Here is a 57,472-nt window from a genome sequence, read left to right on the forward strand (position 1 = left end):
GGCGACGCCGACGCCGGCTGCTTCCGGACGGCTGGACGCGCCGTTGAAGAAAATGCCGGTGTTGAATTCCTTGGCGAGCGCACCGCTGTCGGTCAGCTGCTTCATCCATCCGACCTGCTGGTCGGACACCTTGCGGCTGGTTTCCGCCACGTCGAGATTGATCTGGCCTTTCACGGCGCTGTCGATATCGCCGGCCGCCAGGAGCGAAACCGTCTGGGTCGTGCCGATGATCTCAGGATCGGAAACGACCATATCGCGCAGCTGGCCACGAACGCCGTCCGAAATCATCTGGTTGACGGCACGCAGGCCCTGGCGATCGGTTTCGGCGACGCCCAGAACCTTCGCCAGCGCATTGCGGGCGACGATCGGGTAGTTGGCCGTCATCAGCTTGGCCGGATCCGTAGCCCGCACATTATCCTTGTCGATGATCTGCTGCGAGAACTCGACAGGGATGGTGATCATCGTCTGCTGGAAGGCGGTGTAGCCCTTGGAGACGACCGACCACAGAAGGAGCATCAGGAACAGGATGCCGAACGAGAGAGCGGCGATGCCATAGGCGCGGAAGCGGCGCTCGGCGGCGTAGCGGCGTTTGATACCGATATCGCGACGGGCAGGCTTGGCCAAGACGCCGGCGGTGGAGGAAACCACGTCGGTCATTCGTACTGCTCCCGGTATTTGCGCACGATGTAGAGCGCGTAGATGTTGAGGCAAAGCGTGATCGCAAACAGCGTGATGCCGAGTGCGAAGGCGACAAGCGTCTGCGGCGAGGTGAATTCAAGGTCGCCCGTCAGCTGGCTGACGATCTTGACGGTCACCGTCGTCATCGGCTCGAACGGGTTGAGCTGCATGCGGGCGGCGACACCGGCGGCGAGCACCACGATCATGGTTTCGCCGATGGCGCGCGAGGCGGTCATCAGGAGGGCGCCGACGATGCCCGGCAGGGCTGCCGGCAGGACGACCTTCTTGATGGTTTCGGACTGGGTGGCGCCGAGACCGAGCGAGCCGTCACGAAGCGTTCCCGGCACGGCGGTGATGATGTCGTCCGACAGCGACGAGACGTAAGGGATCAGCATGATGCCCATGACGAAGCCGGCGGTGAGAACGCTCTGTGCCTGGATGAAGTTGGCATAATCGCCGGTGACAAGGCCATTCAGCTGCGAAGACAGGTCGCGCAGGAACGGGCCGACCGTTGTCAGGGCAAAGAAGCCGTAGACGATGGTGGGGATACCGGCCAGCACTTCGAGCAGCGGCTTTGCCACGGAGCGGACACCGCGGGAGGCGTATTCCGACATGTAGATCGCGGAAAACAGACCGCTCGGGACGGCGACGAGCATGGCGACGAAGCCGATATAGAGTGTGCCGAGAAGCAGCGGGATAAGGCCGAACTGACCAGCCGAGTCCGTGGCGCCGGCGGCCGCAAAGCGCGGATCCCAGACGGTGCCGAAGAAGAACTCCCACGGCGGGATGCTGGTGAAGAAGTGCGTTGCTTCCGTCAGCATCGAGGCAACGATGCCGACCGTGGTCAGGATCGCGATCGAGGATGCGACGACGAGGCTGGCGAGGATCACCTTCTCGACACGGTTGCGAGCCCGAAACCGCGGCGCGATGCGCGTGTAGGAAAAGCCGGCGCCGATCAGGGCTGCCAGAAGGACTACCGCGGTCATAACCCAGTTGCTAATCTTGGTCATGACGTTGAGATCGCCAGCGGACTCGACCATGTATGGTTCGGGGTCGCCGGCAAGCGGGACGCCCTTAGCGCCAAGCGCTGCGCGCAGTTCGACGGGATTTCCGCCGATGCGCTCGATCTCGTCCAGGCTCAGTACGTTCATGCCGCGCGCAAGCGAGCTTACCATGCCGAAGGAGAGACCCTGTTCGGCCGGCGAACGCGCCTTTACGTCTTCAGGAAAGCCATCGAGGACAGTGGAGTTGATATAGAGGGGGCTGACGACCAGCCACGCGGCCAGGATGAGAACCGACGGCAGAACGGCGCAGAGTGCGACGAAGGTGCCGTAGTAGCCCGGACGTGAATGAAGCTTTGAGGAACGGCCGCCGGCGATTGCCAGGGCGTGCCTGGTTCCGACAACGTAACAAGCGATCGCAATTATCGCCAGAATCAATAAAATCAATGGTGTGCTCATTAAAATCCCCCGGCCTACCGCCATCGACGGCACCCATTACCGCACAAATCCCACCATCGGAATCAATATGTTTCGCCATCCAAAACGCAGCGACTGACGCCAAGCTTTGCTTCTGTCGCGCGACGGACAAGTCGCCGCCTGGCACGAAAGAAGACCGGCGCCGCAAGAAGCGGCGCCGGAATTTTGATTACATGGTCTTGCCGGCTTCGAAGTCCTTGCGGACCTGTTCGCGCTGATCGTCCGGAGCAGCAACCAGGCCGTATTCGGCGAGCGGGCTGTCAGGGCCGATCATTTCGTCGGAGATGAAGAACTCAACATATTCCTTGAGGCCTGGGATAACGCCGAGGTGAGCCTTCTTGACGTAGAAGAACAGAGGGCGCGACACCGGGTACTTGCCCGAAGCAATGGTTTCGGTGGAAGCAACGACATCCGAAACGGTCGCGACCTTCAGCTTGTCCATGTTGTTTTCATAGAAGGCCAGGCCGAAAACGCCGAGGCCGGTCTTGTTGGCCGAGATGCGGGCCAGCGTTTCGGTGTAATCGCCGTCGATGTCGACAGCTGCGCCGTCCTTGCGAACTGCAACGCACTTGGCAGCAGCCTGCTTGGCATCGGTGATGGCAGCCTTGATGACGTCAGTCGCGCCGGCTTCCTTGCAGCCTTCAGCCATGATCTTCTCTTCGAAGACTTCGCGGGTGCCGTGCTTGGAGCCTGGGATGTAAGCTGCGATCGGGCCCTTCGGCAGGGTCGCATTGACTTCCGACCAGTTCTTGTAAGGGTTGGCAACGAGCTTGCCGTCAACGACGACTTCAGCAGCCAATGCCTTGTAGAGATCCTTCGGGGTGATCTTCATGTCGCCGTTCGACGAGTCGGCAGCGAATACGATGCCGTCGTAACCGATGCGGATTTCCTGAACGTCCGTGACGCCGGCAGCCTTGCAGGCTTCGGCTTCGCTCTTGTTGATCTTGCGCGAAGCATTGGCAACGTCGATCGTGCCTTCGCCGACGCCGGAGCAGAATGCCTTCAGACCGCCGCCCGTGCCGCCGGACTCAACAACCGGTGCCTTGAAGTTCGGGTTGGTCTCGGCAAAGGTCTCGGCAACGATCTTCGCATAGGGAAGAACGGTGGAGGAGCCGGCAACCTGAACCTGGTCGCGTGCGGATGCAACGCCGGCAAAGGCAACAGAGGCCACGAGGGCTGCTGCGGAAAGTTTGAACATGTTCATCGAAGTTCTCCCGGTATGGGTTTCCAGAAATCTTGTCATGCCGGCCTCTTAGACATTTGCCGGCTCTCGGCCCGCTGGTCATAGCCGCCCTTGGCCTTAGCTTTTATGTCACTTCGGTGAAACATTTGTGACAATTCAAGCTGTTGAAAATATTGACGTTCTGGAAGAGACCGGGAAAACTGGGTTGGTTTTATGTCAGAAACGGACGGTAAACTCCGTCCCCTTGCCGAGTTCCGACTTCACAAGCAGGCGGGCGCGGTGCCTGGTGAGGATGTGCTTGACGATGGCAAGCCCCAATCCGGTGCCCTTCTTGGAGCGGCTGTCGGCGACGCTGACGCGGTAGAAACGCTCGGTCAGGCGGGGAACGTGCTCAGAGGGAATGCCCGGACCCTTGTCGATGACATTGACTTCGACCGGCAGCCTGCCGCCGCCTTTCAGGAAGACATCGACGAACTTGCCCTCCTGGCCATACTTGCAGGCATTCTCGATGAGGTTCTCGATCACTTCGATCAGTTCGTCTCGATCGCCCAGCACATCGACCCTGCCTTCGGGAAGATGCAGGCGGATTTCGACGCCCAGTTCCTCGGCCAAAGGCAAGAGCGCGTCGCTGACATGGATGATCAGCGGCTTCAGGTCCACGGTCTGGTCCGGAGCAATATGCGACTTCAGTTCCAGCCGCGACAGCGAGAGAAGGTCGTCCACCAGTCGGCTCATCCTGGTCGCCTGGTCGAGCATGATGCCGAGAAAGCGTTCCTGCGCCTTCGGATCGCCGCGAGCCGGGCCCTGGATTGTCTCGATGAAGCCTCTGAGCGAGGCAAGCGGCGTTCTCAGCTCATGGCTTGCATTGGCGACGAAATCGGATCGCATCCGGTCGATGCTTCGCAGTTCGGAGACATCGCGGAACGACAAGAGGTAATAGTTTCCCATGCCAGGTGCCAGGTCGGCGATATCGATCGGCGCCACGCGCAGGATGAAGACCCGTTCGGACGGAAGTCGCTCGGAATGTTCGATCTGGTTGGGTTGTCCGGTCGCGATGGTTTCGCGCAGCATGTCGAGAATACCGGGCGACCGCAGCCGCGCCGTCAGATGGGTGCCGATCGGCAAATCGCCAAAGGCCCGCTCCGCCGCCTTGTTGCGGTAGAGAACGGTGATGTCTCCACCCAGCACCACGACCGGCATGTCCAGCGTGCCGAGAGTTGCCGAGATCAGCGGCAGCGGGTCGAAGACGGGTGGCTCCGGAACAGGCATTTCAACCGGTACGACAGGTATCTCCGGCAAGGGCCGGGACAGTACGGCGACGACGAGGGGAAGCCAGAGCGCGAAGACCAGAAGATCGTTCGCGCCGGCAACAAAAGCGATCACCGCGATCGTCGAGAGCAGCAGAAGCAGCAGCCACTCGCGCCGGAAGCGAAGTGCCAGCTCTTGCGCAAACCCGCGCTCTTCCTTCGGCAACGCTTCCACGCGCGAACCCCTTTTTGTTTGGTCGAACTTGCGGTCATATAACGCTTGCATGACAGATATGCATCGGTCCTGAGGGAAACCTCAAGCCCTGCAAACCGTTGAAGCAGTCGCAGCCGTTTCGGCCGCCGAAGGAAAAAGGACAGCAATCATGGCAGAGACAAGCAGCCGGTCAGCGGAACTGGAAATCGATGGCAAGCTGAGGCATTTCGACATTGACGATCCGAAACTGCCCGGCTGGGTGCATGATCACGCGCTGGAATCCGGCGGCTTTCCCTATGACCACAAGTTGGACAAGGAGAAATACGCCAAGCAGCTGGAGAAGCTGCAGATCGAGCTCGTGAAGGTGCAGTACTGGCTGCAGGATACCGGCAAGCGGATGATTGCGCTGTTCGAAGGCCGGGATGCTGCCGGCAAGGGCGGTACGATCATGTCCATCCGCTCCTATATCAATCCGCGATCGGCACGCGTGGTGGCGTTGAGCAAGCCTTCGCCCACCGAAGCGGGCCAATGGTATTTTCAGCGTTACGTGTCGCACTTCCCGACGTCGGGCGAGATCGTGCTGTTCGACCGCTCCTGGTACAATCGCGCCGTGGTCGAGCCTGTCATGGGCTTCTGCAAGCCGGGCCAATACGAAGCCTTTATGAAGGACGTGCCGCAGTTCGAGGAGATGATCGTCGACGACGATATCCATCTGTTCAAGTTCTGGCTGGATATCGGCCAGGAAATGCAGCTGAAGCGGTTTCACGACCGGCGCCACGATCCGTTGAAGATCTGGAAGCTTTCGCCGATGGACATCGCGGCACTGAACAAATGGCCTGACTACACCGCAAAGCGCGACCAGATGCTGGAGCGAACACACAGCAAGCTTGCGCCATGGACGGTGGTGCTGGCAAACGACAAGCGGCGTGCGCATTTGAACGTCATCCGCCACATTCTTGGGTCCCTCGATTACGAGGGGAAAGACAGGGATGCGATCGGCGAGATCGACGACAAGATCCTCGGCTTTGGCAGCAAGTTCCTGAAATAGAGACAGACAGGTGAGTGAGCCGGACGACGTTGTCGTCCGGCGTTCAGGGTTCAGCCTGCGGGCAAAATGCGGACGGAGTAGAGCAGGACCGGTCTGTCGGAACCGTCGAGGCCGGTATTGATCAGGATGCGGCCCGGCGCGTTTGGCGCGATCGCCCGGTCGAAGCTGACCTTGAACAGGGCTTCCAGTCGCTCCTGGGTTGCTGTGAACCGATGTCTTGCGCAGCCCCCAAGGCTGCCGAAATCGCAGCGTATCGACATCTGGACACCTTGGTTGCCGCCAGCCTGGACGGTGACTGCGATGGTGGCCGGCCCGCCTGCCAGGCGCTGCAATACATCCGCCGGAACCGTGACGGCGATATCACCGCCGGTTTGCGGGGTTGCCGACAGGAGCCGAACGGCTGGACCTTCCGAACCGGTTGCAGCCTCTGCCTTTGCCTCGCGACCGACCTGCAGCGTATCGATCTGCTTCGGTTCGAAGACCTGCGCCCATTCATCGGAAAAGCCGCCGCGAGGATCAAAGCGCGCATTGGGACCCGCCTGCGATTGCGACGCCCGGTTGGCGGCCTGCAGGGCCTCGTCCATCACCGACTGGACCAGGCCCGAATTATAGAAATACCAGCAAGCGACGCCGACGACTGCAAGCGAGATGACCCATTTCAGCAGCCAGGAGATCAGCCGCTGACGACGGCTCTTGCGCGGCTTGGCTGCAGGTTTCGTCTCGGCGTCGAGAGATCCGCGCCGCTTCCTGCCGCGCTCGGGCTTGGCAACAGGCGGTTGGCCACGTTGCACGCGGTCCGGCTCGACCGAGGTCAGTCCGTCCATCTGCGGCACTTCGGATGAGGCCGGACGGAAATCCGGTCGCGCGGCGCCGAGACTTCCGAGATCCCCGGCCGACTGGACATCGTTGGGCTGCCTCTGGTCATTTGCCGGGGATGGTGCGCGTGTTGCGCCGCCGAGACCGGTATCCGGATCGGGGGCGGCTACCCTTTCATCCGCAACGATCGGGGCTGCGACATCTGGAGCTGCGGCTCTGGCCGTGGCGGCAGGTGCGACAACCGGGTCGATGACAGGGTGAGTGATCTCGTCAGGCTCGATAGCGGGACCGGCCAGCCGGTCCACTTCCTCCGTCTCGATCTCGCGGATCTTTTCTTCCAGCCGCTTTTGCTGCTGCATGACAATCAGCTTGTCGGTCACGCCCTGGCGCTGCAGACCTGCTTCCAGCGCCTGTCGCGCCGACTGATAAATCCGTGCCCGCGTGTCGCCATCGGTCCGATCGGAACGATCAAGGGCATTCCTGATGGCTGTTTCCAAACCGCTCACTGCGGATCCTTCCGGTTGTGCATACCCGACTGCCGGCCTTGCTGAAAAGACGGCGTTAATTTTCGGTAACCTCTCCGTCGCCGAACTGCAAGCCGGTGGTCAATGGCCTTCCTTCGCCAAGATTGGGGAGAAGATATGGTTAGGCGTGAGAATGCCGCGGAAACAGACGCTTATCGAGCCGCCAGTGCGCATGGCACGCATACCTTCGCCAGACGGCGCCATCTTTCCCGAGCCGAATGCATCTGCTAAAACCGATCTTACGTGTGCGTAAACGTAAATCAAAAGGAGATTGTCGATGCTTCCGGACGTGCTGAGACAAGGACTGCGAATTCCCGTCGTGGCGTCGCCGCTGTTCATCATCTCGCATCCGGCACTGACCTTGGCGCAGTGCAAGGCCGGCGTGATCGGCGCCTTCCCTGCCCTCAATGCTCGCCCGGAAAGCCAGCTGGACGAATGGCTTGCCATGATGACCGAGGATCTTGCCACCTATAATGCAGCCAATCCCGACAGGCCGGCCGCACCGTTCGCCGTCAACCAGATCGTTCATACGTCCAACAGGCGGCTGGAACACGATCTGACGATGTGCGTGAAATACAAGGTGCCGATCGTCATCTCCTCGCTCGGCGCAGTGCTTGAAGTGAATGCCGCAGTGCATTCCTATGGCGGCATCGTGCTGCATGACGTCATCAACAACCGGCATGCGAAGTCCGCGATCCGCAAGGGTGCAGATGGGCTTATTGCTGTCGCAACCGGTGCCGGCGGGCATGCAGGGACGCTGTCGCCCTTCGCGCTTGTCCAGGAAATCCGCGAATGGTTCGACGGGCCGCTGCTGCTGGCCGGCTCGATCGCCACCGGCGGCGGCATTCTGGCAGCACAGGCGATGGGGGCCGACATGGCCTATATCGGCTCACCCTTCATCGCCACGCACGAAGCACGCGCGGTTGACGGCTACAAGCAGATGATCGTCGATTCGTCCGCCGCCGATATCGTCTATTCCAACTATTTTACCGGCATCCACGGCAACTACCTGAAGGGCTCGGTGACGGCGATGGGGCTCGACCCGGATGCGCTTCCGAGCGCCGATCCGACCAAGATGGATTTTGACGCGGCAGTGAGCGGCCCGAAGGCCTGGAAAGACATCTGGGGCGCCGGCCAGGGCGTCGGCGCCGTCAAATCCGTGACCTCAGTCGAGGAGTTGGTCGGCCGGCTGGAGCGCGAATATGCACAGGCCCGCACCCGTCTTGCTCTCTGACAGCCCACGGACCGCAGCGATAAAATTTCTCGCCGATCGAAAACCGGCTTGAAATCACGCCCCATTGCCTGTATCAGCGCCTTCACTCGCAGCAGGCAACACCTTGCGCTGCGCAGGCCGCTTTAGCTCAGGTGGTAGAGCACATCATTCGTAATGATGGGGTCAGAGGTTCGAGTCCTCTAAGCGGCACCATTTTTTTATATATTGAACAATGGGTTACTGGAGTGAGCTCCAGACTGTCGTGAGCGCACCATATTTGAGTCGCCACCCCGTCGCCACTCTACGTCGAAGTTTCGGCATCAGAGCGGCATTAGAAGAGCTCCATGAGACTGCTGAGCCGTTTCCGCCCGACATGCGTTGCGGCACGCGCTGATCACAGTTCTATTAGTTATCCCGCGCTAAACGTATCTGCGCGAGCACTACTACTTGACCAGAATCGATTAAACTAAGCTTATTGCTAGTCATTTCCGTGCTGTCGGAATAATCGAGCTAACTATTACAGGATCGTCCATGTCGCGAAATGCCAACTACTGCGCCTTTTACGTAGCTGAGCCCTTCAATCCGGGAGCATTAGGCGCACACGCGACAAAAGATTTCTGTTACTACAACCTGCTGCGGTCATGGAAAGGTAGCGATGCTAATTTCCCGTTCAACGACGCACATGCAACTACCTACAGCGTCAGAGACGGAAGCGACTGGGAATATACCCTCAAGCCCCGGCTGCGAGAACGAATGCGATCCTCGAAGAACATTGTGCTCTTCCTCAGCATTAGCACGGTGAATTCGCGAGCAGTAAGGGAGGAATTTGACTATGGCATCAACGACCAGGGCTTGCCAATAATCGTGGTCTACCCAGAATACGACACGAAAGAAAGCTTGCTGATCAATGGCTCTCTCAAACCGAAGGTGAGGGAGCTATGGAACAACCTCCCCATTTTCAGAGACACGATGCACAAGGTCCCAACGCTTCATCTACCAATGAAGAAAGAGCTGATTAAGTCGGCGCTCGCCGATGCAGACTTTATGCTATCGACAAAAGCAACTGCCCAAATCTATCGATTCATCTAACCCAAGCAATGCATCGTATGTCAGGCATCGAGAATGAAGTATTTCTTTAGATCACTTTGGACTTGGTCCTTTTGGCGACATGCACTTTTATCGAAAGAAGCTGTCGCGAAGGTCTTCGCTATCGTAGGTGCCATGTACCTTCTATTGGACATGGCAGATTTTTTCAGCGTCTACACAAAAGACCGATACAGCGTTTATGCCATCCCCATCATGGCCACGCTTGCAATTCTTTGGGTCTTAGCGACACGCCGTCCGATCACTAGGTTTTCATATAAGATCCCAGGAAAAGACTTCCGTGTTGAAGTGCGGATTGGGGATTTGTTCGACGGAAACAATGACGTTATCGTCAGCACCAACACCACATTCGACACCAACATGGCCAGTGGATTGATTGACACTGCCAGCATCCAAGGCCAGGTCGCGACGAAATTCTTCAACGCCAACACGTCGGAAATCGATCGTCAGCTTGACCTCGATCTTGCAGCGGCTTCCGGCAGTTCAAGGCCAAACGCTCCCGGCAAGAAGATCGAATATCCGATAGGTACAGTTGCGAGGGTCACAAGCCATAGCCGGACTTTCTATTTTGTCGCGATGTCCCGCCTTAATGATCAAGGAAACGCAAGTTCCTCCCCGCGCGAAATAGAAGACGCTCTTGAAGCGACATGGAAATTCGTAAGGACGAATGGAAACCTCAGAGACCTGTCTATTCCCCTTATGGGCACAGGCCGAGGGCGAGTTAGTATACCGCGCAAGAAGATGGCCGAACGTATTGCGCAGTCATTTTGCGACGAAGCGAAGAACCAAGTCTTTTCGAATCGGCTTTTGATCTCGATACGCCCTGAAGATGCCGAGGATTACGCCGTCAACCTCTACCAGATCCGAGACTATCTCGTTCAGAGCTTGCATTAGCTGTGAGTATATTCGAAGTCCCAACGACGATTCGTGGCATTGCCTCGATCACCCAAACAAAGCTCAGCCTCTGAGGAAATGATAACTATGCGACCACTGTATTGTCGGGCAGAGCTAATTGCCCTCACAATAGGGACCAGATAATACCCATCCGTTCGCGAAGGCGACGATAGGGCCGTCAGGTCCTTATTTACATGGCCCTCGGTCAAGGCTCCCGGCAGGGCCGATGCTATGCAATAGCTTTATTCGGACAATACATCTTTGCTGGGGCGTTGCCTGACCCGCCGCCGGTGGCGATCATACTCTCCATAGGGAGGGTGTTCCATGAGTTTTCAATTTGTTCGTGTCGAGTTGTTTTCGAGGAAAGGCAAGGAAGGACGTTCGACCGGATTTGTGTTTGACGAGGTCGCGCGGGTGCCCTCCGCGTCGATCCATGTTCAGGACCCCGGCACCCCGATCGTAGTCTACGGCCTTGCTCCTGAAGCGCTACGCACGCTGCATGATGAGCGCGCGGCGCAAGCCAGGACGGAGGTGAAGGGCGGAAAGGTGCGGGCCATCAGGCAAGACCAGAATACGCTCGCCGGGATCGTGTTGAGCTACCCTGCCACGATCGAAGAATACCGCGCGAAGCCGGAGGTCGTGGTAAGAGTGGATGAATGGGAACGGCGTTCCATTGCATGGCTGCGCAGCCAGTTCGGCAAGCGTCTCGTTACTGTCGTGAGGCACGAGGATGAGAGCCATCCGCATCTGCACGCTTACGTTCTACCAGACGATTCGGCCATGACCGCCGCGCACCTTCATCCGGGCTTCCGGGCGAAGGCTGTTGCGAAGGCAGCAGCAGCACAGCAGGGAGAAGATGAGAAGACAGCGGGTAAGCGCGCCGACGCGGCCTACAAGGCTGCTATGAGGGCATGGCTCGATGATTACCACGTGAAGGTCGCCCAGCCCTGCGGCATGACTCGGCTCGGACCAGGCAAGCGCCGCCTGACACGGGAGCAATGGCATGCGGAAAAGCGGCAGGCCGAAGCGCTGCGTGACACGCTCGCCAAGGCGGAGGTGCTGAAGGCGAAGGGAGATGCCTTTGTTCGGAGGGTAAAGAAAGAAGCGGCAGTAATGCGCGCCGACGCGATCGAGGCAGCCGAAGCAGCTCAAGCAGCGATTGGTGCAGCAGGGGTGGCGGAGAAAGCGGCCCTCGAACGAGCGGAAACGGCCCGTTCAGCGTCGTTGCAGGCGGAACATGATATGCGGGCGGCGAAACGGCTGAGTGGCATTGGCGGGCTTCTTCGGGGGCTTTGGGACGGTCTACGGAAATCGGCGGTCGCGGCGCGTATCCGCAAGGCCATCGAACCCGAATTGGAGGAACTGCAAAGAAAGGTTGCCGTAGCATCCGGCCGGGCAAGCGCTGCTGATGCTGGGCGGCGAGAGGCGGAAATGCGCGCAAGGACTCTACGCGAAAATCTAACAGAGACAGGACGGCAGCTCACAAACGCGCAGCAGGAACTCGCTTCTCTGCGTCCCAAATACGCTGCTCCGGGTTCGGCACCCTCCTGTCCAAGGCCATAGACAGATCAAACTTCATCTTATGAACGGAAGTATGTGAAACGCCAGTCAGGCTTTGGAAACCATATGCAGCATTGAGTAGAAAGAACAATCGCAAGCGACTAGCAACCGAGCAACTCGGTAATATCAACTACTTGATGCTTAAGAGGAAAAATCTGGAGCACCATACTGTGGTCCATCGGTCGCCACTGGAACACCAAAAACTACTCGCCGCCTGCACGAATTAAACGCATTGCGCATGCGACCGTACGTTAATGAACGTGGCGTGGTACTGATTAACACAATGACAAAACGGATTGATTTTCCGAAGATTTTATCAGAATAAGCTAAAATTGTAGTTCCTCTGCAAATCCGGTGTCGCGCCAGAACCCTTTGATAGCTTCTTGAGATTTGTTGAAAAATTTAGCTATATCGAACTCGTGCGCTCGCACGACATCTCTGGCATCGGTTGAGATAAGATGGATTTGGATACTCAGCTCCGACGCTCGCTCGGCCTCCAAAAGCCTGGCATAAGGGATAGCGGTTTCAAGAAGGTCGCTCAGTCCGGCAATGACGTCCAGATCAAAATTCGTTCGGTGGTGGACGGATGTGACAGCGATCCCGAGAGGTGAATCAAGATAGATGACCCGTTCATCGTGCCACCTGTCCTCGCCAGGTCCGAAGTGAGCCAAGCATCTGTTGCGTAGCTCGACTATAGAATCATGGACTAGTTTCTGTTCGGGGCTGTAACATTTCTCGATCCCAACTTTGAAGCGCGTGATAGCCTTGGTATGGGTTGCTCTGGCGTAGGTGACGACGGCGCTGGTCAGAAGTGCCGCGCCGATCTGCGACCGGTAAGGGTCAGACCGGTTCTTTTGCTGGTGATGGAATGCCTCAAGGGTCGCATGTGTGGACTTCAGGTCAAGCGACACGGAGACTACTGCGTGATATCGTAAAACGGCTTTGACGAACTGCTGCTGATGGAGCTCAGGAAGATGTTCCACAGCCTCGGTAAGGTCAAAGGCCTTGCGAGCGGGTTTGCTTGGATCGTCTAAATTGCTCATATCTTCCCGGCCTAGGCTTTTGAGATGGATCGTGGATCATGCAGGCGGTGTCAGGCCCATCAGTCCCGTGAAAACGCCGATGTAGAAGCCCAGCACCGTCTGGATCATGTTTGCCGAGAATGAAATCTTCTTTTCGTCTTTTGAGAAAAAATACATCCCTAGGCAAAACAGCCAGAACAATGTGATAGCGACAAGCAGGCCCATTGCGAGCGTTTGGCGGAAGTCCTCTTTGGCGATCGCCCGCGACGTCTCGTCCTGCGCATAAGCAGGCGTCACCAGCAAAGAACCCCATTTAGGGAAGAATATGCCCTTTTCACCGTCTTCCTGCGGTTCGAGGGCCTTATCTACGAGGTCTATTTTCGCGAACGCTAAAGCAAGTCGCCGCTGGCTTTCCTTGGGAATATTTTCGAAGCCAATTTCGTTGATTGCTAAACCGATATCCTGTTTAGCCTCCCGAAGTGTCTTTTGATACTCCTGAGCAGACTCTTGAAAGAACACCACGCGTGACGACTGATTGTATCCAGCAATATAAACGGAGGTAGTGCTGACCAGGACGCCGAGTAACCCTAGGACCAAAGTCATAACGCCAGATGCTGATACTGCGAGAACCCTTAGCCGCTGTATAGGGTTCTTCTTCGCAATTTGTTTGGCTTCTTCTTCGAGCATAGGTGTCCCTCGCGTTGTCGCATGAGTCTTCTACCAGATATAGTTGCCAAGGTTCGAGGGTTGCGCCATCGTTATCCAGTGAGAAGACTGGGAGTGACGGCAAAAAGAAAGGGCCCGCCTTTCGGCAGACCCCTCGCTTTTACATCAAAACACTCAAGATGGCGGCGATACCGAAAAGGCACGGCGCCAGATGAAGTTTGATCTCAATAGTTACCTTAGTGTTTTTCCACATTGGGAAACTCCTAAGGCCTCGTGCGCACAAAGCCCTGAGGTTTCGTGAGTCGCGTCAATGGAACGGTAAGTAACCGCCGTTAATCGCTTCATCGGTGCTGGGCCAGCCTTGTACTTCGGCTCTCCGAGCGTCCCTTGTCACCCCAGCATACAAATGAGCTACCCGCATCCACGGACTCCAAGCACTGCCGGCAAGGGCTGCGTTGCTGGTTAATGATGTAGGCCCGATGGTGAAGTCGGGGGTCGCTAACTCAGTCGCATTGCTAGTCAATGTAGTGAATGGACGAGCAACAACAAGGGATTGTATGACACGTTCTCAATAATCCACAGTATAAATCACGTACCTTACCCGTCCGAGACGATTCCGGTGTCGCCGCTTTTAATCCCAACAACCCTTGAAAGAGATCCAGATGGATGTGCAAACACGTCTACAGCTCAACCGGATTAGTCGGGTTTTGAGGACGCTTGCCTTTGAAATCACTGCAGGACTCCTACCAGGTGGGTCTACTGCATCTCGCATTGTCGACGAATTACTCCAGGCGCCAAAGAGAGATGTCGATGAGCGCATCAGTAAAATTGACGCAGCACGGGAGAACCTTCAGGAAGCGCTCGCAGCCATTGATGATCTAAAGGAGAACGCCGAGGAAAGCCAAAAGGAGCTTAAGCGTCTTCAAATTTCCCTTGAACAAAACGAAGTACGTAAAGGCGATCTCCTGACCGATATTGAGGAGCTAAAGCGGCTTGGGACAATCAGTCAGAACACAATAAGGCGCGCATTCGGCATCCCCAAAAAATGGCAGGTATACCTCGGGTACCTTGTTAGCTTCCTCGTCGGAATCGCTACTACGTTTTTCTACGACTTCTACCTTAAAGGCCTACCAACGAAGTGGTTCGGCTGGGTGGCGTTCTGAAATCGTAACATCCTTGCCAACGACTTAAAGCTTTGGCAGTTTTTAAGCAAAAATGATAACAGCGAAGCTACGACGACCAAGCGGCCAGATGGCCTACCACTCAAGCAGGGCCACTCTGGCAATCCTCCTCGGCTGACCGCCGAGATCGCCAGCGCCCATGCGCAAATCAACAGAACTGTCTACGATCTGTTGGATTCAGCTAACTCCCGATGAAATCGCCCTGCTGGAGATCGCCGTTTGAGTGCATCTCTATCCACGACCATTGTTTGCGCCGGCCCGCGCTGGGCCGCATCCTGCTATGTGTCGCAACGGAGGATTGGCGCGTGATGACGGTCAGGAAGCATATTGAGGAAGTCGAACAGGAAACGGTGCAAAAGAGGCGCCGGACTTGCGCCGATCGGCTGCGTCACAATCTTGCGGAACGGCAGCGTCGGCGCCGGGGCGATGATCCTGCCGGAAAGGTGTTTCTACAACTTCTAGGCCTGCTCTCCGGCGCACTCGCGCTGCTGCCGCCTTTGCCTGACTTCTACGTCACTTGCGGAAGCCGTCATTCGGCGGCCGGTCGTGTAGCTTCGCGAGAGGCGCTGCCACGATCCGACCAGCGGGCAAGCCTCGATCGGCACGACGCTGAGGATCGCGGCCCTACCGCCTACGCTATGGAACGTGGGATTGAACCCGTCTTCTATCGCCTGTCCAGTCGTGCGGCTCCTTCCTGGTCGAAGCTAGTCAAGGATTTGAAGCGCCGCCAGACCAGCGAGCGCGCGCGCCTGTTGCTCGAATATCGTGTCCCTCCGGAGGCAGTCGAATGGCTGCGGCATGTGATCAGTCTTGAGTGCTGGTCGGCATTGCTGCAGCTCGGGCGCGACGGTGCCGACGACGACGCGATTGCCGCTGCGGCTTTGGCTGAGGCGAGGCGGTGGAAAGCTACACTCGTACAGATGCAGTCGGACCCTGCGCCTGCTGCCGATGATGCAGGCAACGCGGCTCCTCCGGCTGGACCGAAACCGAAGTGATCTGATTCATTCTGGTGAGCGGCAGGGCGGTCAATGGGAATCTGTCGGGGTGGTGCGGCCCGCAGACGAAGGCGAGGACACGGCCCGCCAAATTATCGTTGACGGCCTGTAGCGACCCAATCCTGTCGCCCCCGATCAGAGCCCTAGAAGCCTGATCGGACTAGGCCCGCGCCAATGAGCGAGGGGAGGACAAGCGAAGGCGCGTCAGGGGGCTGAAGCCCCCGTGAGTATCCGGAAAGAAAATGAGCATATCGGAGCGTTCAGCATAGCGCCGCCGGCACGGCGGGAATGCGGGAATTCGCGCATGTCGAGGCGGTTAAATGGGCAGCCATAGGAGCGCAAGCTTAGCGACCCGACGGGATGCGCGGGACTGACTGCCCCCGCCGAGGCATTCCGTGTTCGGGGTTACCTCGCCTCTCCCTTCTCGACAAGCCAGCCTCTTCCGGTCTTGTCCGGGTACACGATCCGACCCGCCTTTCGCAGTTCGATTTCCGCGACACTCGCCCGGCCAGCGCCCCATCCAAGAGCGGTGGCAATCCCGCCATAACCGCATGGGCCATGCAGGCGAAGGGCATCGGCGTAGGCTTCCGCATCACCTTTTCGAGCGCCAAGGCATGCCCGTTCGGAGGTTCGGCTCACGACAGGCTTTGGCACCGGAGGGGCCAAACAGAATGTAGGAACGGCAGGCTGGATCGTCCCGCATTCTGGCGGCGCGGCAACATCGGATTCTGGCAGGCGCTCCGTGCTAATCGTGCTATTTGTGCTAATCTGGGCGTCCAGATTAGCACGTTTAGCATAATTAGCATCGCCACCCTTCTCCATCTGGAGTTTTTCAAGGAGGGCGTAGGGATCGAATTTTTCCACCTTTCTCACGGCTCATGCCCTCACGATCCGGTAAGCTTCCTTGCGGGAAATACCGCGAACCACCGAGCCTTTGGGAAGGCTCACAAGCCAGCCATGATCTTCCAAGATAGCAATGGCAGCGCGGGTCGCTGGGCTTTCCCGCAAGGCTCGGATCGGCGCGCGCTGCACAACGTCGCTCGGCAATACCTCCGGGTGAGGCCACGCTTCCAGAAGCCACTTGCGCAGGGTTTCAGCAATCCCGACTTTCTCCGACACATTCGCGGCATCGGACAGACGCTGCGCTTCGGAGAGGTAGAATTGTGCCAGCGTGATTGCGTCGGCCATCGTTTGGGGCTGCACTTCCGTTGCATGAAGGTCTTCCCAAACGGTCATGACCCCGGCGATCCGGGCAGCCTGCTCAGCCGATTTGGACGCATAACCGGTGATGTTCGCATATTCGCCGCCGGGTGCCTGCCCAGCCTCCAGCGCGTCGGAATAGGCTGACAGCAATGCGCGGGCGACGGACGACAAGGGGAGAGGCACGGGTGTCAGTTCGCGCGTTTTCTCATCCATTGGCAACGCCGTTCGCAGGATCGTGCCAAGCCGTGCTCCGAAGTCTGCAAGGGCTTGGTTATTCTGTCTCGCATTAGCCTGAAACCTTGTGCCGATGGTGCTTGGCGGCTCGCAAATCAGAAAGCGCGGCAAAAAGCCGGTGTCCGCCGACATGGGATCGGCCATGAAGGTGCGAGCAACGCCCGGCTGCACCATGAGATGCACAGCCAGCCGCCGCCCGAACAACGTCAACGAGCCGTCCCCTGCACGAGTGCGGCGAATTGCATTGCCCTGCCAAACGTCATTCAGCGCCGCCAGCGTCTTTTGCCTGTTGTCTGACGACATAGCGAAGCCACCGAGAAATTGACCGCCCTCATCGGAGAAGATCCCTAATGATGGCACACCCTCCGCGAACTTGCGCGTCAGCCCCTCATAGGTAGGCTCCGTTACCGTGCGATCCGTCGACGGAGGCGCTGCGGGTTCAGGTCCGAGGTTTGCTAGGTTGATCTCAGCCCCTGCGCGCTTGTCGGTTTTTTTGGCGTCGGCCAAAACGCGATCTCGGTCGCCTTTCCAAAGTGCATGCTTGGCTTCCCAGGATGTGATCTCGTCCCGCCTCGTATCGTGTTCCTCTTTCTCGTAGCTGCGGAGAGCGGCCATAAGGGGTGCATCGCAGGATGATTTCCGTTCCCCTGATTGCGCGATGGTCAATGCGTAGAGTGACAGGGGGCGCTCTCCACCGAGTGTTTCGACATCACGGAAGCCCTGGACCGCCAAAGACGCTACCGACAAGGCGGAAGCGGCAGGAATGGCGACGGGGGCCTGCGTCTGGCCTTGAACAGCCTCTACCACCGCCTGAAGCGGCCCCAGCGCTGCCACAGGATACGGTTCTCCCGAAGGGATTTTGCGGACAAGAGGTTGCGGTCCTTCGACTTTGAACGGGACTTCTTCCGGGATACGGATTTCGGGGGCGGCATGGATGCTCATGCGGCAGCTCCTTTCATCGTGAGAATGTCGTTGAAATCCCGGCCTTCCGGCGCAGGGAGAAGCGATACGGCCCAGCCAAGCGCGGCGGCCCGTTCTCCGAGTGTATTGCCAGCCGATCGGCCCGCATTGTCCCCATCGGCGGCGATGGTCAGCCGACCGGGAGAGGCTGGCAGGGCGAGAGACTTCATGCCGCTTGTGGAAAGCGCCGCCCATACCGTCGCGCGGTAGGAAAGAAGGCCGGACAAGAGGGAAAGTCCTGTTTCGATGCCCTCACAGACCACGAGCTTTTCACCATTGTCCGAAAGGCGGACCGCTCCGCCTGCCACGGTGCCCAACATGGCCTTTGCAGGCTCAACTGAGGCCTTTCCCGTTCCATCGACACGCAAATAGGTCCGGTGAATAGCGAACCGGGTCGAACCCTCGACAATGGCCACGATCGCTGGAAACCGAGCTGCGGACTGATGCCAGCAAGATGGATGGAAACGCAGCGTATCGGGAAGATCGCAGTTGATACCCCGATTGTGCAGATAGGTTTCCGCAATCGTGCCAGCGATAGGCTTTGCCTCCATCCAGAAAGCGAAGGCCCGCGCCTCGGTTCTCTTTGCTTTCTCCTCGTCCTCACGACGCATCTGGTCCGAGTCGTGCGCAGAAGGACGATCAAAACGGGCAAAGTTCCTGAGCCCTAGTGCAGCCGCCACATAGTCGCGACAGAGCTTCCAATCGTCACCCGCAAAGGAGTGAACGGCATAGCCATCAGTAGAGATAACAACTGAAAGCGAACGATCCTTCGGAGAGTGTCCGGGACCGGGCGCAAGCACCCGATCCTTTCCCGACACGTCACCGCCCAGCAACTTGGCAGCGAGAGCAACGTTCATCGGCGAGGTCCCCTTACACGAAGCACCTTGATCTCGGTCCACAGGCGATAGCGCGCATGGCTGCCGGGATATCGACCACCATGCGGCTCCATCTCTGTCTCGATCTCAAGACCGTAGCGTTTCCGGAGTGTGTGGATGTACGATGCTACGCGTGGACCGCGACCCCTGAACCCGGTGATGCCGAAGTCGCCAGCAATGATCAGTTCCATGAGGCACCAGGCCACGCGACCGGTTGCAACCACCGGATCCGGATCGTCCTCGACAACGTAGCTGATATGTCGGGTCTGATTCCGTTTCACCTTTCTCCGGCCAAGACTGGACTTCTTGGCTTCGGGGAGACCTGGCAAGGGCTGTTGTTCGGAGGTCGTCCGACCAAAAACTTCAAGTTGATTCACCAACTTGGAGACGGTACGATTCAGACCTTCAATAGCAGCGCCAACAGCTTCGATAGTCTGGGCCTTGTCACGGGTAGCCGTGGCGGGGGTCTTTCGTTTATGCATGGCCGCCCCCATTACGCCGCGACCGAGGTCGAGCGGCGGCGTTTGGAACTCAGCCAAACGTCCAGATCGGCGAGGTCGTATACGACGGCCTTGCCGAGCTTGATGTACTCGGGACCACCGCCCGTCAGGCGAAGTTTCGTGAGGGTCGAGGCCGAAAGACCTGTGTAACTTGCCGCGTCTTCAGTACGAAGCATTCGGCGCAGATGGGATGCCGTATCGTGCATTTCGCTTCCTTTTCAAGCTACAGGAATGATCTCCTGTGATTGAGAAGGTCGCGCAGCGATATTTCTCCGTCTATTTCCGCATATTCGCCGACTGAAAAAATCGGCGAAATTCATCTAACTCTTTGCCTCTGTTCGCATTTATGGGCCCCCTTCGCCCTCTTTTTCCCGAGAAGTAGCCAGCAGCCTCGGGTTTGGCGAATATACGGAGGCATTGGTTGCGGGTTGCTCCGACTAGGTTTAGCAGCTCCTTCTTTGCCTCTGCGTCAGTCCACATCAGATATCCGCGATCGGCAAAGAACTTCGCGGCCTCATGAAGAGCCTTCCGAATCGATGCAGGTGCTGCCGATCCTCGGACGGACTTCAATGTCTCTCCGGGCAGCGCCGATTGTCTTTTCGAGCCAACCGAGGAATTGGCGTCGGTTTCTGACGGATAATCAGCGCCGGGCCATGTCCGAATTACCTGGCTGGCATTGATAAGAATGTCCGCATATATCTGTAGGCTCAGATTATTGGCCGCAACCGTACCAACTTCGTCATCGTGAATAAGCGTCAACCTTCGCCATTCGCATGCATCGATTTTTTCGTCATTCATTGTTCGCAGGTTGGTACCATCAGCGTCGACATCGCCTGACTTCAGCGCCTTAAAAAGCTCCCTTAGGGCCTTCTCGTAAGTGGGCGACTCTTCCTGACCATTCGCAGTCTTCCCGTCAAGCCAATGTCTTATTCCCTCAAGATTGGGTTCCGGAACATCATCAAACGGTGACTGGACAGCAAATTTTTTGTTATGGAATTCCTTGTGAAAGTGGGCCACGTTGAGTGGATTGCGCCAGACAATCCATGCCATCACCATTTCGACTGCCCAGTCGTCCATGTCCATAACAGCGAAATCCGCAGCCTGGACCTCAGGTACGAGCGGTGGAAATCCGTTCTCCGCGGCAACCTTCTCAGCCTCGGGCAAAAACATGTTGCCACACTTCACGGCCTCGATGAGTAAGCTGCGCTCATCTTGGAAATCCGGGAATTGCTCTGTCCAATTTATCGCGACGCTGCCGAACGGCGGCCAAACATCCAGGAGTTGTTCAACTGGGATGCACACAGATTTCCATGTTTTCCAGATGGCCTTGGAGTTCTCATAGGTTAGAGAGACAACTCCACCAAACTCCGATCCAAGCGAGTCGTCGATCGTTGAGACACACAAGATCCTATTCCCGCAAACGGCGCCTGCTCTCCAAACGGTCTTGTCTATAACTTCATGATACGGTTCATCGGAGCCTGCCGGGTTTCCGCTCGCCACTACTTCGCCACTTGCGCATTTTGCGATTAAGTCCTGTTCGGCATCTTCCCTGCTCGCCGGAACTCCCCGCCCGCTTGAAATCCAGTTTATAGCCTCGCCGAGATAAATTTCACAGCCGTGGGGTAGTTCAAATATTGATCTTGAGCCTATCTGCGACACGTTGGAAACCATGACACTTTCACATTCGGACTTACGGATGACGTGGATCGATCTGGCGGGCTCACACGCTTTCCGGGGCTTGCCCTCCTCTGACGCTCATACCAATCTTATTCGCACCAAGCTTGAGGGACTCGTTCTCCAAGTGCGCATAACGCATGGTGGTTGAAATATCTTTATGACCCAACAATTTGCTGATCACTGCAATGCCTAGGCCCCCATTCACGCCATGACTGGCAAACGTGTGACGAAGGTCATGAAGGCGTACTTCCTTAAGATCGGCGTGACGACATATGGTCGCCCACGGTCGCTTGATATCCGCTCTTGGCTTCTCTTGAGGGGTTCCCGCACTTTCGGACGCGATTACGTACCGCCCAATACGCTTGATACGGCGGATCACTTCCACAGCGGGCTGGCTGAGGATGATATCTTTTTTTCCGTTGTCTGCATTGGAGGATTTGGATTTAGATAACCGCAACACGCCACTCTGAAGGTCTACAACCGACCATTCCAGGTGCAGAATTTCACGCAGACGCGCGCCCGTTAGCATCAGCAGACGAATTGCCGCCGTTGCATGGGGACTGATGACTGTGGTCCTGTTGTCTTTTGGGAGATGTTTGGACTGCTTGCCCTCATCGATATTCCAAGGGATGCCAGCGGTCTCTGCGAGAGTCAGGGTTTCCTCCAGGCGAATCAATTCCTCGGTCGTGAGGTACCGCTCCTTGGCGGTCTCCCTGAATTTCTCGATACCTTGCGCCGGGTTCTCCCTGCTGGCGATATGCTTCATAGCTGCGCCATAGTTGAACATCGAACTTAGTACAGCCAAGACCTTGTTGGCCATAGAAGGTGTGACAGCCATCCTGTTATGCAGCTTCTCGATGTCAATTTCCGTCACCTTGTCTGCCTTCATGCTTCCTAGTGCAGGAAGTATGTGAAGGCTGATTGCATCCTCGTAGCCCTCGTAGGTGTTTTTTGAGCGTTTGGCGGTGATGAGATTTTTCATGAAGTGCTTACTAAGCTGCTCCACGGTCAATGCAGACCGTTCGGCGGCCTTCTTTGCTTGTGGGTCAATGCCTACCACAACCTCCGCCCGTCTTTTTTCAGCCAATCGACGCGCTTCGTCCGCGGTAAGGTCTTTAACGCTTCCTATCGTAAATTTCTTCTTGTCCTCTCCTCTTCCACCTCCGTTTGGGCGGTACTCCAGGATCCAAGTTTTTGTTCCAGTCGGATAAACTCTCAGGCCAAATCCCGTGATCTGACTGTCAAATAAGATGTACGCCTTCTCACGCGGCAACGCTTTGTCCACGACCGTCTTTGTGATCTTGATAGTCGGCATGGCCATTATTTCCTTGAGTCGCCACCGCGTCGCCACGGCCGACACCAGCTAGAGGAATTTCACGGAAACGTAGTACCAGCTACCTCAATGATTTAAAATATGAAATGCAACATTAGGAACTGTGGTAAATCATCCGGAAAGATACTCCCGATAATTCGTAATGATGGGGTCAGAGGTTCGAGTCCTCTAAGCGGCACCATTTTTCCCAAACGTCTCCCACCCCTCCTCACATCCGCCCCGTCGCCTGCAAATCGCGTTCGGCGCGTTCTAGCGCACTCGTGTTGAGGACTTTGCGCTGGAGTGCTACGGCGACGGCGCGTGTGCGGAGGTTGAACCAGCCTTCGCTGCCTTCGTGGTTGCGGCCGTAGGACTCGTAGACGTCAAGCTTTTCGTAGAGTTGCTGCAGACGGTTCTGGACGCTGCGGAGCGACAGGTGCTTGCGGTGGGCGATCGCCTTGTCGGTCAATCCCAGCGCGACGTCGATGAGGATTTCGTATTCGACGTCGCTGAGGCCCAGCGAATTTCCGAGGCTTTTCTGCTGGATGCCGCGCACTTCGCGGTCAATCACGCATTGGGATTCCATGAAGACGCTGCGCAGCGCCAGCTTCAACCGGTCTTCGGATGCGGATTTGAGGACATAGCCGTAGGTCGCGCCCTCGGGCACGATGCGCGAGACGCCCCGCACATAGGCCTCGTCGGAATAGTTCGACCAGAACAGGATTTTCGTATCGGGACGTTCGCGCCAGATGGTGCGCGCCGCTTCGATGCCGTTGCGCTCGCTCATCTGCAGGTCCATCACCACGTGCTCGATGCGCGAGGAGCGCGCCTGTGCTTCGCCGATGAGGCCGTTTTCGGCCTCCACAACGCTACGGCACTCGGGAAGGGCCGCACGCACCGCCTCGTGGAGATAGGAGCGGTGAAGCGCGTCGTCCTCGATGATCAGGACATCCATCATCATCCTATCTCCGCTCCCGTCTTCGGTTGTATCGGAAGGGTCAGCCGCACGAGCGTGCCGCGATCTTTGGCGCTGGTGATCTCGAACCTTGCGGAGATCAGCCGCGCGCGGGTTTTCATGTTGTCTATGCCGTGGCCGGCGCGGTTTTCAGGCGCGCCGATGCCGGAGCCGTCGTCCTTGACCTCGATCGAAAGAGACCTGCCCGACTGGGTCAGCGCCACGTCGATCCGGTCTGCCTGGCCGTGGCGGATGGCGTTGTTCACCGCTTCCTGAACGATCCGGAACAGGGCGATCGCCACCGTCGGATCAAGATCGCGAAGCGTGCCGCCGGTCTCGTCGGTCATCTCCCAGGCGATCGTCTGGCCGCTTTCGCGCACCGACCGCTCCAGATGGTTCTCGATCGCCTCGGCGACGCCGAACAGTTGCAGCACAGTGGGCTTGGCTTCCTCGATGATCTCGCGAAGATCGTGCATGCATTGCTGCATGGCGCGGCAGAGCGGCTCCAGCGCATCGCCCGGCACGCTCGCAACACCCGTCAGCTTCTCCATGCGGCGGGTCAGCCGGGTGAGGTCGGCGAGCGTCTGGTCATGAAGATCCATGCCGATCCGCTGGCGTTCCGCCTCCAGGGCCTCGGTGAGTTTCAGGGCGCCGAGCCGCAAGCCCTCCTCGCGGGCGCTGGCTTCGGTCTGGATCACGGCCGAGCGCTTGGCCTGTTCGGCGGCCCGCAGCGCGAAGAAATAGGGGGCGAGCAGGTCGGCCACCGCGCGTGCGTTCTCGACATCCTCCATCGTGTAGCAGTCATACTGCCGGCTGGAACAGCTGAGCGCGCCGATCACGTCGCCCTGGGCTTTGAGCGGAACATGGAGACGGCTTTTGAGCGACAGCTCGATGATGGGGCTCGCAAAGGCGCCGTCGAAATGGAAGCGCGGATCGGTCAGGGCATTGCCCGAGAGAAGATAGTCCACCTCGCCGGCCAGCAGCGTGCGGATCGGGCTGCCGGTCAGGAGCGCCGGCGGCTCCTTGCTCCAGGCGGTATCGAGGCCGCTTTCGTAGGCAATATGGTATTTTCCATCCAGCATCTTGATGCAGACATCGAGATGGTCGTGCGGGATGATATGGCTGATCTCCTCGCCCACGGCCTTGATGATCGCATCGAAATCTAGCTGGCCGGCGAGCAATCTCGAAATGCCGAGATAGCGGTCGAACAGCGAGTTGCGCGCCGGATTGAGCATGATCAGGCCTCCTCCCAGGCCCTGGCGACATTAAGCGCCAGCTTTTCAGTCACGTCCTGCGGGAACCCGCAGACTTTGCGCGAAAGCCCGCAGAAAGCGTGCTTGGATGCGCCTGTACAACATTAGAAAACTCCTCCATTCTCGATTTACTGAGCAAAAGGGGCTCAGGGCAATCATTATCTCCGGACACCCGTTGAGGAGCGGCCCGGGGATATAGAGGGAGCTTTTGGGAGGAAATCATGAATATCAGAACGATGCTTGCGGCATCCGTTGCCGTCGCGTGCCTGTGTGGTCCGGCGCTTGCCGATACCTCATCCAAGAAGATCGCGCTTTCCAACAATTATGCCGGCAATTCCTGGCGACAGGCGATGCTGACGAGCTGGGACAAAATCACCAAGGAAGCCGTTTCCAATGGCGTGGTTGCAGCTGCTGATCCGTTTACCACGGCCGAAAACCAGGCGACCGAACAGGCCGCCCAGATCCAGAACATGATCCTGCAGGGTTATGATGCGATCGTCATCAATGCCGCGTCTCCGACCGCACTCAACGGCGCCGTCAAGGAAGCCTGCGACGCCGGCATCACCGTCGTGTCCTTCGACGGTATCGTGACTGAACCCTGCGCATGGCGCATCGCGGTCGACTTCAAGAAGATGGGCGAGAGCCAGGTCGACTATCTCGCGAAGAAGCTGCCGAAGGGCGGCAATCTTCTCGAAATCCGCGGCCTTGCCGGCGTTTCCGTGGACGACCAGATTCATGCCGGCATCCAGGCAGGCGTTGCCAAGCACACCCAGTTCAAGGTGGTCGGCTCTGTCAACGGCGACTGGGCGCAGGACGTGGCCCAGCGTGCGGTTGCCGGCATCCTGCCGAGCCTTCCGGACGTAGTTGGCGTGGTGACACAGGGCGGCGACGGGTATGGTGCGGCCCAGGCATTTGCCGCCGCCAAGCGCCCGACGCCGACGATCGTGATGGGTAACCGCGAAGACGAACTCGTGTGGTGGAAGCAGCAGAAGGACAAGGATGGTTACGAGACCATGTCGGTCTCGATCGCGCCTGGCGTTTCGACGCTCGCCTTCTGGGTCGCCCAGCAGATCCTTGACGGCAAGGAGGTCAAGAAAGACCTCGTCGTGCCGTTCCTCAGCATCGACCAGGCGGGCCTCGAAGAAAGCCTGAAGACCACCCAGAAGGGTGGCGTGGCGAATGTCGAATATTCGCTGGCAGACGCCAAAAAGGTGATCGACGCCAAGTAGCGTCGCCTCCCGCGTGCCGGGCCGCGAGGGCTTCGACCTCTCGCGACCCGGCATGATTTCCCATTCAAAAAACAGACTGCGATCTGCATGAGCGAAACCTTGAACCGACAAGAGGTTGTGGCCGCGCGCGGCGTCCGTGTGACTTTCGGAGCCGTGAAGGCGCTTGATGGCGCCGACCTCGTGATCCACGCGGGCGAATGCGTCGGGCTGGTCGGCCATAACGGTGCCGGCAAATCCACCATCGTCAATGTCATCAATGGCGGCTTATCTCCCCATGAAGGCTCGCTCCGCTACAGCGGCAACGATGTGCGGGGCATTTCGGCTGCGCGTGCCAACGGCGTGCGCTGCGTATTCCAGGAACTGTCGCTCTGCCCAAACCTGACGGTCGGTGAAAACGCCCGCATCATGCATGCGGAGCTGAAGGGCTGGAACTGGCGCGGCCGGGCGCTTGCGCTGGTCGAAACCCAGCTGCAGGACATCTTTCCCGGCCATGCGATCGATTGCGACAGCACGGTCGACGACCTCTCGATCGCCGAACGGCAGATGGTGGAGATCGCCATCAGCTTTGCCGGCATCTCGGCGCCGCCGAAGCTGGTCATTCTGGATGAGCCGACGTCATCGCTCGATGCCGGACTAGCCGCACAGCTGATGGCCTATATCCGCAAGTTCGTCTCCGCCGGCGGGTCGGTGCTGCTGATCTCGCATATTCTCGGCGAAATTCTCAGCACCTCCAACCGCATCGTTGTGATGAAGGATGGACGCGTGGTGGCAGATCGCGCCGCCTCCGAATTCAATAACCGCAGCCTTGTCGAGGCGATGGGCAATGTGGTGCGTGAACAGGAGCTATCGCGCAAAGCGGTTGCAAAGTCGGGCGCTCCGGTGCTTTCGATGCCGGCGCGGCGCGGGCACGGGCATGGACAGGCCAAGGCTCTGCCGTTCGAAGCCTATCGGGGCGAGATGATCGGGCTTGCAGGTCTCGGCGGCCATGGGCAGACGCAGGCGCTGCTCGATCTTTACCTTGCGCGCAACAGCAACTGGTTTCCAACAAAGAAGCGCGACATCGCCTTCGTCGCCGGCGACCGAAGCCTGAACGGCACGTTCCCGCTCTGGAGCATTCTCAAGAACCTGTCGATCGCTTCGCTCGACCAGCTGTCATCAAAGCGAATGATCGACGGCGACCGTGAGGATGCGCTCGGCGAAGGCTGGAAGAAGCGGATCGAGATCCGCACGCCCGACATGGGCAACCGCATCCTGTCGCTTTCCGGCGGCAACCAGCAGAAGGTTCTGTTTGCGCGGGCTCTCGCGACCACCGCCGAAATCGTGCTGATGGACGATCCGATGCGCGGCGTCGATATCGGCACCAAGCAGGAAGTCTACGAGATCCTTCGTTCCGAGGCCGCCAACGGCCGGACATTCATCTGGTACTCGACCGAAATGGACGAAATCCGCCTCTGCGACCGGGTCTATGTGTTTCGCGAAGGCGCGATCGTCGCCGAACTTGTCGGTGAGGAAATCAGCGAGAAGAGCGTGCTATCTGCCTCGTTTGCGCAGGGAGAAGCGGCATGAAGATTTCTTCCGGGACCATTCGCCTGATCATTCCCGCCGCATCGCTGGTGCTGCTGCTGGCGGCCGTCTTCTACATGCAGCCGCGCGCCATGAGCTATAACGGCCTCAACCTGCTGTTCAATCTGGCGGTGCCGATTGCGCTCGCGACGATCGCCCAGATGCTGATCATGTCCGTCAACGACCTCGACCTGTCGATGGGCACGTTTGTGAGCTTCTGCGCCTGTGTCGCTGCGACGCTTTTGCAGACCTCGCCGGCACTCGGCATCCTGATCCTGCTCGGAGCGATCGCGACCTATGCCGTCATCGGCGTCGTCATCCATCTGCGCGAACTGCCGTCGATTGTCGTCACGCTCGGGATGAGTTTTGTCTGGGGCGGGCTTGCGGTGCTGATCCTCCCCTCGCCTGGCGGTACGGCACCGGCATTTGCACGCTGGATCATGACCGCCAAGCCGCCACTGGTGCCGATGGCGATCGTCGCCAGCATCCTGATCGCCGCCGTCACCCATACTATCGTGATGCGCTCGTCGTTCGGCGTTTTGATGCGGGGCGTCGGCGGCAACGACCGTTCGGTTGAGCGGGCCGGCTGGTCGGTGATCGGCATTCGCGCCGGAACCTATGCGCTGGCCGGGCTGTTCGCCGTGCTTGCCGGCATCGCGCTGGTGGGGCTTACCACCTCTGCCGATGCGAATATCGCCCTGCGCTACACCCTGCTATCGATCGCCGGCGTCATCCTTGGTGGCGGTGAGTTCGTTGGCGGCAAGGTGTCGCCGATCGGGGCCGTCATCGGGGCGCTGACGCTGACGCTTGCCGGGTCTTTCCTGTCCTTCATGCGGATCTCGCCGGACTGGCAGATCGGCGCGCAAGGGGCGATCCTGATCGTCGTGCTTGCCCTTCGCCTCGCCCTCAACCGTCTCGAAAAGCGGGAGAAGAGCCAATGACCATCCAACGTCTTCTCGTCGCCAAGCCGTGGATCTGGTCGTTTGCAGCGACCGCCATCGTCTGGATCATCACTGTTCTCTTTACCGGCGGGGCCAGCTCGTTCGGCCTGTCGCAGGCAGCGCTGACCTTTGCGGCCTTTTCCGTCATCGTCGGCATAGGCCAGATGTTCGTCATCACGCTCGGGCCGGGCAATATCGATCTGTCCGTGCCGGCGACGATGACGCTGTCAGGCACGCTTGCCCTGAAGCTGATGGATGTGCAGGACGGCATGATCGTCGTCGGTCTTCTTGCCTCTGTTGGCATCGGCCTCGTCGTCGGGCTGGGCAACTACATCCTGATCAAGCTCTTGCGCATTCCGCCGATCATCGCGACGCTGTCGATGAGTTTCATCGTCCAGTCGGTGGCGATCTGGAGCAATCGCGGCCTACGCATCAAGCCGCCGGAAACGCTGGCGGAATTTGCCACATCCGGTCTGTTCGGCATTCCCAACGTGGCGCTCGTGGCGTTGATCCTGTCGGCCGTCGCCTGGGTGCTACTTGAGAAGTCGATCTACGGCCGCTGGATCTCGGCGATCGGCCAGAGCACGTTCGCGGCCCGCATGACCGGCATTCCCGTCGATGGCACGCGGCTTGTCACCTATATGCTGTGCGCGGTTCTCGCGTCCGTCTGCGGTTATCTGCTGGCGAGCTTCTCCGGCGGTGCTGCGCTCAACATGGGCTCGGAATACCTGCTGATGTCGATTGCCGTCGTGGTCATCGGCGGCACGGCGGTGGCCGGTGGAAATTCGAACATACCGGGCATCTGGGGCGCCTCGCTGTTCATGTTCCTGGTCGTGTCGATGCTCAACACTTATGGCTTCGGCGCCGGTGTGCGCCTGATCCTCACCGGTACGATCATCATCGCCGTCATTCTTCTCGCCGGCGGTCGGCAATCCGGCCGATAATCTTCAAACACTTCAGACAGTTTCAACCGGACGCAATGCCATGTCGCAGACATCTTCACCTTACGAAATCCACGACGACCGCTTCCGGCACCTGATCGTTCCGAGTTCAGGCCTGGAGGAGCTCTATTCCGACTGCCGCTGGGCGGAGGGGCCTGTGTGGTTTTCCGATCTGCAATGCCTGATCTGGAGCGACATTCCCAACCAGCGGATGCTGCGCTGGGTGAAAGATGGCGGCGTTTCGGTGTTTCGCACCCCCTCCAATTTCACCAACGGCAATACCCGCGACCGGCAGGGGCGGCTTGTCTCCTGCGAGCACGGTGGCCGCCGCGTCACCCGCACCGAGATCGACGGCTCGATCACCGTGCTTGCCGAAAGCTATGAGGGCAAGCGGCTGAATTCGCCCAACGACGTGGTGGTGCGCTCGGATGGCAGCGTCTGGTTCACGGACCCGACCTATGGCATCAAATCCGATTACGAGGGTTTTCGGGCTGAGCCTGAACAGGCGACCCGCAACGTCTATCGGCTGGATCCGGAAACCGGCGAGATCGACGCCGTGGTGACTGATTTCGGCCAGCCCAACGGGATTGCCTTCTCGCCGGACGAAAAGATCCTCTATGTGGCCGACTCATCGTCGAGCCATGACCCGTCCGCGCCGCGTCATATCCGCGCCTTCGATGTCGTGGACGGCAGGCAGCTTAAAAACAGCCGGGTATTTTGCGATATCGACAATGGTCTGGCGGACGGGTTCCGCGTCGATGTAGCAGGAAATGTCTGGACGAGCGCCGGAGACGGGGTGCATTGCTTCGGTTCGGACGGCAAGCTTTTGGGAAAAATCCTGCTGCCGCAGACGGCGGCGAACCTCACCTTCGGCGGCCCGCGGCGCAACCAGTTGTTCATCACGGCAACGAAATCGCTCTATGCGATCTTCCTTGCAACAACGGGCGCCGGCGTTAGCTGAGCAAGTGTAAAATTAGCAAAACGCAATCCATGGTGAGGCAAGCTTCGGTTATTATTCAACAACCCGTCGCTCACCGCCAAGGAGCGTCATTCGGGAGGATTGGCTACCCGCCGTAGGCGGTCCTCCCGTCATTCACGCGTCACGCGATACCAGTCACGCGCTCCGCGAAAAATCAGCCAGCCGATACGTCCGCATCCTGTTCTGCAAACATCATCTGCAGTTCCATCTGGACGGCATGCATGAACAGTGCGGCCTGCCTTGAGATTTCCTGGTCGTCAGCGCCGCGCTGGCGCATGGACCGTGCAAATTCCGCCATTTCCGTTCTCCAGAACTGGTTGGCGGCGTGGCCATGAAGATCACTCAGGGTTTCAGCACATCGTCTGACATCACCAGTGCGTCGATCGGCCGGGAACTGTAAGAGCGTCATTTCAACTCCGTAAATACCGGGCGAATCGCCCGTACTGAGCGAAACAATGAGCTTTACTCCTTCACAAAAGCTGAACGAGGCTCGCAGAGGTGCGTTCCCAAACCTCGCGAAATCGTTAATATATTAGTTTTTCTAGATATTCGGCGATTGCCATCGACGATGTCAGCCCTGGCGACTCTATTCCGTAGAGCGCCGCATACCCCGGGTGACCCGTTTGCTTCGGTCCCTGAATGATGAAATCTCCCCCGCCGCCTTTCTTGGGACCGACGACCTTGGGGCGGATGCCGGAATAGGCGGGAACAAGCGTGCCATCGGCAAGGCCCGGCCAGTAACGGCGGATGGCGGAATAGAACTTCTGCGATCGATCGGGATCGACGTCATAGTCGATCGTCTCCACCCATTCGACGTCAGGGCCGAACCGTGCCTGACCGGCCATATCCAGCGTCAGATGCACGCCGAGTCCGCCGGGTTCCGGCACCGGATAGATCAGCCGTTGCGCCGGCGCGCGTGCGGACAGTGAGAAATAGGATCCCTTGGCATAATGGCGTTCGGGGATGGTCGTGGGGTTGAGACCTTCGAGACCGGCGGAGATGCCCCACGCGCCGAGGCCTGCAGCATTGACGACCAGCTTTGCGTCGACATCGACAGGATCGGCTCCACCGACCGACAGGCGTACCGAATCGTCCCGCAAGGTGCCACCGAGAACCGGCGAGTTGAGGACGATGCTGCCGCCATGGTTCTCGATATCGGCGATATAGGCTTCCATCAGCCGGTGGCTGTCGATGATGCCGGTCGAGGGCGAAAGCAGCGCCTTGAAGCCGCGGATATCAGGCTCCATGGCGGCCAGTTCCGCACCGTCGATCAGCCGGCAATCCTCGACGCCATTCGCCCACGCCTGCTTCAGCAGCTTGTCGAGATAGGCGACCTCTGTCTCGTTGGAAGCAACGACGAGCTTGCCGCAGCGACGGTGGAGAATGCCGCGCTCCTCGCAGTATTGGTAGAGACTGTGTTTGCCGGCGACTGAAAGTGATGCCTTGAGACTGCCTGTCGCGTAATAGAGTCCGGCATGGATGACTTCGCTGTTGCGGGCGGAGGTAATGCTGCCGGTCAGTGATTCGGCCTCCAGCACGATCACCTCGCGGCCAGACATTGCGAGGCGCCGCGCGATTGCCAGCCCCACCACACCGCCGCCGATGACGACGCAATCGAGCTCCAGTATTTCCGCCATGCCCACTCTCGCAGTTTCCGCCTTCCATGCGGCATGACGGATGTTATACGAGAAATCCGGTGAGGCCAGAGGAGGAAAGCCAGTGCTGAAGATCGTATTCCTGGATCGCGACACGATCGGCCCTTCGGTAACGATCACAAGGCCGGGGTTTGCGCATGAGTGGATCGAATACGGTAAGACGCCGGAAGATCAGGTCGCAGCGCGCATCGCCGATGCCGATATCGTCATCACCAACAAGGCGCCGGTGCGTGCCGCCTCGATCGCGCAGGCATCGCGGCTGAAGATGATTGCGGTCGCCGCCACAGGTTATGACGTGATCGATCTGGCAGCGGCAAAGGAGCGCGACATCGTCGTTTCGAACGTGCGCGGTTATGCGGTCAACACGGTTCCGGAGCATACATTCGCGCTGATCTTTGCGCTGCGCCGCTCGATCATCGGCTTCCGGCAGGACGTGATCGATGGCGAATGGCAGAGGGCGAACCAGTTCTGTTTCTTCAACCATCCGATCAAGGATCTTGCCGGCTCGACGCTCGGCATTTTCGGCGGCGGGACGCTGGGCAAATCCGTGGCACGGATCGGCGAAGCGCTGGGCATGACCCCGCTCTTTGCCGCTCGCAAGGGATCGACGGAGGTTGCGCCGGGCTATACGGCGTTCAACGAGGTACTCGAGCGCGCCGATATCATCACGTTTCATATGCCGCTGACGCCCGAGACCCGCGATATGATCGGCATCGCGGAATTCCGGCGGATGAAGCGCAAGCCGCTGGTCATCAACACGGCGCGCGGCGGGCTGGTGAACGAGGCCGACCTGGTGACGGCACTGAACGAGGGCTTGATCGGCGGGGCGGGCTTCGACGTGCTGACGAAGGAGCCTCCGGCACCGGACAATCCGCTGCTTGCCGTTCTCGACCGGCCGAACGTGATCGTCACGCCGCATGTCGCCTGGGCAAGCGACGAGGCGATGCAATCGCTCTGGGCACAGGTCATCGACCATGTGGAGAATTTCGAGAAAGGCGCACCCTCCAACGTTCTGTAGACAGTGTCGGTGGGTGGAGGTCTTGATCAATGCAGCGAACGGAAGCCGTCACGCGTCGCAGCCTTGCGGAAACAACGATGGAGGATGCAGCCGCCGCCTTCACCGAAGGCTTTCGCGGCTATGTGGTGAGATTCACGATTTCGCCTGAGGCGTTCTCTTTGCGCATGGCGCGTGAAGATGTCGACCCTGAAGCAAGCGAAGTGTTTTTCGACGGTGACAAGCCCGCCGGGACCCTGCTGATTGCGCGACGGGGGAAACGGTCGCGCGTCAGTGCGCTCGGCATCGGCCCGACGATCCGCGGTCAGGGCCTCGGGACCCGCGTCATGACGGATGCGATTGCCGCTGCAAGGGCACGGGGCGATGACGTCCTTATCCTCGAAGTGATCGATTCCAATATCCGCGCTCGTGACCTTTATCTGTCACTCGGCTTCGAGACGTCCCGCAGGCAGGTTGGCTTCAGCCGCAGCCGGACAAGGCCAGTACCGGACGTGCAAGCAGCAGCCGAATGCGACCAGATGGAAGTGGCCGCGATGCTGTTCTGTTTTGCGGATGCACACCCGACATGGCAGACGGATCCGGTCTGTTTCCGCCATCCCGGTTCGCCGCTGAAGAGCTTTTCGATCGGGACAAAGGCGGTCGCATTGCTTGATGATACCAAGCACGACGTGCGGATCTATGGTTTCGCGGTCGATCCGGCGGAACGGCGCAAGGGTCTCGGCCGCGCCTTGGCCGACAGCCTCGCGGCGCGCTATCCCGGTCGCAGGCTATATACGGCGGAGAATATTGCAGCCGGGTTGCTTGATCCCTTCATGCGCCGCATCGGATGGCGACGCAGCCGGCTGACGCAGTCCGAGATGGTGCTGAGGCTGGATTGAACGGAAACGCAAAAAGGCCTCGCACGCGGCGAGGCCTTTCGATCAAAAGTAGCTTATTGAGCGACTACATCCAGTATGGCGGGACGCCGTAGTAGTCGTAGACCGACTTGTCCTTGGCGCTGTAGAAGCTGTCGTCGTCGATATCCTTGTAGCGCGGCGCGCCGGAGATCTGGTCCTTGGTAAGGTCGATCCGGTAACCGTCCAGCTCCTCGTCGTAGTGAAGCTTTTCCCACGGCAGCGGATAGTAATCGTCGCCAATGCCAAGGAAGCCACCGAAGCTCAGGACGGCGTAGGCAACGCGGCCACCCTTTTTCTCCAGCAGAATTCGCGCAATCGAGCCGATCCGCTTGCCATCGGCGCCGTAAACTGCGGTGCCTTCGACCTTGTCGCTGGCAATCAGCGAAACGGTATCCTTGACATAGGGGTCCTGCCCCGCACGCGGTTCATGATGCATCATAACGCAACTCCTTTTTGTCGTGTCGTTATGGTTGAAAAACGGCTTGCGGCCGTGGAGGTTCCGCACTTTGCGTCCAAAAGCTTGTCGAGTATCAAGTTTCGGCACATTGACGCTTACGTCAAAGTTAGATAGCAATTCACGATAGGTTGCGCTGGTCTGTTGGGGCTGACGCATGGCATAATCATCGACGATGGCCGGCGGAGGAGGAAGCCGCCAGCCAGCTGCGCCTGATGCGCAGATCGATATGGGAGGAGACGCAGATGAGCGAATTGTCCAAGCAGCCCGCCACAGCGAGGGAAAAGATCTGGCTTGCCAGCTACCCGCCCGGCGTTCCCCCCGAAATCCCACCCCTGGCACATGCTTCGCTCGGCGCTCTATTCGAAAATAGCTGCGCCCGTTATGCCGATCGCCCGGCCTTCTCGAGCATGGGCAAGGCCATCACCTTTCGCGAGCTTGAAGCCGAGAGCCGCAAGATCGGCGCCTGGCTGCAATCGACGGGCTTGCAAAAGGGAGACCGGGTGGCGGTGATGCTGCCGAACATCCTGCAGAACCCTGTCGTTGTCTACGGCATCCTTCGGGCAGGCTATACGGTCGTCAACGTCAACCCGCTCTACACACCGCGCGAACTGCAATACCAGCTGGAGGATTCGGGTGCCAAGGCGCTCTTCGTACTGGAAAACTTCGCCCATACGGTAGAACAGTCGCTTGCTGGCACCGATGTGAAGCATGTGGTCGTAGCAACGATGGGCGACATGCTGGGCCTCAAGGGCCATATCGTCAATCTCGTCGTGCGAAAGGTGAAGAAGCTCGTTCCGAACTGGTCGTTACCCTCGGCGACAAGCTTCAAGCAGGTTCTCTCCGACGGATCGGGCAAAACCCTGACGCCGCAGGATGTGGGACCACAGGATGTCGCGTTCCTGCAATATACGGGCGGCACGACGGGTGTTTCCAAGGGCGCGATCCTGACGCACGCCAATCTTCTTTCCAACGCATCGCAGATGGGCCTGTGGCTGGACACCGCCTTCCTGACAAAGCCGCGTCCGCCGCAATTGCAGTTCCTATGCGCGCTACCCCTCTACCACATTTTCGCGCTGACGGTGAATTCGCTGATGGGGGTTGCGACCGGCAGCCACAATATCCTGATTGCCAATCCGCGCGATATCCCGGCCTTCGTCAAGGATCTGCAGAAATACAAGATCCACGTCTTCCCCGGGCTCAACACGCTGTTTAATGCGCTGATGAACAATGCCGATTTCCAGAAGCTGGACTTTTCGGCGCTGCTGCTTGTGTTCGGCGGTGGCATGTCGGTGCAGCGGCCGGTCGCCGAGCGCTGGCTTGAGATGACCGGTTGCCCGATCACCGAAGGCTACGGCCTGTCCGAGACGTCGCCGGTCGCCACCGCCAACCGGATGGATGTCCAGGGATTCACCGGCATGATCGGCTTGCCGATCTCGTCTACCGACATCTCGATCCGCGACGATGACGGGCTGGAGGTCGAACTCGGCGGCGTCGGCGAAATCTGCATCCACGGCCCGCAGGTGATGGCCGGATACTGGAATCGGCCGGACGAGACGGAGAAGGCGATGACCCCGGACGGCTTTTTCCGCACCGGCGACATGGGCTACATGGACGCTGCCGGCTATATCAAGATCGTCGATCGCAAGAAGGACATGATCCTTGTCTCCGGCTTCAACGTCTATCCGAACGAGGTCGAGGAAGTCGTGGCGAGCCATCCGGGCGTGCTGGAATGCGCGGCAGTCGGTGTCAAGGACGAACATTCCGGCGAGGCGGTCAAGGTGTTCGTCGTGCGCCGGGATCCGGAACTGACCGAGGCCAATATCAAGGCGCACTGCATTGCCAACCTCACCAATTACAAGCGCCCGCGCTTTATCGAATTCCGCGACGCGCTGCCGAAAACGAATGTCGGAAAAATTCTGCGGCGCGAGCTTCGGCAATAGCCATTCGTTGCGCTGCTGCGACAAGCGCTGCTCAACTGTCCCTGTCCGACGAGAGATCACCCGTTTGAGGTGGACCTTCGACGCCTGCTCCGATAGCCGTTAAGGATAATTAACTTTTTGGCATGTGGAGTTCGCTTGGATAAAAGCGCTGGACCTTTTCGTCGCATCGTCATTGCTGCGCTCTTGGCAGCCGCCCTTTCGGGCTGCGCCGGGCGGCCTGAAGGCGTGCTCGTTCCAGCCGCGGCAGGGGCTGCGGAAACCAAGGGCATATCCAAGGTAGACGTTCTCGTCGCCACCACCCGCCGACCCTCCGAGACGCCGGGCGTGCTGTTTTCCGGAGAGCGCGACAAGACCCCGAGCGTGACCGAAATCAGCGTCTCGATACCCCCCGATTCCGTCCGCAAGATCGGCGAGGTCCAGTGGCCGAAAAAGATCGTGGCGGATCCGACCAAGGAATTTGCGACGCTTTCGGTCACGCCGCTCTCGCCGCAGCGTGCCAATGAGTGGCTGCGCGGCAACCTGCCGAAAAGCCGACGGGTAATGGTGTTCGTGCACGGGTTCAACAACCGCTACGACGACGCCGTCTACCGTTTTGCCCAGATCGTTCACGACAGCGGCACCGATGTGGCACCGGTCCTCTTCACATGGCCGTCGCGCGGCAGCATCTTTGCCTATAACTACGACAAGGAAAGCACCAACTATTCCCGCGACGCGCTGGAAGACATGCTGAGCCGGCTTTCCAAGGATTCCCAGGTCAGCGAAGTGACGATCATGGCGCATTCGATGGGTTCATGGCTGACAGTCGAGGCGCTGCGCCAGATGGCGATCCGCGACGGTCGCGTGGCACCGAAGATCACCAACGTCATCCTTGCCTCGCCGGATCTCGATGTCGACGTGTTCACCAACCAGTTCTCGGCGCTTGGTCCCAAGCATCCGAAATTCACGTTGTTCGTTTCGCGCGATGACCGTGCGCTCAATCTGTCGCGACGGATTTCGGGCAATATCGATCGGCTCGGGCAGGTGGATCCGACCGTCGAACCCTATCGTACCGAATTCGAGAAGGCCGGTATTACCGTGCTCGATCTGACGGCGCTGAAGGGGAACGATCCGCTCAACCACGGCAAGTTCGCCTCAAGCCCGGATGTCGTGAAGCTGATCGGCAACCGGCTGATCGCCGGCCAGGAAGTGACCGACAGCGATGTCGGACTTGGCGAGCGTCTGGGTGCCGTAGCACTCGGCACGGCGCAGACGGTTGGCAGTGCGGCAAGCGTTGCCGTCTCAACACCGATCTCGATCTTCGACCCGCGCACGCGGCGCAACTACGCCGAACAGGTAGATCGCTTCGGCCGCGCCATCGGCAACACGGCCGAAAGTGCCATCGTTCCGTAAGGCCAGAAGTCCAGGCACGCAGCGAACATCGCGCGCAGCGCTTGATTTGAACGCGAAAGCGAATAGGTTCCCACGCATCCATCCGAATGCGAGGAACGTCCATGCAGACCATCGTCAAAGAGCTGAAATCCACTGCCGAAAAGACAAATGCCACGGATATCCGCGAGGCTTTTGCTGCTGATCCCGGCCGGTTCGGGAAATTCAGCGTCAGCTTCGATGACCTCATCATGGATTATTCCAAGACTGCGGTGAACGACGAGATCCTCGCTTTGTTCGAGACGCTGGCCGAAGCTGCCGGTGTTGCGAAAAAGCGCGATGAGATGTTTTCGGGCGTCGCCATCAACTTCACGGAAGACCGTGCCGTTCTTCACACTGCCTTGCGCAACCGTTCCAACGCTCCGGTGATGGTCGATGGCAAGGACGTGATGCCTGATGTCAACGCCGTGCTTGCGGCGATGGGCAAATTCGCAGACGGCATTCGCTCCGGTAGCCTGAAGGGTGCAACGGGCAAGGCGATCACCGACGTCGTCAATATCGGCATCGGCGGCTCCGATCTCGGCCCGGTCATGGCTACGCTTGCACTTGCGCCTTTCCATGACGGCCCGCGCGCACATTTCGTTTCCAATGTCGATGGCGCCCATATCGCCGATACGCTGAAGCATCTCGACGCCGAAACGACGCTGTTCATTGTCGCGTCCAAGACCTTCACGACGATCGAGACGATGACCAATGCCGCCACGGCCCGCAAGTTTATCGCCGACAAGCTGGGCGACGATGCGGTGAAGCACCACTTCTGCGCGGTGTCGACGGCGCTCGACAAGGTCGCGGCCTTCGGCATCGACCAGGACCGGGTGTTCGGCTTCTGGGACTGGGTCGGCGGTCGCTATTCGATCTGGTCGGCGATCGGCCTGCCGCTGATGCTTGCCGTCGGTCCTGAAAACTTCGGCAAGTTTCTCGATGGCGCGCATGCGATGGATACCCATTTCCGCACGGCGCCGACTGCGCAGAACCTGCCGATGCTGCTTGGCCTGATCGGCTTTTATCACCGCAACGTGCTGGATTACCCGACCCGCGCGATCCTGCCTTATGACCAGCGGCTCCTGCGCTTTCCGGCCTATCTGCAGCAGCTCGACATGGAATCAAACGGCAAGGGCGTGACGATCGACGGCACGCCGGTTGAGGGCAATTCCGGCCCGGTCGTCTGGGGCGAGCCCGGCACCAACGGCCAGCACGCCTTCTACCAGCTGATCCACCAGGGCACGAGCGTCATCCCGACCGAGTTCATGATCGCAAAGACAGGCTTCGAGCCGGAGCTTCGCCATCAGCACGATCTGCTGATCGCCAATTGCCTGGCGCAGTCGGCGGCCCTGATGAAAGGCCGGACACTGGATGAGGCCAAGGCGCAGCTGGCAAAGGCCGGCATGGACGACGCGAAGGCCAGCCACATCGCGCCGCATCGGGTGTTCACCGGCAACCGCCCGTCGATCACCTTCGTGTACGAGAAGCTGACGCCGTTTGCGCTCGGCCGGCTGATTGCGCTCTACGAGCACCGGGTCTTTGTCGAAGGCGTGCTGTTCCGCATCAATTCCTTCGACCAGTGGGGCGTGGAGCTTGGTAAGGAACTGGCGACAGGTCTTTTGCCCGTCGTGCAGGGCAAGGCCGCCGCTGACGACCAGGACGGCTCGACGCAAGGTCTCGTGAAGGCATTGATTGGCTGAGGCGCCTTAGGATGAGCCGGGTTCGCCCGGCTCATCCTTGATACCACGGAAGCGCATGCCGGACTCGTCGTGATTGGCGATCCGAGCAACCAATAGCTCCTCACCGAGTTTGTAAAGGCCCGGACATTTTCGCCGTTGCAGGCGAAACGCCCAAAGTCTGACCAGGAGCCAAGACAATGCAATCGATCGTCTTCATCCAGCCGCTCGTCGCGCTCATCGCGGGGATTGTCATCCTTCTGATGCCGCGCATTCTGAATTACGTGGTGGCGCTCTATCTGATCTTCATCGGCGTTACTGGCCTTTGGCCCAATGTGATGCAAAACATCCCGATGCCAAATTAAGCCTGAAGTCCTGCCGCTGCTTCGTTCATCAACGAGGACAGTCGGCAGGCGACAAGGTCCTTCTCAGAGCCCGATCTCTTTCGCGAACGGCGGGTTTGCCCCTGCCCGCGAGACGGTGACTGCCGCAGCCTTGGCGCCGAGTGCCAGAAGGGCCGCGATCTGATCCTCCGACAGGCTTGCGATCTGCGGCTTGGTAAGGAGGTTCTGCATTTTCAGGGATGCCAGCACACCGGCGTCGAACGTATCACCGGCACCGACCGTATCGACCACCGTCACCTTCTCGCTCGGCACGGTCACCTTGTGATTGGCGGTGTAGCCGACTGCACCATCGGCGCCGCGGGTCACGACGACGAGCTTTGCGCCGTGATGCAGCCAGTGGCGGGCAAGCGTGTCCTCATCGCCTTCAAGGCCGAACCAAGCGAGGTCCTCGTCGGAGAACTTGACGATATCAGACATCGCCGCCATGCGGTTGATGCGGGCGAGATGCGAGGCCTTGTCCTTGATAAAGCCGGGACGGATGTTCGGATCGAGAGAGATGACGCGCTCGCCCTGCTCGCGGGCCATCAGTGCCTCGTAGGTCGAGCCGCACGGTTCCGGGATGAGGCTGATCGCGCCGAAATGCAGGGCTTCGCAATCGTCGCCGATCGCCGGCAGGTCGGCCTCGGTGATCATGCGGCCGGCCGTCCCCTCGTCATAGAAGGCGTAGGTAGCATGGCCATCCACCAACTTCACGAAGGCGATGGTGGACGGGCGGGCGGTGATGGCGCAGTAGCTGAAATCGACATTGCTGCCGCGCAGCGTGTCGCGCAGCACATCCCCCATCATGTCATCGGCAAGGCCCGTGAAGAAGCCCGTGTCCACGCCGAGGCGCCCGAGCGCGATGGCCGTATTGAAAATGGCGCCACCGGCATAGGGCGCAAAGCCCTTTTCGCCAAGCGTGGTTTCACGCGGAAGCATGTCGATAAGAGCTTCGCCGCAGCACAGGATCATGGATTTCCTCCCAAGGAATTTGCCTGTTTTCGACAGGAATAAGCGAGCTTTTGTCCGTTGACCAGAGCAAAAGCTCGCGTTCCGCGAATGCTTAGCGCGGCAGTTCGCTGATGCCGCCGTTGCGGGCCGACCATGCCAGCGGGGCATCGAGAAATGCCTCGACTTCCGACAGCGTGTTCTCGTCGAACAGCTTCTGGTCGCGGGCGACCGAAAGCACGTTGCGCCATGTGGCAATGTGGTGGAACTGCACCTTGCCATCGGCAAAACGCAGCGCGCCCTCGTCGAAGATACCGTAGTAGAACAGGGCCATGCCATGATCGACGACGCCGCCGGCAGCGCGGATGGCATCGATGAACTTGAACATCGAACCGCCGGCCGTGGTCAGATCCTCGATCACGAGGACGCGTGAACCTTCGGGCAGGTTACCCTCGATCTGTGCGTTGCGGCCATGGCCCTTGGGCTGCTTGCGCACATAGATCATTGGCAACGCCAGGCGGTCTGCCAGAAGGGCAGCGAACGGAATGCCGGCGGTCTCGCCGCCTGCGATGCAATCGAATTTTTCAAAGCCGGCGTCACGCAGAAGCGTCGACACGGCGAAATCCATGATGGTGGAGCGGATGCGCGGGTAGGACAGCAGCTTGCGGCAATCGATATAGACCGGGCTCATCATGCCTGAGGCAAACTTGTAGTGCTTTTCGGCATTGAAATGCACCGCGCCGATTTCCCACAGCATCTTGGCCATGAGTTCGGCCATAACGCTACGGTCCGGAAATGTGGTCTGAATCATGCGCCCGCTCCTTTGCTCGATTCATCGTGTCGCAAGTCCCGGCGGTAAGACCGCATGACATTCTTGTCGGAACTGCATCTAGAAACCACGCGCCGCAATATCAGCAAGCGGGAGACCGCGCCAGCGCAAGGCGGGTACGATTTACTGAATTCAGGCGTTTTCAGGCGCTTGTGCGATTTTCGCCCGACGACACTGACCGCAGGTAGCCTGAGACCTGGACGCGGTCACGCCCGGCCCGCTTTGCGTCGTAAAGTGCCGCATCGGCGAGACTGAGCACAGTTTCGAAAAGCACGCCCGATTGGGAACCCACCGCGATTCCGGCGCTGACCGTGCAGCGCACGCGGTCAACCCCGACCGTGATGTCACGGGCACCGAAACGATTGCGGATATCGTTGGCGATCCGCTCGGCGCGCCCCGGCAGAACATTGTCGAGAAGGACGGCGAATTCCTCGCCGCCCAGTCGCGCGGTGTTGGGGCCCGGCGTTTCCACCAGCAGATCCTCGGCAAAGATCTTCAGCACTTCATCGCCGACCGCATGACCGTACTGGTCGTTGATTGTCTTGAAACGGTCGATGTCGAACACGATGACCGCGGTGGAGGTGCCCAGCATCCGACCGCCGTTGCGCTCGAACATGGCGCGGCGGTTCATCAGTCCGGTCAGCGCATCGGTCATTGCCTCGCGCCGATGCAGCGCTGCCATGCGCCACTGGTGAAGCGCCAGCGAGAGCGCGCCGATGCCTGTCATGCCGGCGATGCAGATGCCGATATTGAGCGTCTCGGCCCAGTTGTTCGGGGCGTGACCCAGCACCCACTGCTGGTTGGCAATGAGGACGGATGCACACAGAACGAAGGAAAATCCGCTCATCGCATAAAGGATGGCCATGCCGGTCAGCGGACCGGGCGCTTCGCTGCGCGCCAGCCAGTATTGCCATGCCGTACCGCCAAGAAGCAGCGCTGCTGCAATGTTCATCAGGATGAAGCCCAGCCCGTCGAGACCGCCGATCATCAGCGGCAGACCCGGGGCGATCGCCGCAAGCGCCAAAAGTGCGGCAAGCCGCCAGGGCCTTGCACCGGTGCGGAACTGCACGGAAGCACCGTATATCACGCTGAGGCCGGAGATCATGAACACGTATGCGACGGATGCGGTCAGGGTACCGGCTTCGGCCGTGTAGAAGCCATAGGCGAAGATGCCGGTTACCGTCATGCTCAATGCGATGACCAGCGTCAGCAGGAAAGAATCGGTCCGCCTTGAAAACCAGGTGCCGAACAAGGTCACCATCAGGCACGCGGCAGAAACGCCGAGCGCAAGCAGAAGAGATTTATAGTCTAGCGTCATGCCGGCAAACTCTTCGGTGATCGAAGTCAGGTAACGGGCGGAAAACTATCTCTCGTTTGTCTCCAAATTATTACCAAGCAACCGTCAAGCTTAAATTTCCTGCCAAATGCCGCTTAGGTTTCAACGACTTCCCAGTGCAGCGGAAACATCGGATCAAACACGGTGATGAGGCCAGCCCCCGTGTCCCGCTTGTCCGGGAAAGCAACCGGATCAGCCTGGCGAACCATCGAGATGCGTTCTTCGTTGGGCGCCAGACCATACCAAGCAGGGCCGTTCAGCGAGGTGAAGGCTTCGAGCTTGTCGAGCGCGTTATCCTGTTCGAACACATGGGCAAGGCAGCTCATGGTGTTGAGCGAGGTATAGATGCCGGCGCAACCGCAACCGCATTCCTTCAGCGGATCCACATGCGGCGCCGAATCGGTGCCGAGGAAGAAGCGGGCATCGCCGGAAGTCGCAGCGGCTCTCAGCGCCAGCCGATGGTTTTCGCGCTTGGCGACCGGCAGGCAGTAATAATGCGGGCGGATACCGCCCACCAGAAGCGCGTTGCGGTTGATGATCAGGTGATGCGTGGTGATCGTTCCAGCCAGATTGGAATCGGCCGACTTGATATAGTCGATGCCGTCGGCCGTGGTCACATGCTCCATCGTCACCTTCAGTTCCGGCAGGCGCTTGCGCAGCGGATCGAGAACGGTCTCGATGAAGACGGCTTCGCGGTCGAAGATATCGACGTCCGGCGTCGTGACTTCGCCGTGTACGCAAAGCGGCAGGCCGATCTTTGCCATGCGCTCCAGCGCCGGCATCGCCTTGTCGAAATCGCGAACGCCACCATGCGAGTTGGTGGTGGCACCGGCGGGGTAGAGTTTGACTGCGGTGATCAGGCCGCTGTTCTTGCCGTCTTCGAGATCATTGGGATCGGTCTGTTCCGTCAGGTACAGCGTCATCAGCGGTTCGAACCGGTCGCCAACAGGCAGCGCCGCCATGATCCGTTCGCGGTACGCTCTTGCGTCTGCGGTCGTGACCACCGGCGGGACCAGATTGGGCATGATGATCGCGCGCGCGAAATGCCGGCTGGTATCGCCGATCACCCCTTCGAGAACCGCGCCGTCGCGCAAATGCAGATGCCAGTCGTCGGGGCGGCGGATACTGATGGTATTCATGGGGCCTCTGGGCGGTTGTTGGCGCTGGAAGAGTTTATCCCCCTTAGCATCAACATTCCGCTCAAAACAATCACCGCGACAACAAACTGACGCGGACGATAGTGTGGAACCCCATCACTACACGCCCCGATTACACGCAAATGTGCACAGGCTGGATACCATTTATCAATGAAAGCTTAAGATCGGCAGGAACCAGTCCGCATTTCCGGCGTTCGTCCACCAATCGAACAGTTCTACCAGCCGGAGCGAGAAGATGAAATCCCTTAATTCGAAAGTCAACAGGGGATTGGCAATTGCAGCAGGCGCTGCCGCAGCTTTCTGTGCATTGACGGTTTCCCTGAGTGCCCAGGAGCGTTCCAACCTCCTCGTGACTGTAGCGCTTCAGACCGAGTGCGACCAGCTTGCCGGCAGCCCGTTCGACGAGCAGCGCAATGGTTCATTTGCTCCGGTCGATATCGCAAACATCGACGTGAAGGCCGTTGATGCGTGCCGCACCGCTTACGAGGCGACCGGCAACCCGCGTTTCGCCTATCAGCTGGGCCGCGCGCTCAACAATTCCGAACAGGCCGATCAGGCGATGACGGCTTATAATGTAGCTGCCGAAGCAAACTACCCTGCAGCCAAGGTTAACTTCGGCATGCTGATGGGCCGACTCGGTGACGAGCAGCAGGAATTCCGTCTCTATACCGAAGCCGCAAACGGCGGTAACCGGCTCGCAGCCTACAATCTTGGCGTCGCCTATCGCGATGGCCTGGGAACTCAGGTCGACGTCACCAAGGCGCTCACCTGGTTTGAAAAGGCAGCTGCTGAAGGCGACGATACCGCTGCGTTCAATATCGGCGCGATTTATGACGAAGGCACGATGTTGCCGGCCGACGATCAGACGGCGATTGCCTGGTACGATCTGGCTGCACAGCGCGGCAATACCGATGCGATGATCAACCTCGGCCTGATGTACGAAAGCGGCGAGGGCATTACGGCCGATGCGCAGAAGGCGGTCGACCTCTATCGCAAGGCTGCCGAGAAGGGCGACCTGTTCGGCGCACAGAAGGTCATGGAATTCCAGGAACTCGGCATGATCCCAGCTCAGCCGAAGCAGGACATGAACGAGGGTATGAACACGCTGGTTCTGAAGCAGGGTGACATTGAAACTCCTGCCAAGAACGGCAGAGATATCTAAGACCGTCGAGACGACGCAAGGCTCGCCAACGGCCTCCGCTTAGATCTCTCCGGCTGACGGACCCCAGACATCCGTCATCGCGAAACCATCGGCCAGTGGGTCGAACGGATCAAGCGCGATCTGGTGCAGACCAAATGTGAACCCGCGTCCCGCTATCGTCGGAATGATCGCAGGTTTGCCGGCTACCGTCGTTTCGGCAGCCAATCCCACTTCGAACTGAGTGCCGATGATGGAGCGCGAGATGAAGCTGTCTCCGACCTTTGCCCTGCCGCGCGCGTGAAGCGTTGCGAGATTGGCCGAGTTGCCGGTGCCGCAGGGCGACCTGTCTGCCCGGCCCGGCCACATCGTCGTGCAGGTTCTGACCGTGCCATCCGCTTCCGTATCGCGAAACATCACATAAGCAACGCCGTAAATTTCGGGAATTTCAGGGTGTACGACCTCGACCTGCCGGTTGACCAGATCCTTCAGGATCATGCCGGCCTTGACCAGTTCCGCGGCATTGCCCTTCTCGATCTTCAGGCCGATCTGGTCGACATCAACCAATGCATAGAAGATGCCGCCGTATGACAGGTCGAGCGTGACATCTCCCCATTGCGGTGTGCTGATCGTCACATCAAGCTGATGGACGAAGGACGGCACCATGGTGAGCTTCACCTTCTCGCATCGTCCGTCGCGGCAGGTAGCAACGGCCCTGACGAGGCCCGCAGCCGTTTCCAGCGTCACGATCGTCTCGGGCTCCTTCATCTCGACGATACCGGCTTCCAGAAGCGCGGTGGTGGCGCAGATGGAGTTGGACCCGGAACTGGCATGCGCCTGATCCGGCTGGAGAATCACAAAGGCTGCATCCGCATCCGGATGCTTCGCCGGCAGCAGCAGGTTGACGGAACCGATCGGGGCGCCACGCGGTTCCAGGCAGAGGAAGCGGCGCAGTTCGTGACCCTTGGGATCGGAATTCAACCAGGCAAGCTGGGCTGCGACCGTATCGCCCGGGATTTTGGGGACGCCACCGATTGCGACCCGTCCGATCTCACCTTCGGCATGGACATCCAGCAACTGGATCGTACGTTTCCATCTCATGTTTCGCCCCTGACGCGCTTGAACCTGTTGCCGGATCTCACCGGCATGATCTCTTTGAAACCGGCCTCAGCGAAGCCAGAGGTACCGGAAGCCCATGTTTCGGTCCGGCGCGCGATGATACGGAACGAGCCTTGTCCGGAAATCGGTGGCGGAAAGACCGGTCGCGCTTTCCAGCATTGCCGCATCGAGTTTCGGCTCAACAACGGCACCGTCTCCATCCGCCTCGATCACCAGGACCGGCGGCGCGAGATCCCGCATCGCGCGCTTGACTGATGCGCTGTCGATGTCGAACACCGGTACATCGGGAAACTGCATGCGGATATTGCCGGAAAGATGCATCCCGAGCGCCAGAATGGTTGCCGGGCGATCCTCGGTGCGGATCTGCTTTGCCAGGTCAGCAAACGGCATATTGATACGGCCCGGAGGTCCAAGCAGGCCTGCCGTCAGAACCTTTGCCGGCCCCGGTACCAGCACGACCACCATGATCACCAGAAACACGGGGACCAGCCGTTTGAAACCCAAACCAAGGTCGGCCCCGGCGCGATCGAATTTCAGCAGCAGATACAACGGCAACACCAGCAGATAAGGGTCGAGCCAGCGCTCGGTGATCCGTGTCGTTCCAGCCACGAGGACGACCGCAACCACGCCGACCAGCGAGAACAGCATGATGCGGCCAAACAGCGTGGTCCAGCGATCCCCTGCCCTGACCGCCCGTTTGACCGACGACTTGAATGCAAGTGCCAGCACGACGACAGCCAGTGCGCCGAAGGCGAGGCAGGCGACGAGGAGCGATCCGAGCGCCTTGGTGACGCGGAAAATACCCTGCGGCGCATCCGACTCAACCATTTTGCCGAGCGTGCCACGCGTTGCGAGATCGAGATTGCCGAGAAGCCAGACCGCGTGCGGCAGGACGATGGCAATGCAGATGACGGCGGCGAGCAGCATGCGCGGATCAAGAAGACGCGCGCGCCAGTCCCGATCGAGCGCAACCGCCACGATGGTCGCGGCCGGAAGGATGACGAAATTGTACTTCGAGATCGTACCGATCCCGATCGCAATGCCGATGATCGCATATCCCTGCCAGTCAGGACGCACCAGCGTGCGGCAAAGACCGTAGAAAAACAGGGAGGTCGCCATCAGAAGCGCGATCGTGTGCGTGAGGTCCTGCTGCGGCATGAAGGAAACCTGCGGCAGCAGAGTCAGGCTGAGCATGGCGAGGCCGGCAAAGCTGCGGCTGACCTGCAGTTCCCGCGCGGCAAGGCCCATGAACAGATAGACCAGGAACAGCATTCCAAACCGGGGCAGCGCCAGCGACAGCAGCGAGATGTCGAGCGCGCCAACGAACAGGTTCTGTACCCAGTTGTAGAAAGGCGGCTGCGGTCCGTAGCCGAGCAGCCAGAACTGCGAGTTGAGCGACTGCTCAGCCTCGTCGAGCGTCAACGAATTGGGAAGCGACACGCGAATGGCGATGCTGAGTATGAAGTAGATGCCGAACAACACCGCGACCGGCTTCACACCGCCGGAAAGAAAGCCGGAGATGCCCCCACTAGCGCCGGAGCCACCGTCTCTCGATGACAGCATGTTTGCGTTCTGCATGGTTCTCGCTCCGAATTGACGGAACAGCAGGTCGCATATCCCCTATCGACAAATCAACAAAAATGATTGCCGGCGGACCGAGAGTTGAGAGAACATTTTTGGGAAGAAGAGAATGGCGCACCCGAAGAGATTCGAACTCCTGACCCCCAGATTCGTAGTCTGGTGCTCTATCCAGCTGAGCTACGGGTGCGTCTGCAAGCAGTGTGTTTTGCTTGCGTGGCGATCCTCTAAATGCTGCGGCAAAGGATTGCAAGCGATTTTCGGTCAGCGACTGTCATTTTCATGTCAAATAGTTCGCAAGCCCCTGAATTTGCGTGATTTTGCGATCAGGCGCGGGCGCGGTAGTCGTCCAGCGATACGGGACGGTCGGGAATTTCGATGCGGAACTGAGTACCCTCGGTCGGCTTTTCCACCAGCGCAATCGTGCCGCCATGGGCAAGGACAAGCTCGCGTGCGATCACCAAGCCAAGACCGGTGCCGCCGGACCGGGCCGAACCGCGGAAGGCCGAGAACAGGTTCTCGCGGGCCTTGCGGGGCATGCCGGGTCCGGTGTCGTCAACCATGATGCTGACGACGCTGCCGACCCTGTGGGCTGACACCGTGATGCGGCGCGCAATCGACTTGTCGTCCGGCTCGAACGTCACCAGCGCCTGCAGCGCGTTGCGGCAGAGGTTGTGGATCACCCGGAAGATCTGTTCGCTGTCGCAATCGACCTCGAGATCGACGGCGATCTGATCGTGAAATTCGATGCCGGCATCAGGATCGATGGCCAGGATGTCGCGGACTTCCTGGAAAAGTTCGGCGAGAAGAATCCTGCGTCGCTTCGGCGCGGCTTCCGAGGCCTGCCCGTAAGCCAGCACTTCGGTCGTGTAGCCGACGGCGCGGTCGATCGTGCGCAACAGTTTTGGTGCGAAGCTGCGCACCATCGGATCTTCGACATCGGTCAGGCGGTCCGACATCAGCTGCGCTGACGCAAGGATGTTGCGCATGTCGTGGTTGATCTTGGAGACGGCGAGACCGAGATCGGCCAGGTTGCGCTGTTGTTTCAGCGTCCGCTGCAGCTCCGTCTGCATGGCCGACAAATGCCGGCCGGCAACGGCGAGCTCGCCACGAGACCGGTCGGCAGTAAACACACGCGCAGGATCTTCCGGCTGCTCAGAAAATTTCTGCATGCTTTTCGTCAGGCGCCGGATCGGCAGGATCATCATGCGGTTGATGGCGAGGAAGATAAGAACTGCCGTGATGATCGAAATCAGCAGCGACAGGAGAAACATCATCTTCGCGTATTTGAGCATATCCTTGCGCAGAGCATCATCGGTCATTACCAGTTCGATGATCATGTCGCTTTCGCCGATCGGGCCGTAGATGCGCATGACGCGTCCGCCGCCCAAAAACAGCGTGTCCAGCGCGTCGCGCATCGTCACCAGAAGCGGCGTATCGGTCAGATCATACTGCTCGTCGATCTGCGGCGGCACATCGACTGCTGCCAGCAGGCGCGAGGTCCCGTCCTTGCGCAGCGCAATCACCTTTGTTCCTGTGGCAAGAAGCGTGTCGTCCTGCACGGCGCGGGGCAGTTCCGCCGGTTGAAGTCCGTCGATGACAATCCCGGCCGCAGCGGCAGTATCCAGCCGGTCACGCAGCCAGTTCATCCGCATGCCGGCAACCGACGGCATGAAGATCAGGATTTCTGCCAGCATCACGAAGACGATCGTCAGCCAGAGAAGACGACCGGAGAGCCCACGGAAAAGCTGCGGCATCTGCTCGGCAGACGCCCTGGAGGCTGTTCCGGTCTGCGCCGATTGCTCCTGCTTTGGAGTTTCGGCCGCATCATCCATGTGGCTCGTCATCGTTATCTCGCCTGTCCAGCCGTTCGGTGGTGGCTGCAATCATCTGCATATTCTAGCTTTCTGGCGCATTTTTTCCACCCCCCAACCGGAAGTCGGCCTTGGAGCGTTTCCTGGGCTAGATTGAAGCACGACAGAACCGACAAAAACAAAGGGCCCGGATGGACGATACCACCTGGGCCCCTGTTCGCTTGCACGGGTGGTTCGGCTCAGAATTCTTCCCAGTCCGCGCTTGCCGACGGCGCCGCTGCCGCAGCGGCGGATCCGCCGCCAAAGGCGCGGGCGATCGATTTGGTCATGGTCTTGACCGGGGACACGCGGGCCGCCGGTGTTCTTGCAGTGGCAGAACCGGAAGCGACCGCGACGGGCGCACGATGACCCGACGATTCGCCGTCGATCCGGAACTTGGATACGAGTGCGAAAAGATTGTCCGCTTCACCGGAAAGCCTCGAGGTCGCGGCGGATGTTTCTTCCACCATCGCGGCATTTTGCTGCGTCACCTGATCCATCTGGTTGATGGCGCTGTTGATCTCCGCCAAGCCGGTCGCCTGCTCGCGCGATGCAACGGCGATCGAGTTGATGTGATCGTTGATGCTGATGACGCGGGATTCAATGTCGGACAGGGCATGGCCGGTGTTCTGGACGAGCCGCACGCCGGCCGCCACTTCGTCACCGGACTTGCCGATCAGCGCCTTGATATCCTTGGCCGCACTGGCCGACCGCTGCGCCAGTTCGCGCACTTCCTGTGCGACGACGGCAAATCCCTTGCCGGCTTCGCCCGCACGAGCTGCCTCGACACCGGCGTTGAGCGCCAAGAGGTTGGTCTGGAAGGCAATCTCGTCGATGACGTTGGTAATCTGGGCAATCTCGCGCGATGCCTGCTCGATACGGCCCATGGCGTCGACCGCGCTGCGCACCACCTCACCGGACTGCACGGCACTGGTCTTGGCTTCGCTCACCATCACGGTCGCCTCGGTGGCCCGCTCGGTCGAGGTCTTCACCACGGCCGTGATCTCGTCGAGTGCCGCCGAGGTTTCTTCCAGAGCCGCTGCCTGCTGCTCGGTGCGCTTGGAGAGATCGTTGACGGCGGAGCTGAGTTCGGATGCCCCGTCGTTCATCGCGCCGGTTCCGGCACGGATGTTGCGCATCGTGCCACGCAGCGTGTCCATCGTCGCATTGACGTTCTGCTGCAGTTCGGCAAAGGCGCCCTTGAAATGGCCAGCCATGCTGTCGTCGAACTTGCCTTCCGCCAAGCTGCCGATGACACGGCGCGTTTCCGCCACGCCTGCATCGACACTTGAGACAAGCTGATCGACATTGCGTGCGAACCGGTCGAGGTTTTCATCGCCCCACTGCTTGTCGATGCGCCGCGAAAAATCACCTTCGACCGCTGCGCCGACGACGTTGGCCATGCGCGCCTGAAGATCATCGTTCTTCGATCGCATCTCTGCTTCGGCACCGCTCATCCGCGCCACCTCGAGGCCGTTCTTCTTGAACACGCCGACGGCCTCGGCCATGTCTCCGATCTCGTCGGCACGGCCCGCAAAGGGCACAGCTGCAGCGTAGTCGCCGGTGGCCAGTTGCTTCATCGAAGACGTAAGCTCGAGAATCGGCTGGCTTATCTGCTTGCGACCGAGCGAAATGCCGAATGCAAGACCACCCATCACACCCAGCAGGGTAGCACCGAGCACGCTGTAGAAGATCATGTCGCCAAAGCCGTCGATTTCGGCGCTGAGCTTGTCCATCGCCGCCTGGTCGATCTTGACGATTGCGTCGATCTGCTCCTGGTAAGCCTTGCGGTTGGCGCGATTGGCGTCGTTATTGCCCTGAACGTTGGCGGCCTGTGGCCCTTCGGCTTGGCCCAGACGCGCAGTCTCGGAGCGGAAGGCCTTAAATTCCTGGAAGCGCGCGACGAGTTTGTCGAAGATTTCCTTCTCCTCCGCCGGGACGGTCGGCCCCCAAGCGGCGATGAGCTTCTCGATTTCGGCAAGCGATTTCATGATACCATCGCCGAACGGCTTGGCGCTTGCTGCGTCCTTGGCTGCATAGACGCCCCGCGCATCCATAACAACGGCCGTCACCATGCGGTTAAGATGCTCACCCTGGTACACGCGCTGCGCAACAGCAGCATAGTCTCTGGTCTGCTGATTGTATTTCTGGACTGCGAAGAGCGATATGCCACCGATGACACAGGTTACAACGCTCATCACACCAACGAGCATGTTGATCTTGGCTCTTATCTTCACAATGCATTCCCCCGAAGCGACAAATTAAAAAATGCGGAGGGCCCTAAACCCCTACATCTTGATGGTGCGAGAAATAGCACTGAGAGATTAACATTTGTTGATGATCAAAAGCTCAATTAGTGAGCGCCTGCCTAGTCTAGCGCTGCCTCGCAACTGACTGAAGTCTCCCGAATCCACGAAAATACATGGGGTCTACTCCGGGAAAGCACGGTTTTCATCCGTCAGGCTTACAGGACATGGAAAGCCCGTGTGGACACAAGCGTTAACGCGACATCCAGAATCCAGCCAACTTCGTCAGACACTGCCCGGAACCGAGCGCAATCGCGGTGCTGCGATTGACTTTTCGCGCCTCTTCCCCTTATAAGCCGCGCACGTTCACAAGGCTCACAGTCGCACTGCGGCCGGCGCCCGAACGTTTCCTAAACGCTCTTGCTTTTAACGAAGCAAACTTCAAGAAGGGCCGCACACCGCGGTATTAAAAAAATGAAGCGTACCTACCAGCCGTCCAAGCTTGTTCGCAAGCGTCGTCACGGCTTCCGCGCCCGTATGGCAACCAAGGGTGGCCAGAAGGTTCTTGCCGCTCGCCGCTCACGTGGCCGCGCTCGTCTCTCGGCTTAACGCCGGGATGCCCGGATAGCGGGCGATGACGACCGAACCTACGAACAAGAAGACTGCCGGGCGGCTGAAAAGCCGGCCGCAGTTCCTTGCCGTGCGAAAGGGTGAAACCCGACGCGGCCGGACTTTCCTTCTGGAAGTCCTTGATCGACATCAGCCGGACGAAGCGCCGCGGGTCGGATTTACTGTTACCAAGAAGCATGGCAACGCGGTTGAACGAAACCGCATGCGCCGCCGCCTGAAAGAGGCGGTTCGGCACTCAGCCGCATTTGCAATGAAGAACGGACACGACTATGTCATTGTCGCGCGGAGGGAGGTCCTCAAGACCCCGTTTGCAGACATGACGGCACAGCTCATCGAGCGCATCGAAAGCCTGCCGAAATCGAAGCGGTCCGAGGAGACCCTTTCCAGGAAAGCATGATGGAAAAAAACCGCAATTACTTCATCGCGATCGCACTTTCTGTGATGATCGTCCTTGCCTGGCAGTTCCTCTATATGAACCCGAGGATGGAAGCTCAGCAGCGCGCCGACGAAGCACGGCTTGCGCAGCAGCAGCAGACCACCGAGCAGGCCGGACAGAACTTCACCCCGGAAAGCCCGGGCGCTGCAACCTCGACCGGCAACCTTCCTGGCGCAAACCAGGCGCAGGCGACGGCTACCCGCGAAGAGGCGCTTGCAAAGTCTCCGCGCGTTGCGATCGAGACCGCGGCCGTTTCCGGCTCCATCAACCTGGTCGGCGCTCGCTTCGACGATCTGAAGCTTCGCGAATATCATGAGACGGTCGACGACAAGAGCCCGATCATCACGCTATTCTCCCCGGCCGATACCAGAGACGGCTATTTCACCGAGCTTGGCTACATCGGCAGCGACACCAGCGGCACCGTACCCGGTTCCGGCACGCGGTGGACGCTTGCTGGCGGCGACCGGCTGACGCGCGAAACGCCGGTGACGCTGTCGTTCACGAACGACAAGGGCATCGTCTTCAACCGCACCATCGCGATCGACGAACACTACATGATCACGGTCAACGACAAGATCGACAACCCGACCCAAGAGCCGGTTTCGATCTCCTCCTATGGCCGCGTGACCCGTTACAACAAGCCGGCAACGCCGTCCGTCTGGGTCATCCACGAAGGCTTCATCGGCGTTCTCGGTGCCGACGGCAGCCTCAGCGAACATACCTATCACAATATCGAGGAAGAGGCTGTCGCCAACACGAAGGCGACCGGCGGCTGGCTCGGCATTACCGACAAATACTGGGCCTCGACGATCGTGCCGCCACAGGCGATGCCGTTCGAATCCCGCTTCACGCATTTCACCGACGGCCAGCCGCGTTACCAGGCGGATTACAAGGGCGACGCGCTTTCGATCGCTCCCGGCCAGTCGACAGAGCTGAAGAGCCTCGTGTTTGCCGGCGCCAAGGAAGTTCCGCTGATCGACCAGTATGTCGAGCAGCTCAAGATCCCGCATTTCGATCTCGTCATCGACTGGGGCTGGTTCTACTTCATCACCAAGCCAATGTTCAAACTGATGGACTTCTTCTTCCGTCACGTGGGCAATTTCGGCGTGGCAATCCTTTTGACAACCGTCGTCGTCAAGCTGCTCTTCTTCCCGCTGGCGAGCAAGCAGTATGCCTCCATGGCCAACATGAAGCGCATGCAGCCGCGGATGGAAGAGCTGAAGGCCAAGCACGGTGATGACCGCATGGCCCTTCAGCAGGCGATGATGGCGCTCTACAAGGAAGAAAAGATCAACCCGATCGCCGGTTGCTGGCCGGTGGTGCTGCAGATCCCTGTCTTCTTTGCGCTCTACAAGGTGATCTATACCACCATCGAAATGCGCCATGCGCCGTTCTTCGGCTGGATCCAGGACCTTTCTGCGCCGGACCCGACATCGCTGTTCAATCTGTTCGGTCTTCTGCCTTACGACGTCCCGCATTTCTTGATGATCGGCGTCTGGCCTATCATCATGGGCATCACGATGTTCATCCAGATGCGCATGAACCCGACGCCGCCGGATCCGACACAGGCGATGATCTTTACCTGGATGCCGCTGGTCTTCACCTACATGCTGGCATCCTTCCCGGCCGGTCTCGTGATCTACTGGGCATGGAACAACACGCTTTCGGTGTCGCAGCAGGCCCTGATCATGAAGCGCCACGGCGCCAAGATCGAGCTGTTCGACAACATGAAGGGGCTGTTCAAACGAAAGCCCGCGGCGTCCAAATAGCTATTCTTCAGAAACCCCGGTTCGCCGGGGTTTTTCTTTGGCCGATTGAGAGCCTAGCGAGCGGAAAGCGACATTGGCTGGCGTGGGTGGATCAGTCCCGCCTTTAGGCCGGCGCTAGGTTGCCCGAGGCAAGTTCCGCAAGCAGAGTAGAACATGCTGACGCTGGAATTGCTCCAGCAACCGGAACAGTCCCATGCCCGCGCCCTTCCCGCCGCCCACCCCACCGGGTCCACCCTTGGCCGGCACGATCCCCGCGAGCCTTCCCGGCTCGGAATACCGTATCGGCGCCCTGCTCGTCTTCGGCTCTGCTTTTGCCTGGAGTTTCGGCGGTGCGATCGCCCGCTTTCTCGATATCCCCGACAGCTGGACGATCGTGTTCTGGCGCAGCCTGTTCGGCACCCTGTTCCTGCTCGCCTTCATGCTGCTGCGCGACGGGCCGCGCGGCACGGTGGCGCTGTTTCGCAGCATGGGCTGGCCGGGCCTTTCGGTCGGCCTCTGCTTCATGGTGGCGTCCACCTGCTTCATCATATCGATCCAGTATACGACCGTCGCCAATGTGGTGCTGCTCGGTGCCGGTGTGCCGCTGTTTGCGGCGCTGATGGTCTGGCTGTTTTACGGCGAGCGCATATCGGGGGTTACCTGGCTTGCGATCGGCACCGTGATCGTCGGTGTCGGCATCATGGTATCGTCCTCGTTTACCGGAAAGGTCTCGCCGCTCGGAGACGGTCTGGCGCTGATCATTCCGCTGGTGTTTGCGCTGGCGACCGTCATCACCCGCCGTTACCCGCATGTGCGGATGACACCCGCCACCTGCTTCGGATGCTTTGCAGCCGGCATGATCGCGCTGACGATGTCTTCGAACCTCGCGGTCACCCCGGGCGAACTCGGTATTCTCTTCATCTTCGGTGCGCTCAATCTCGGGCTCGGCATGGCACTGTTCGTCACCGGTGCGCGGCTTATCCCCTCAGCGCTGGCTGCCCTGCTCGGCACTGGTGAAACCGTTCTCGGGCCCGTCTGGGTCGCCGTGATCCACGGCGAGATCCCGGCACCGCGCACGATCGCGGGCGGGGTGCTGATCCTTGCGGCGCTCATCACCCATCTGACATTCGAGTTTCGTCGCCAGAAGAGACAGAACCGGTCGAACGCTTGACATATGGGGCTAAAACCCGGAAGCGATGTCCTTGAATTGAAGACAGGACGACGAGACCATGGCCGCAGACCATAATTCCGAGGAAAAGACGCTGTTCGGCCGCGCGTGGATCTTTATCCGCGGCGTGCCCTCGATGGAGTTTCTGCCGCCGGAAGGACCGCTTGAGATCGCGTTTGCCGGACGCTCGAATGTCGGCAAGTCCTCGCTGATCAATGCGCTCGTGGGCTACAAAGGGCTGGCGCGCACATCCAACACGCCGGGCCGCACACAGGAACTGAACTACTTCGTGCCCGACGGCTATTCCGGCCAGGCAGGCGACCTGCCGCCGATGGCGCTGGTTGACATGCCCGGCTACGGCTATGCGCAGGCGCCGAAAGAAAACGTCGATGCCTGGACGAAGCTTGTGTTCGATTACCTGCGGGGCCGCGCCACGCTGCAGCGCGTCTATGTGCTGATCGACAGCCGCCACGGCATCAAGAAGAACGACGAGGACGTGCTCGACCTGCTCGACAAGGCCGCCGTCTCCTATCAGATCGTCTTGACCAAGACGGACAAGATCAAGGATCCTGCGGTTCCGAGGCTGATTGCCGAGACGCTCGAAAAGATCCGCAAGCGGCCCGCCGCCTATCCGGAAGTGCTGTCGACATCGTCTGAGAAAGGCCGCGGCCTGGACGAGCTGCGCGCTGAGATCATGAAGACCATCGGCCGGTAAATCTCCCGAAACGCAAAAATCCGGCCGCCTGCGACAGGCGACCGGATCTCTATGCGAGGCTTCGACCTGTTTGGGTCAGCCGTTACATCTTCGGCAGCAGAACCTTGTCGATGACGTGAATGACGCCGTTCGACTGCTTGACGTCGGCGATCGTCACAGTGGCCACACCACCGGTTTCGTCGGTGAGCGTGATCTTGCCCATGCTTTCCTTGGCCTTCAGAACGCAGCCGCCGACGGTCTTGACGTCATGCGTGCCCTTGTCGTCCTTGATCATCTTTTCGATCGCGGTCGACATGGCGTTCGCGGCCACGACGTGGCAGGTAAGGATCTTGGTCAGCTGTGCCTTGTTTTCCGGCTTCAGCAGGGTTTCGACAGTGCCCTTCGGCAGCGCAGCGAAGGCTTCGTTGGTGGGCGCGAACACGGTGAACGGACCTTTGCCCTGCAGGGTCTCGACGAGGCCCGCAGCCTTCACGGCGGCGACCAGTGTCGTGTGATCCTTGGAGTTCATGGCATTCTCGACGATGTTCTTGTCTTCATACATGGCAGCGCCACCGACCTTCGGGTTTGCGGCGTAGGCGCCGGCAACGGAGGCGGACAGGATTGCGGCGCATGCGGCAAGGCGGATTGCGGATTTAAACATTGTTCTCTTCCTCTCTACAGCCTGAACGACCCCGGCGCTGAAGGCGCCTCCCAGGTC

At 59.4% G+C, this 57,472-nt stretch carries 52 protein-coding genes and 2 tRNA genes (1 of these 54 cut by a window edge); 26 read left to right on the forward strand and 28 right to left on the reverse strand.

Going from position 1 to position 57,472, the window contains the following annotated elements; translation table 11 throughout:
- From pstA to phoR, 4 genes are all read right to left on the reverse strand, one after another.
- A protein-coding gene (gene pstA, locus ASG19_RS04490) for a phosphate ABC transporter permease PstA (RefSeq protein ID WP_062453933.1) crosses the window boundary here: on the reverse strand, window positions 1–657 show its beginning. 660 nt of this gene lie to the left of the window's left edge; 657 of the gene's 1,317 nt are visible here — the first part of the coding sequence; its start codon is at window positions 655–657; its stop codon lies off the left edge, out of view.
- Window positions 654–2,138, reverse strand: coding sequence for a phosphate ABC transporter permease subunit PstC (gene pstC / locus ASG19_RS04495; protein ID WP_062453934.1), 1,485 nt, complete (start codon window positions 2,136–2,138; stop codon window positions 654–656). Before pstC ends, pstA begins: the two co-directional genes overlap by 4 nt.
- A 187-nt stretch (window positions 2,139–2,325) precedes the next feature.
- Complete coding sequence (locus ASG19_RS04500; protein WP_062453935.1) at window positions 2,326–3,360, reverse strand: substrate-binding domain-containing protein; 1,035 nt, start codon at window positions 3,358–3,360, stop codon at window positions 2,326–2,328.
- A gap of 195 nt (window positions 3,361–3,555) precedes the next feature.
- Window positions 3,556–4,821 (reverse strand): phosphate regulon sensor histidine kinase PhoR, encoded by a 1,266-nt coding sequence (gene phoR / locus ASG19_RS04505; RefSeq protein ID WP_244476078.1) that lies wholly within the window; start codon window positions 4,819–4,821, stop codon window positions 3,556–3,558.
- A 148-nt stretch (window positions 4,822–4,969) separates the two neighbouring features.
- Between phoR and ppk2 the strand changes: the two genes are divergently transcribed.
- Window positions 4,970–5,848 carry a polyphosphate kinase 2 gene (ppk2, locus tag ASG19_RS04510; RefSeq protein WP_062453936.1) on the forward strand — a complete coding sequence of 293 codons (879 nt, stop codon included), beginning with the start codon at window positions 4,970–4,972 and terminating at the stop codon, window positions 5,846–5,848.
- A gap of 50 nt (window positions 5,849–5,898) precedes the next feature.
- Here ppk2 and ASG19_RS04515 read toward each other — a convergent pair whose 3' ends face one another.
- Window positions 5,899–7,170, reverse strand: a complete 1,272-nt coding sequence (locus ASG19_RS04515; RefSeq protein ID WP_156466404.1) for a hypothetical protein — start codon at window positions 7,168–7,170, stop codon at window positions 5,899–5,901.
- On the opposite strand from ASG19_RS04515, the gene ASG19_RS23790 reads away from it, so the two are divergent.
- The 6 genes from ASG19_RS23790 to ASG19_RS04540 all read left to right on the forward strand — a co-directional run bounded on the left by ASG19_RS23790 (window position 7,148) and on the right by ASG19_RS04540 (window position 11,962).
- A complete protein-coding gene (locus ASG19_RS23790) occupies window positions 7,148–7,441 on the forward strand; it encodes a hypothetical protein (RefSeq protein ID WP_156466405.1) in 294 nt (97 codons plus the stop codon). The two genes, ASG19_RS04515 and ASG19_RS23790, sit on opposite strands and share 23 nt — an antisense overlap.
- Before the next feature lie 24 nt (window positions 7,442–7,465).
- Window positions 7,466–8,422 carry a nitronate monooxygenase family protein gene (locus ASG19_RS04520; RefSeq protein ID WP_062453938.1) on the forward strand — a complete coding sequence of 319 codons (957 nt, stop codon included), beginning with the start codon at window positions 7,466–7,468 and terminating at the stop codon, window positions 8,420–8,422.
- A gap of 116 nt (window positions 8,423–8,538) precedes the next feature.
- Window positions 8,539–8,614: transfer RNA gene (locus ASG19_RS04525), tRNA-Thr, on the forward strand.
- Window positions 8,615–8,932: 318 nt separating this feature from the next.
- Window positions 8,933–9,490: a hypothetical protein gene (locus tag ASG19_RS04530; protein ID WP_062453939.1), complete on the forward strand. Its 558-nt coding sequence runs from the start codon at window positions 8,933–8,935 to the stop codon at window positions 9,488–9,490.
- Between the two features lie 33 nt (window positions 9,491–9,523).
- Window positions 9,524–10,399 carry a macro domain-containing protein gene (locus ASG19_RS04535; protein ID WP_062453940.1) on the forward strand — a complete coding sequence of 292 codons (876 nt, stop codon included), beginning with the start codon at window positions 9,524–9,526 and terminating at the stop codon, window positions 10,397–10,399.
- Between the two features lie 324 nt (window positions 10,400–10,723).
- A complete protein-coding gene (locus tag ASG19_RS04540; protein ID WP_062453941.1) occupies window positions 10,724–11,962 on the forward strand; it encodes a plasmid recombination protein in 1,239 nt (412 codons plus the stop codon).
- A gap of 323 nt (window positions 11,963–12,285) precedes the next feature.
- Here ASG19_RS04540 and ASG19_RS04545 read toward each other — a convergent pair whose 3' ends face one another.
- Window positions 12,286–13,002 (reverse strand): hypothetical protein, encoded by a 717-nt coding sequence (locus ASG19_RS04545; protein ID WP_062453942.1) that lies wholly within the window; start codon window positions 13,000–13,002, stop codon window positions 12,286–12,288.
- A gap of 36 nt (window positions 13,003–13,038) precedes the next feature.
- A complete protein-coding gene (locus ASG19_RS04550) occupies window positions 13,039–13,668 on the reverse strand; it encodes a hypothetical protein (RefSeq protein WP_062453943.1) in 630 nt (209 codons plus the stop codon).
- Between the two features lie 641 nt (window positions 13,669–14,309).
- Between ASG19_RS04550 and ASG19_RS04555 the strand changes: the two genes are divergently transcribed.
- Together ASG19_RS04555 and ASG19_RS04560 are read left to right on the forward strand one after the other, a co-directional pair.
- A complete protein-coding gene (locus ASG19_RS04555) occupies window positions 14,310–14,810 on the forward strand; it encodes a hypothetical protein (protein ID WP_062453944.1) in 501 nt (166 codons plus the stop codon).
- A gap of 326 nt (window positions 14,811–15,136) precedes the next feature.
- Complete coding sequence (locus tag ASG19_RS04560; RefSeq protein ID WP_062453945.1) at window positions 15,137–15,823, forward strand: hypothetical protein; 687 nt, start codon at window positions 15,137–15,139, stop codon at window positions 15,821–15,823.
- A gap of 876 nt (window positions 15,824–16,699) precedes the next feature.
- Here ASG19_RS04560 and ASG19_RS04570 read toward each other — a convergent pair.
- From ASG19_RS04570 to ASG19_RS04605, 8 genes are all read right to left on the reverse strand, one after another.
- Entirely contained in the window at window positions 16,700–18,202 is a 1,503-nt protein-coding gene (locus ASG19_RS04570) for a YfjI family protein (RefSeq protein WP_062453947.1), read from the reverse strand.
- Window positions 18,199–19,077: a toprim domain-containing protein gene (locus ASG19_RS04575; protein ID WP_062453948.1), complete on the reverse strand. Its 879-nt coding sequence runs from the start codon at window positions 19,075–19,077 to the stop codon at window positions 18,199–18,201. Before ASG19_RS04575 ends, ASG19_RS04570 begins: the two co-directional genes overlap by 4 nt.
- On the reverse strand, window positions 19,074–19,577 hold the full coding sequence (locus tag ASG19_RS24390; protein WP_244476079.1) for a hypothetical protein: 504 nt from the start codon (window positions 19,575–19,577) through the stop codon (window positions 19,074–19,076). The genes ASG19_RS04575 and ASG19_RS24390 overlap by 4 nt, the downstream gene beginning before the upstream one ends.
- Window positions 19,578–19,588: 11 nt before the next feature.
- Complete coding sequence (locus ASG19_RS04585) at window positions 19,589–19,801, reverse strand: helix-turn-helix domain-containing protein (protein WP_062453949.1); 213 nt, start codon at window positions 19,799–19,801, stop codon at window positions 19,589–19,591.
- 70 nt (window positions 19,802–19,871) lie between these two features.
- On the reverse strand, window positions 19,872–21,266 hold the full coding sequence (locus tag ASG19_RS04590) for a hypothetical protein (protein WP_062453950.1): 1,395 nt from the start codon (window positions 21,264–21,266) through the stop codon (window positions 19,872–19,874).
- 49 nt (window positions 21,267–21,315) lie between these two features.
- A complete protein-coding gene (locus ASG19_RS04595; protein WP_162238118.1) occupies window positions 21,316–22,587 on the reverse strand; it encodes a site-specific integrase in 1,272 nt (423 codons plus the stop codon).
- A gap of 226 nt (window positions 22,588–22,813) precedes the next feature.
- On the reverse strand, window positions 22,814–23,539 hold the full coding sequence (locus ASG19_RS04600) for a response regulator transcription factor (RefSeq protein WP_062454903.1): 726 nt from the start codon (window positions 23,537–23,539) through the stop codon (window positions 22,814–22,816).
- 2 nt (window positions 23,540–23,541) lie between these two features.
- On the reverse strand, window positions 23,542–24,774 hold the full coding sequence (locus ASG19_RS04605; protein WP_062453952.1) for a sensor histidine kinase: 1,233 nt from the start codon (window positions 24,772–24,774) through the stop codon (window positions 23,542–23,544).
- Between the two features lie 239 nt (window positions 24,775–25,013).
- Between ASG19_RS04605 and ASG19_RS04610 the strand changes: the two genes are divergently transcribed.
- The 5 genes from ASG19_RS04610 to ASG19_RS04630 all read left to right on the forward strand — a co-directional run bounded on the left by ASG19_RS04610 (window position 25,014) and on the right by ASG19_RS04630 (window position 30,427).
- Window positions 25,014–26,021: a substrate-binding domain-containing protein gene (locus tag ASG19_RS04610; RefSeq protein ID WP_062453953.1), complete on the forward strand. Its 1,008-nt coding sequence runs from the start codon at window positions 25,014–25,016 to the stop codon at window positions 26,019–26,021.
- Window positions 26,022–26,108: 87 nt separating this feature from the next.
- Window positions 26,109–27,587, forward strand: a complete 1,479-nt coding sequence (locus ASG19_RS04615) for a sugar ABC transporter ATP-binding protein (protein WP_062453954.1) — start codon at window positions 26,109–26,111, stop codon at window positions 27,585–27,587.
- Window positions 27,584–28,525: an ABC transporter permease gene (locus ASG19_RS04620; protein WP_062453955.1), complete on the forward strand. Its 942-nt coding sequence runs from the start codon at window positions 27,584–27,586 to the stop codon at window positions 28,523–28,525. The genes ASG19_RS04615 and ASG19_RS04620 overlap by 4 nt, the downstream gene beginning before the upstream one ends.
- A complete protein-coding gene (locus ASG19_RS04625; RefSeq protein WP_062453956.1) occupies window positions 28,522–29,469 on the forward strand; it encodes an ABC transporter permease in 948 nt (315 codons plus the stop codon). The genes ASG19_RS04620 and ASG19_RS04625 overlap by 4 nt, the downstream gene beginning before the upstream one ends.
- A 40-nt stretch (window positions 29,470–29,509) precedes the next feature.
- The gene (locus ASG19_RS04630) at window positions 29,510–30,427 is read left to right on the forward strand and encodes an SMP-30/gluconolactonase/LRE family protein (RefSeq protein ID WP_062453957.1); all 918 of its coding nucleotides are present in this window, start codon (window positions 29,510–29,512) and stop codon (window positions 30,425–30,427) included.
- A gap of 172 nt (window positions 30,428–30,599) precedes the next feature.
- On the opposite strand, the gene ASG19_RS04635 is transcribed toward ASG19_RS04630, so the two are convergent.
- Window positions 30,600–30,854: a DUF6074 family protein gene (locus ASG19_RS04635; protein ID WP_062453958.1), complete on the reverse strand. Its 255-nt coding sequence runs from the start codon at window positions 30,852–30,854 to the stop codon at window positions 30,600–30,602.
- Between the two features lie 115 nt (window positions 30,855–30,969).
- Entirely contained in the window at window positions 30,970–32,082 is a 1,113-nt protein-coding gene (locus ASG19_RS04640) for an NAD(P)/FAD-dependent oxidoreductase (RefSeq protein ID WP_062453959.1), read from the reverse strand.
- An 85-nt stretch (window positions 32,083–32,167) separates the two neighbouring features.
- Between ASG19_RS04640 and ASG19_RS04645 the strand changes: the two genes are divergently transcribed.
- Together ASG19_RS04645 and ASG19_RS04650 are read left to right on the forward strand one after the other, a co-directional pair.
- The gene (locus ASG19_RS04645; RefSeq protein ID WP_062454905.1) at window positions 32,168–33,118 is read left to right on the forward strand and encodes a D-2-hydroxyacid dehydrogenase; all 951 of its coding nucleotides are present in this window, start codon (window positions 32,168–32,170) and stop codon (window positions 33,116–33,118) included.
- 29 nt (window positions 33,119–33,147) lie between these two features.
- Window positions 33,148–33,993: a GNAT family N-acetyltransferase gene (locus ASG19_RS04650; RefSeq protein ID WP_062453960.1), complete on the forward strand. Its 846-nt coding sequence runs from the start codon at window positions 33,148–33,150 to the stop codon at window positions 33,991–33,993.
- 64 nt (window positions 33,994–34,057) lie between these two features.
- Here the strand turns inward: ASG19_RS04650 and ASG19_RS04655 are convergent, their stop codons facing one another.
- Window positions 34,058–34,450 carry a PRC-barrel domain-containing protein gene (locus tag ASG19_RS04655; protein ID WP_062453961.1) on the reverse strand — a complete coding sequence of 131 codons (393 nt, stop codon included), beginning with the start codon at window positions 34,448–34,450 and terminating at the stop codon, window positions 34,058–34,060.
- A 260-nt stretch (window positions 34,451–34,710) separates the two neighbouring features.
- Here ASG19_RS04655 and ASG19_RS04660 point away from each other — a divergent pair, with 260 nt between their 5' ends.
- From ASG19_RS04660 to ASG19_RS23400, 4 genes are all read left to right on the forward strand, one after another.
- Entirely contained in the window at window positions 34,711–36,408 is a 1,698-nt protein-coding gene (locus ASG19_RS04660) for a long-chain-fatty-acid--CoA ligase (protein WP_062453962.1), read from the forward strand.
- Between the two features lie 135 nt (window positions 36,409–36,543).
- On the forward strand, window positions 36,544–37,797 hold the full coding sequence (locus ASG19_RS04665; protein WP_244476080.1) for an alpha/beta hydrolase: 1,254 nt from the start codon (window positions 36,544–36,546) through the stop codon (window positions 37,795–37,797).
- A 101-nt stretch (window positions 37,798–37,898) separates the two neighbouring features.
- The gene (gene pgi / locus ASG19_RS04670; RefSeq protein ID WP_062453963.1) at window positions 37,899–39,515 is read left to right on the forward strand and encodes a glucose-6-phosphate isomerase; all 1,617 of its coding nucleotides are present in this window, start codon (window positions 37,899–37,901) and stop codon (window positions 39,513–39,515) included.
- Window positions 39,516–39,691: 176 nt separating this feature from the next.
- Window positions 39,692–39,856 (forward strand): DUF3096 domain-containing protein, encoded by a 165-nt coding sequence (locus ASG19_RS23400; protein WP_082471821.1) that lies wholly within the window; start codon window positions 39,692–39,694, stop codon window positions 39,854–39,856.
- A gap of 63 nt (window positions 39,857–39,919) precedes the next feature.
- Here ASG19_RS23400 and ASG19_RS04675 read toward each other — a convergent pair whose 3' ends face one another.
- From ASG19_RS04675 to pyrC, 4 genes are all read right to left on the reverse strand, one after another.
- Complete coding sequence (locus ASG19_RS04675; protein ID WP_062453964.1) at window positions 39,920–40,846, reverse strand: carbohydrate kinase; 927 nt, start codon at window positions 40,844–40,846, stop codon at window positions 39,920–39,922.
- A 91-nt stretch (window positions 40,847–40,937) separates the two neighbouring features.
- On the reverse strand, window positions 40,938–41,633 hold the full coding sequence (locus ASG19_RS04680; RefSeq protein ID WP_062453965.1) for an orotate phosphoribosyltransferase: 696 nt from the start codon (window positions 41,631–41,633) through the stop codon (window positions 40,938–40,940).
- Between the two features lie 160 nt (window positions 41,634–41,793).
- Window positions 41,794–42,969, reverse strand: coding sequence for a GGDEF domain-containing protein (locus ASG19_RS04685; RefSeq protein ID WP_062453966.1), 1,176 nt, complete (start codon window positions 42,967–42,969; stop codon window positions 41,794–41,796).
- A gap of 113 nt (window positions 42,970–43,082) precedes the next feature.
- On the reverse strand, window positions 43,083–44,126 hold the full coding sequence (pyrC, locus tag ASG19_RS04690; protein ID WP_062453967.1) for a dihydroorotase: 1,044 nt from the start codon (window positions 44,124–44,126) through the stop codon (window positions 43,083–43,085).
- A gap of 253 nt (window positions 44,127–44,379) precedes the next feature.
- Between pyrC and ASG19_RS04695 the strand changes: the two genes are divergently transcribed.
- Window positions 44,380–45,306: a tetratricopeptide repeat protein gene (locus tag ASG19_RS04695; protein WP_082471820.1), complete on the forward strand. Its 927-nt coding sequence runs from the start codon at window positions 44,380–44,382 to the stop codon at window positions 45,304–45,306.
- A gap of 39 nt (window positions 45,307–45,345) precedes the next feature.
- Here ASG19_RS04695 and ASG19_RS04700 read toward each other — a convergent pair whose 3' ends face one another.
- The 5 genes from ASG19_RS04700 to ASG19_RS04720 form a co-directional block, all read right to left on the reverse strand.
- Window positions 45,346–46,383 (reverse strand): 4-hydroxyproline epimerase, encoded by a 1,038-nt coding sequence (locus ASG19_RS04700; protein WP_062453969.1) that lies wholly within the window; start codon window positions 46,381–46,383, stop codon window positions 45,346–45,348.
- A 66-nt stretch (window positions 46,384–46,449) separates the two neighbouring features.
- Window positions 46,450–47,979, reverse strand: coding sequence for a glycosyltransferase family 39 protein (locus tag ASG19_RS04705; protein ID WP_244476081.1), 1,530 nt, complete (start codon window positions 47,977–47,979; stop codon window positions 46,450–46,452).
- Window positions 47,980–48,092: 113 nt separating this feature from the next.
- Window positions 48,093–48,169: transfer RNA gene (locus ASG19_RS04710), tRNA-Arg, on the reverse strand.
- Window positions 48,170–48,305: 136 nt separating this feature from the next.
- Complete coding sequence (locus ASG19_RS04715) at window positions 48,306–49,736, reverse strand: HAMP domain-containing sensor histidine kinase (RefSeq protein ID WP_244476112.1); 1,431 nt, start codon at window positions 49,734–49,736, stop codon at window positions 48,306–48,308.
- Window positions 49,737–50,032: 296 nt separating this feature from the next.
- Complete coding sequence (locus ASG19_RS04720; protein WP_062453970.1) at window positions 50,033–52,069, reverse strand: methyl-accepting chemotaxis protein; 2,037 nt, start codon at window positions 52,067–52,069, stop codon at window positions 50,033–50,035.
- A gap of 483 nt (window positions 52,070–52,552) precedes the next feature.
- Between ASG19_RS04720 and rpmH the strand changes: the two genes are divergently transcribed.
- The 5 genes from rpmH (at window position 52,553) to yihA (ending at window position 56,775) form a co-directional block, all read left to right on the forward strand.
- Window positions 52,553–52,687, forward strand: a complete 135-nt coding sequence (rpmH, locus tag ASG19_RS23405) for a 50S ribosomal protein L34 (protein WP_062578914.1) — start codon at window positions 52,553–52,555, stop codon at window positions 52,685–52,687.
- A 25-nt stretch (window positions 52,688–52,712) separates the two neighbouring features.
- Window positions 52,713–53,105 (forward strand): ribonuclease P protein component, encoded by a 393-nt coding sequence (rnpA, locus tag ASG19_RS04725; RefSeq protein ID WP_062453971.1) that lies wholly within the window; start codon window positions 52,713–52,715, stop codon window positions 53,103–53,105.
- Window positions 53,105–54,913, forward strand: a complete 1,809-nt coding sequence (gene yidC, locus ASG19_RS04730) for a membrane protein insertase YidC (RefSeq protein ID WP_062453972.1) — start codon at window positions 53,105–53,107, stop codon at window positions 54,911–54,913. The genes rnpA and yidC overlap by 1 nt, the downstream gene beginning before the upstream one ends.
- 193 nt (window positions 54,914–55,106) lie before the next feature.
- On the forward strand, window positions 55,107–56,063 hold the full coding sequence (locus ASG19_RS04735) for a DMT family transporter (protein ID WP_082476190.1): 957 nt from the start codon (window positions 55,107–55,109) through the stop codon (window positions 56,061–56,063).
- Between the two features lie 58 nt (window positions 56,064–56,121).
- Window positions 56,122–56,775: a ribosome biogenesis GTP-binding protein YihA/YsxC gene (yihA, locus tag ASG19_RS04740; protein WP_062453973.1), complete on the forward strand. Its 654-nt coding sequence runs from the start codon at window positions 56,122–56,124 to the stop codon at window positions 56,773–56,775.
- Between the two features lie 82 nt (window positions 56,776–56,857).
- On the opposite strand, the gene ASG19_RS04745 is transcribed toward yihA, so the two are convergent.
- On the reverse strand, window positions 56,858–57,415 hold the full coding sequence (locus ASG19_RS04745; RefSeq protein WP_062453974.1) for a fasciclin domain-containing protein: 558 nt from the start codon (window positions 57,413–57,415) through the stop codon (window positions 56,858–56,860).
- Window positions 57,416–57,472: the final 57 nt, after the last annotated feature.

The sequence above is a fragment of the Rhizobium sp. Leaf306 genome (assembly GCF_001423425.1).
GTDB lineage: Bacteria > Pseudomonadota > Alphaproteobacteria > Rhizobiales > Rhizobiaceae > Neorhizobium > Neorhizobium soli.

Bases quoted from the DNA above. Each gene is read 5' to 3' on its own strand.
- ppk2 (WP_062453936.1), top strand. From the start codon at position 4,970: ATGGCAGAGACAAGCAGCCGGTCAGCGGAACTGGAAATCGATGGCAAG.
- rnpA (WP_062453971.1), top strand. From the start codon at position 52,713: ATGACGACCGAACCTACGAACAAGAAGACTGCCGGGCGGCTGAAAAGC.
- ASG19_RS04610 (WP_062453953.1), top strand. From the start codon at position 25,014: ATGAATATCAGAACGATGCTTGCGGCATCCGTTGCCGTCGCGTGCCTG.
- ASG19_RS04695 (WP_082471820.1), top strand. From the start codon at position 44,380: ATGAAATCCCTTAATTCGAAAGTCAACAGGGGATTGGCAATTGCAGCA.
- ASG19_RS23790 (WP_156466405.1), top strand. From the start codon at position 7,148: ATGGCTGTTTCCAAACCGCTCACTGCGGATCCTTCCGGTTGTGCATAC.
- pgi (WP_062453963.1), top strand. From the start codon at position 37,899: ATGCAGACCATCGTCAAAGAGCTGAAATCCACTGCCGAAAAGACAAAT.
- pyrC (WP_062453967.1), bottom strand. From the start codon at position 44,126: ATGAATACCATCAGTATCCGCCGCCCCGACGACTGGCATCTGCATTTG.
- ASG19_RS04570 (WP_062453947.1), bottom strand. From the start codon at position 18,202: ATGAGCATCCATGCCGCCCCCGAAATCCGTATCCCGGAAGAAGTCCCG.
- ASG19_RS04735 (WP_082476190.1), top strand. From the start codon at position 55,107: ATGCCCGCGCCCTTCCCGCCGCCCACCCCACCGGGTCCACCCTTGGCC.
- ASG19_RS04535 (WP_062453940.1), top strand. From the start codon at position 9,524: ATGAAGTATTTCTTTAGATCACTTTGGACTTGGTCCTTTTGGCGACAT.
- ASG19_RS24390 (WP_244476079.1), bottom strand. From the start codon at position 19,577: ATGCATAAACGAAAGACCCCCGCCACGGCTACCCGTGACAAGGCCCAG.
- ASG19_RS04550 (WP_062453943.1), bottom strand. From the start codon at position 13,668: ATGCTCGAAGAAGAAGCCAAACAAATTGCGAAGAAGAACCCTATACAG.
- ASG19_RS04715 (WP_244476112.1), bottom strand. From the start codon at position 49,736: ATGCCGCAGCTTTTCCGTGGGCTCTCCGGTCGTCTTCTCTGGCTGACG.
- ASG19_RS04625 (WP_062453956.1), top strand. From the start codon at position 28,522: ATGACCATCCAACGTCTTCTCGTCGCCAAGCCGTGGATCTGGTCGTTT.
- ASG19_RS04575 (WP_062453948.1), bottom strand. From the start codon at position 19,077: ATGAACGTTGCTCTCGCTGCCAAGTTGCTGGGCGGTGACGTGTCGGGA.
- ASG19_RS04705 (WP_244476081.1), bottom strand. From the start codon at position 47,979: ATGCAGAACGCAAACATGCTGTCATCGAGAGACGGTGGCTCCGGCGCT.
- ASG19_RS04650 (WP_062453960.1), top strand. From the start codon at position 33,148: ATGCAGCGAACGGAAGCCGTCACGCGTCGCAGCCTTGCGGAAACAACG.
- pstC (WP_062453934.1), bottom strand. From the start codon at position 2,138: ATGAGCACACCATTGATTTTATTGATTCTGGCGATAATTGCGATCGCT.
- ASG19_RS04700 (WP_062453969.1), bottom strand. From the start codon at position 46,383: ATGAGATGGAAACGTACGATCCAGTTGCTGGATGTCCATGCCGAAGGT.
- ASG19_RS04675 (WP_062453964.1), bottom strand. From the start codon at position 40,846: ATGATCCTGTGCTGCGGCGAAGCTCTTATCGACATGCTTCCGCGTGAA.
- ASG19_RS04555 (WP_062453944.1), top strand. From the start codon at position 14,310: ATGGATGTGCAAACACGTCTACAGCTCAACCGGATTAGTCGGGTTTTG.
- ASG19_RS04640 (WP_062453959.1), bottom strand. From the start codon at position 32,082: ATGGCGGAAATACTGGAGCTCGATTGCGTCGTCATCGGCGGCGGTGTG.
- ASG19_RS04595 (WP_162238118.1), bottom strand. From the start codon at position 22,587: ATGCCGACTATCAAGATCACAAAGACGGTCGTGGACAAAGCGTTGCCG.
- ASG19_RS04685 (WP_062453966.1), bottom strand. From the start codon at position 42,969: ATGACGCTAGACTATAAATCTCTTCTGCTTGCGCTCGGCGTTTCTGCC.
- ASG19_RS04615 (WP_062453954.1), top strand. From the start codon at position 26,109: ATGAGCGAAACCTTGAACCGACAAGAGGTTGTGGCCGCGCGCGGCGTC.
- ASG19_RS04655 (WP_062453961.1), bottom strand. From the start codon at position 34,450: ATGATGCATCATGAACCGCGTGCGGGGCAGGACCCCTATGTCAAGGAT.
- ASG19_RS04745 (WP_062453974.1), bottom strand. From the start codon at position 57,415: ATGTTTAAATCCGCAATCCGCCTTGCCGCATGCGCCGCAATCCTGTCC.
- ASG19_RS04530 (WP_062453939.1), top strand. From the start codon at position 8,933: ATGTCGCGAAATGCCAACTACTGCGCCTTTTACGTAGCTGAGCCCTTC.
- ASG19_RS04680 (WP_062453965.1), bottom strand. From the start codon at position 41,633: ATGATTCAGACCACATTTCCGGACCGTAGCGTTATGGCCGAACTCATG.
- ASG19_RS04500 (WP_062453935.1), bottom strand. From the start codon at position 3,360: ATGAACATGTTCAAACTTTCCGCAGCAGCCCTCGTGGCCTCTGTTGCC.
- ASG19_RS04600 (WP_062454903.1), bottom strand. From the start codon at position 23,539: ATGGATGTCCTGATCATCGAGGACGACGCGCTTCACCGCTCCTATCTC.
- ASG19_RS04635 (WP_062453958.1), bottom strand. From the start codon at position 30,854: ATGACGCTCTTACAGTTCCCGGCCGATCGACGCACTGGTGATGTCAGA.
- ASG19_RS23400 (WP_082471821.1), top strand. From the start codon at position 39,692: ATGCAATCGATCGTCTTCATCCAGCCGCTCGTCGCGCTCATCGCGGGG.
- ASG19_RS04540 (WP_062453941.1), top strand. From the start codon at position 10,724: ATGAGTTTTCAATTTGTTCGTGTCGAGTTGTTTTCGAGGAAAGGCAAG.
- ASG19_RS04660 (WP_062453962.1), top strand. From the start codon at position 34,711: ATGAGCGAATTGTCCAAGCAGCCCGCCACAGCGAGGGAAAAGATCTGG.
- yidC (WP_062453972.1), top strand. From the start codon at position 53,105: ATGGAAAAAAACCGCAATTACTTCATCGCGATCGCACTTTCTGTGATG.
- ASG19_RS04590 (WP_062453950.1), bottom strand. From the start codon at position 21,266: ATGGTTTCCAACGTGTCGCAGATAGGCTCAAGATCAATATTTGAACTA.
- rpmH (WP_062578914.1), top strand. From the start codon at position 52,553: ATGAAGCGTACCTACCAGCCGTCCAAGCTTGTTCGCAAGCGTCGTCAC.
- ASG19_RS04630 (WP_062453957.1), top strand. From the start codon at position 29,510: ATGTCGCAGACATCTTCACCTTACGAAATCCACGACGACCGCTTCCGG.
- ASG19_RS04545 (WP_062453942.1), bottom strand. From the start codon at position 13,002: ATGAGCAATTTAGACGATCCAAGCAAACCCGCTCGCAAGGCCTTTGAC.
- ASG19_RS04605 (WP_062453952.1), bottom strand. From the start codon at position 24,774: ATGCTCAATCCGGCGCGCAACTCGCTGTTCGACCGCTATCTCGGCATT.
- ASG19_RS04520 (WP_062453938.1), top strand. From the start codon at position 7,466: ATGCTTCCGGACGTGCTGAGACAAGGACTGCGAATTCCCGTCGTGGCG.
- ASG19_RS04585 (WP_062453949.1), bottom strand. From the start codon at position 19,801: ATGCACGATACGGCATCCCATCTGCGCCGAATGCTTCGTACTGAAGAC.
- ASG19_RS04620 (WP_062453955.1), top strand. From the start codon at position 27,584: ATGAAGATTTCTTCCGGGACCATTCGCCTGATCATTCCCGCCGCATCG.
- ASG19_RS04560 (WP_062453945.1), top strand. From the start codon at position 15,137: ATGACGGTCAGGAAGCATATTGAGGAAGTCGAACAGGAAACGGTGCAA.
- yihA (WP_062453973.1), top strand. From the start codon at position 56,122: ATGGCCGCAGACCATAATTCCGAGGAAAAGACGCTGTTCGGCCGCGCG.